The sequence below is a fragment of the Streptomyces sp. NPDC055815 genome, from assembly GCF_053616475.1.
Window position 1 is genome coordinate 1 of sequence record NZ_JBSHDU010000003.1, and the last position, 57,671, is coordinate 57,671.

Annotated in this window: 46 protein-coding genes and 2 pseudogenes; 22 read left to right on the forward strand and 26 right to left on the reverse strand. The window is 71.7% G+C overall.

Annotation, left to right across the window (positions count from 1 at the left end; all coding sequences use genetic code 11):
• Positions 1-250: 250 nt before the first annotated feature.
• From ACWGN5_RS03150 to ACWGN5_RS03225, 16 genes and pseudogenes are all read right to left on the reverse strand, one after another.
• A pseudogene (locus tag ACWGN5_RS03150) lies at positions 251-664 on the reverse strand (aspartate/glutamate racemase family protein); the annotation flags it as partial.
• A gap of 41 nt (positions 665-705) precedes the next feature.
• Positions 706-1,896 (reverse strand): cytosine permease, encoded by a 1,191-nt coding sequence (locus ACWGN5_RS03155; RefSeq protein WP_453510882.1) that lies wholly within the window; start codon positions 1,894-1,896, stop codon positions 706-708.
• Positions 1,897-1,954: 58 nt separating this feature from the next.
• On the reverse strand, positions 1,955-3,124 hold the full coding sequence (locus tag ACWGN5_RS03160) for an agmatine deiminase family protein (protein WP_453510883.1): 1,170 nt from the start codon (positions 3,122-3,124) through the stop codon (positions 1,955-1,957).
• Between the two features lie 59 nt (positions 3,125-3,183).
• Positions 3,184-4,659, reverse strand: coding sequence for a purine-cytosine permease family protein (locus tag ACWGN5_RS03165; RefSeq protein WP_453510884.1), 1,476 nt, complete (start codon positions 4,657-4,659; stop codon positions 3,184-3,186).
• A 149-nt stretch (positions 4,660-4,808) separates the two neighbouring features.
• Positions 4,809-5,948, reverse strand: coding sequence for an agmatine deiminase family protein (locus tag ACWGN5_RS03170; RefSeq protein WP_453510885.1), 1,140 nt, complete (start codon positions 5,946-5,948; stop codon positions 4,809-4,811).
• 42 nt (positions 5,949-5,990) lie between these two features.
• On the reverse strand, positions 5,991-6,788 hold the full coding sequence (locus tag ACWGN5_RS03175; protein ID WP_453510886.1) for an ABC transporter ATP-binding protein: 798 nt from the start codon (positions 6,786-6,788) through the stop codon (positions 5,991-5,993).
• The gene (locus tag ACWGN5_RS03180) at positions 6,781-7,767 is read right to left on the reverse strand and encodes an ABC transporter ATP-binding protein (RefSeq protein WP_453510887.1); all 987 of its coding nucleotides are present in this window, start codon (positions 7,765-7,767) and stop codon (positions 6,781-6,783) included. The genes ACWGN5_RS03175 and ACWGN5_RS03180 overlap by 8 nt, the downstream gene beginning before the upstream one ends.
• Complete coding sequence (locus ACWGN5_RS03185; protein ID WP_453510888.1) at positions 7,764-8,618, reverse strand: ABC transporter permease; 855 nt, start codon at positions 8,616-8,618, stop codon at positions 7,764-7,766. The genes ACWGN5_RS03180 and ACWGN5_RS03185 overlap by 4 nt, the downstream gene beginning before the upstream one ends.
• Positions 8,615-9,574, reverse strand: a complete 960-nt coding sequence (locus tag ACWGN5_RS03190) for an ABC transporter permease (protein WP_453510889.1) — start codon at positions 9,572-9,574, stop codon at positions 8,615-8,617. The genes ACWGN5_RS03185 and ACWGN5_RS03190 overlap by 4 nt, the downstream gene beginning before the upstream one ends.
• Positions 9,571-11,247, reverse strand: coding sequence for an ABC transporter substrate-binding protein (locus ACWGN5_RS03195; RefSeq protein ID WP_453510890.1), 1,677 nt, complete (start codon positions 11,245-11,247; stop codon positions 9,571-9,573). The genes ACWGN5_RS03190 and ACWGN5_RS03195 overlap by 4 nt, the downstream gene beginning before the upstream one ends.
• Positions 11,248-11,350: 103 nt before the next feature.
• The gene (locus ACWGN5_RS03200) at positions 11,351-12,364 is read right to left on the reverse strand and encodes an agmatine deiminase family protein (RefSeq protein WP_453510891.1); all 1,014 of its coding nucleotides are present in this window, start codon (positions 12,362-12,364) and stop codon (positions 11,351-11,353) included.
• A 189-nt stretch (positions 12,365-12,553) separates the two neighbouring features.
• Entirely contained in the window at positions 12,554-14,290 is a 1,737-nt protein-coding gene (locus ACWGN5_RS03205) for an urease subunit alpha (RefSeq protein WP_453510892.1), read from the reverse strand.
• Entirely contained in the window at positions 14,287-14,982 is a 696-nt protein-coding gene (gene ureA, locus ACWGN5_RS03210) for an urease subunit gamma (RefSeq protein WP_453510893.1), read from the reverse strand. Before ureA ends, ACWGN5_RS03205 begins: the two co-directional genes overlap by 4 nt.
• Before the next feature lie 170 nt (positions 14,983-15,152).
• The gene (locus ACWGN5_RS03215) at positions 15,153-15,923 is read right to left on the reverse strand and encodes an alpha-ketoglutarate-dependent dioxygenase AlkB (RefSeq protein ID WP_453510894.1); all 771 of its coding nucleotides are present in this window, start codon (positions 15,921-15,923) and stop codon (positions 15,153-15,155) included.
• Positions 15,895-17,145, reverse strand: a complete 1,251-nt coding sequence (locus ACWGN5_RS03220) for a hypothetical protein (protein ID WP_453510895.1) — start codon at positions 17,143-17,145, stop codon at positions 15,895-15,897. Before ACWGN5_RS03220 ends, ACWGN5_RS03215 begins: the two co-directional genes overlap by 29 nt.
• Positions 17,142-17,723, reverse strand: a complete 582-nt coding sequence (locus ACWGN5_RS03225; protein ID WP_453510896.1) for a TetR/AcrR family transcriptional regulator — start codon at positions 17,721-17,723, stop codon at positions 17,142-17,144. Before ACWGN5_RS03225 ends, ACWGN5_RS03220 begins: the two co-directional genes overlap by 4 nt.
• 223 nt (positions 17,724-17,946) lie before the next feature.
• Here ACWGN5_RS03225 and ACWGN5_RS03230 point away from each other — a divergent pair, with 223 nt between their 5' ends.
• On the forward strand, positions 17,947-19,140 hold the full coding sequence (locus ACWGN5_RS03230) for a 7TM domain-containing protein (RefSeq protein ID WP_453510897.1): 1,194 nt from the start codon (positions 17,947-17,949) through the stop codon (positions 19,138-19,140).
• Entirely contained in the window at positions 19,137-20,000 is an 864-nt protein-coding gene (locus ACWGN5_RS03235) for a sugar-transfer associated ATP-grasp domain-containing protein (protein ID WP_453510898.1), read from the forward strand. The genes ACWGN5_RS03230 and ACWGN5_RS03235 overlap by 4 nt, the downstream gene beginning before the upstream one ends.
• 193 nt (positions 20,001-20,193) lie before the next feature.
• On the opposite strand, the gene ACWGN5_RS03240 is transcribed toward ACWGN5_RS03235, so the two are convergent.
• From ACWGN5_RS03240 to ACWGN5_RS03250, 3 genes are all read right to left on the reverse strand, one after another.
• Positions 20,194-20,853, reverse strand: a complete 660-nt coding sequence (locus tag ACWGN5_RS03240; protein WP_453510899.1) for a response regulator — start codon at positions 20,851-20,853, stop codon at positions 20,194-20,196.
• Positions 20,854-20,863: 10 nt separating this feature from the next.
• Positions 20,864-22,249, reverse strand: a complete 1,386-nt coding sequence (locus ACWGN5_RS03245) for a sensor histidine kinase (RefSeq protein ID WP_453510900.1) — start codon at positions 22,247-22,249, stop codon at positions 20,864-20,866.
• Between the two features lie 99 nt (positions 22,250-22,348).
• A complete protein-coding gene (locus ACWGN5_RS03250; protein WP_453510901.1) occupies positions 22,349-23,515 on the reverse strand; it encodes an agmatine deiminase family protein in 1,167 nt (388 codons plus the stop codon).
• A gap of 188 nt (positions 23,516-23,703) precedes the next feature.
• Here ACWGN5_RS03250 and ACWGN5_RS03255 point away from each other — a divergent pair, with 188 nt between their 5' ends.
• Positions 23,704-24,333 carry a TetR/AcrR family transcriptional regulator gene (locus tag ACWGN5_RS03255; RefSeq protein ID WP_453510902.1) on the forward strand — a complete coding sequence of 210 codons (630 nt, stop codon included), beginning with the start codon at positions 23,704-23,706 and terminating at the stop codon, positions 24,331-24,333.
• 169 nt (positions 24,334-24,502) lie between these two features.
• Positions 24,503-25,369, forward strand: coding sequence for a D-alanyl-D-alanine carboxypeptidase family protein (locus ACWGN5_RS03260; protein WP_453511136.1), 867 nt, complete (start codon positions 24,503-24,505; stop codon positions 25,367-25,369).
• A 75-nt stretch (positions 25,370-25,444) separates the two neighbouring features.
• Here ACWGN5_RS03260 and ACWGN5_RS03265 read toward each other — a convergent pair whose 3' ends face one another.
• On the reverse strand, positions 25,445-26,392 hold the full coding sequence (locus ACWGN5_RS03265) for a LysR family transcriptional regulator (protein WP_453510903.1): 948 nt from the start codon (positions 26,390-26,392) through the stop codon (positions 25,445-25,447).
• A 71-nt stretch (positions 26,393-26,463) separates the two neighbouring features.
• Between ACWGN5_RS03265 and ACWGN5_RS03270 the strand changes: the two genes are divergently transcribed.
• Positions 26,464-27,198 (forward strand): SDR family oxidoreductase, encoded by a 735-nt coding sequence (locus ACWGN5_RS03270; protein ID WP_453510904.1) that lies wholly within the window; start codon positions 26,464-26,466, stop codon positions 27,196-27,198.
• 102 nt (positions 27,199-27,300) lie between these two features.
• Here the strand turns inward: ACWGN5_RS03270 and ACWGN5_RS03275 are convergent, their stop codons facing one another.
• Positions 27,301-27,555 (reverse strand): DUF6332 family protein, encoded by a 255-nt coding sequence (locus ACWGN5_RS03275; RefSeq protein ID WP_453510905.1) that lies wholly within the window; start codon positions 27,553-27,555, stop codon positions 27,301-27,303.
• Positions 27,556-27,682: 127 nt separating this feature from the next.
• On the opposite strand from ACWGN5_RS03275, the gene ACWGN5_RS03280 reads away from it, so the two are divergent.
• From ACWGN5_RS03280 to ACWGN5_RS03315, 8 genes are all read left to right on the forward strand, one after another.
• The gene (locus ACWGN5_RS03280) at positions 27,683-28,147 is read left to right on the forward strand and encodes an N-acetyltransferase family protein (RefSeq protein ID WP_453510906.1); all 465 of its coding nucleotides are present in this window, start codon (positions 27,683-27,685) and stop codon (positions 28,145-28,147) included.
• A 346-nt stretch (positions 28,148-28,493) separates the two neighbouring features.
• Entirely contained in the window at positions 28,494-28,745 is a 252-nt protein-coding gene (locus ACWGN5_RS03285; RefSeq protein ID WP_453510907.1) for a hypothetical protein, read from the forward strand.
• A 122-nt stretch (positions 28,746-28,867) separates the two neighbouring features.
• Entirely contained in the window at positions 28,868-29,674 is an 807-nt protein-coding gene (locus ACWGN5_RS03290; RefSeq protein WP_453510908.1) for an HlyD family efflux transporter periplasmic adaptor subunit, read from the forward strand.
• A gap of 185 nt (positions 29,675-29,859) precedes the next feature.
• A complete protein-coding gene (locus ACWGN5_RS03295) occupies positions 29,860-31,977 on the forward strand; it encodes an NHLP family bacteriocin export ABC transporter peptidase/permease/ATPase subunit (RefSeq protein ID WP_453510909.1) in 2,118 nt (705 codons plus the stop codon).
• 1 nt (position 31,978) lies between these two features.
• Positions 31,979-34,933, forward strand: coding sequence for an NHLP bacteriocin export ABC transporter permease/ATPase subunit (locus ACWGN5_RS03300; RefSeq protein WP_453510910.1), 2,955 nt, complete (start codon positions 31,979-31,981; stop codon positions 34,931-34,933).
• 62 nt (positions 34,934-34,995) lie between these two features.
• Positions 34,996-35,940, forward strand: coding sequence for a class A beta-lactamase (bla, locus tag ACWGN5_RS03305; RefSeq protein ID WP_453510911.1), 945 nt, complete (start codon positions 34,996-34,998; stop codon positions 35,938-35,940).
• Between the two features lie 44 nt (positions 35,941-35,984).
• Entirely contained in the window at positions 35,985-36,395 is a 411-nt protein-coding gene (locus ACWGN5_RS03310; RefSeq protein ID WP_453510912.1) for an SRPBCC family protein, read from the forward strand.
• Positions 36,396-36,462: 67 nt separating this feature from the next.
• Positions 36,463-37,203, forward strand: coding sequence for a VOC family protein (locus tag ACWGN5_RS03315; RefSeq protein WP_453510913.1), 741 nt, complete (start codon positions 36,463-36,465; stop codon positions 37,201-37,203).
• Positions 37,204-37,300: 97 nt separating this feature from the next.
• Here the strand turns inward: ACWGN5_RS03315 and ACWGN5_RS03320 are convergent, their stop codons facing one another.
• Positions 37,301-37,906, reverse strand: a complete 606-nt coding sequence (locus tag ACWGN5_RS03320; protein ID WP_453510914.1) for a TetR/AcrR family transcriptional regulator — start codon at positions 37,904-37,906, stop codon at positions 37,301-37,303.
• A 94-nt stretch (positions 37,907-38,000) separates the two neighbouring features.
• Positions 38,001-39,164, reverse strand: a complete 1,164-nt coding sequence (locus ACWGN5_RS03325; RefSeq protein ID WP_453511138.1) for an amino acid deaminase/aldolase — start codon at positions 39,162-39,164, stop codon at positions 38,001-38,003.
• Between the two features lie 495 nt (positions 39,165-39,659).
• Here ACWGN5_RS03325 and ACWGN5_RS03330 point away from each other — a divergent pair, with 495 nt between their 5' ends.
• The 5 genes from ACWGN5_RS03330 to ACWGN5_RS03350 all read left to right on the forward strand — a co-directional run bounded on the left by ACWGN5_RS03330 (position 39,660) and on the right by ACWGN5_RS03350 (position 47,657).
• On the forward strand, positions 39,660-40,982 hold the full coding sequence (locus ACWGN5_RS03330; RefSeq protein WP_453510915.1) for a D-arabinono-1,4-lactone oxidase: 1,323 nt from the start codon (positions 39,660-39,662) through the stop codon (positions 40,980-40,982).
• Positions 40,983-41,146: 164 nt separating this feature from the next.
• Positions 41,147-42,529: an MBL fold metallo-hydrolase gene (locus tag ACWGN5_RS03335; protein ID WP_453511140.1), complete on the forward strand. Its 1,383-nt coding sequence runs from the start codon at positions 41,147-41,149 to the stop codon at positions 42,527-42,529.
• Positions 42,530-42,662: 133 nt separating this feature from the next.
• The gene (locus ACWGN5_RS03340) at positions 42,663-43,247 is read left to right on the forward strand and encodes a rhodanese-like domain-containing protein (RefSeq protein ID WP_453510916.1); all 585 of its coding nucleotides are present in this window, start codon (positions 42,663-42,665) and stop codon (positions 43,245-43,247) included.
• Entirely contained in the window at positions 43,244-44,092 is an 849-nt protein-coding gene (locus ACWGN5_RS03345; protein WP_453510917.1) for a sulfite exporter TauE/SafE family protein, read from the forward strand. Before ACWGN5_RS03340 ends, ACWGN5_RS03345 begins: the two co-directional genes overlap by 4 nt.
• An 82-nt stretch (positions 44,093-44,174) precedes the next feature.
• A complete protein-coding gene (locus ACWGN5_RS03350) occupies positions 44,175-47,657 on the forward strand; it encodes a hypothetical protein (protein ID WP_453510918.1) in 3,483 nt (1,160 codons plus the stop codon).
• A 5-nt stretch (positions 47,658-47,662) separates the two neighbouring features.
• On the opposite strand, the gene ACWGN5_RS03355 is transcribed toward ACWGN5_RS03350, so the two are convergent.
• Entirely contained in the window at positions 47,663-47,944 is a 282-nt protein-coding gene (locus tag ACWGN5_RS03355; RefSeq protein WP_453511141.1) for a hypothetical protein, read from the reverse strand.
• A gap of 16 nt (positions 47,945-47,960) precedes the next feature.
• On the opposite strand from ACWGN5_RS03355, the pseudogene ACWGN5_RS03360 reads away from it, so the two are divergent.
• Positions 47,961-48,101: pseudogene (locus ACWGN5_RS03360) on the forward strand (transcriptional regulator); the annotation flags it as partial.
• 124 nt (positions 48,102-48,225) lie between these two features.
• Here the strand turns inward: ACWGN5_RS03360 and ACWGN5_RS03365 are convergent.
• Positions 48,226-48,900: a DUF4232 domain-containing protein gene (locus tag ACWGN5_RS03365; protein WP_453510919.1), complete on the reverse strand. Its 675-nt coding sequence runs from the start codon at positions 48,898-48,900 to the stop codon at positions 48,226-48,228.
• Between the two features lie 1,316 nt (positions 48,901-50,216).
• Positions 50,217-52,280, reverse strand: coding sequence for a SpoIIE family protein phosphatase (locus ACWGN5_RS03370; protein WP_453510920.1), 2,064 nt, complete (start codon positions 52,278-52,280; stop codon positions 50,217-50,219).
• Between the two features lie 552 nt (positions 52,281-52,832).
• Here ACWGN5_RS03370 and ACWGN5_RS03375 point away from each other — a divergent pair.
• From ACWGN5_RS03375 to ACWGN5_RS03385, 3 genes are all read left to right on the forward strand, one after another.
• Positions 52,833-55,499, forward strand: coding sequence for a SpoIIE family protein phosphatase (locus ACWGN5_RS03375; RefSeq protein WP_453510921.1), 2,667 nt, complete (start codon positions 52,833-52,835; stop codon positions 55,497-55,499).
• 122 nt (positions 55,500-55,621) lie between these two features.
• Entirely contained in the window at positions 55,622-56,764 is a 1,143-nt protein-coding gene (locus ACWGN5_RS03380) for an ABC transporter substrate-binding protein (protein ID WP_453510922.1), read from the forward strand.
• A gap of 340 nt (positions 56,765-57,104) precedes the next feature.
• Positions 57,105-57,458, forward strand: a complete 354-nt coding sequence (locus ACWGN5_RS03385; protein WP_453510923.1) for a hypothetical protein — start codon at positions 57,105-57,107, stop codon at positions 57,456-57,458.
• Positions 57,459-57,671: the final 213 nt, after the last annotated feature.

Genomic DNA, 57,671 nt, shown 5'->3' on the forward strand with positions numbered 1-57,671 from the left:
ACCTCGGCGTCGTGCGGCAGCACGGCCGCGATCGTCCCGCCGGAGACGGCGATCGACGCGGGCCGCGTCCCCTCCGGGGTGATGACGCGTGTCGAACGCAGGACGAGCTCTGTGTCGGACAAGGGATGTCCTCCTCTTCTGTCTGATTGCTTCCCCGACCGGAACGGACCGGAACGGCTGGACCGGCCGGACCGGCCGGACAGATCGGTGTCACGCCGTCCGCGGAGGCCAGTTGGCGATCTTCTTGGGGCGCGGCGTCGCGTACGTGCGTACCTTCGAGGTGGACAGGCCAAGCCGCCAGCGGGACCGTCCGGTCGAGGGTGGTGACGACGGAGTAGCTGCGGCCGAGGAACTGGGCGGTGGTGGCGGCGGCCTCGGTGATGTCGACGACCGGCACGTCGAGGAGTTCCTGCAGGCCTTCGCGGCCGTGCTCGCCGTATCCGGCCTGGATGACCGCGTCGAAGGACTGCGGGTAGGCGCGGACGGTCTCCATCACGGCGATCGCGGCGAGGTAGCTCTCGTAGTTTCCCTCGACGGACTCCGCTCCGAACTCCGGGGTCAGCGGGACGATTTCGGTGCCGGGCGCGGCCACGGCGGCGGCCTGCCAGCCGATCGCGTCGGTGATGGACTGCGTGGTGTTGACGTTGACGACGAGGATGCGCATGGGCCGGCCTCCCGTTGGTTCGGTTCGTTCGGCTCGGGGGGTCATTCGGCGTCGACGGCGATGGCCTCGCCGTCGACGTCCCGGATCGGCGTCGTGCGGTCCGCGACGATCGCGTACTCGTCGGCGCCGAGGATGGCGCCGACGAACCAGGAGAATCCGGCGACGGCGTGGAAGAAGGGCACGAGGGCGACGACCACGGCGACGGCGGCGCTGGGTACGAAGGCGGCGACGGCGCGCGGGTTGAAGCCGCGGCGGTAGTGGTACTCGCCCTGCGGGTGCTCGGTGTAGAGGTCGGGCACGTTGACCCGGGCCCTGCGCAGCAGCCAGTAGTCGGCCGTGATCACGCCGAAGAGCGGGCCGAGCAGGGCGCCGAGTCCGCCGAGGAAGTAGTTGACGGCGATCGGGCTGTTGTAGAGGTTCCAGGGCAGGATCACCAGGCCGATGACCGCGCTGACGACGCCCGCCCGCCGGAAGTCGAGCTTGCGCGGGAACAGGTCGATGAGGGCGTAGATGGGCGCGACAAAGTTGGCCAGGAGGTTGACGGCGACGGTCAGGGCGATCAGGGCGAGGGAGGCCGCCGCCAGGAGCGCCATGTTCGGGATGGTCCGGACGATGTCGGTGGGGCTGGTGATGACGCGGCCGTCGAGCTTGAACTGTGCTCCACTGAGGACCACCACGATGCCGGCGAAGAACAGCATGTTGAGCGGGATGCCGATGACGTTGCCGCGCACGATGGAGGCGCGGCTCTTGGCGGACCGGGTGGAGTCGCAGAAGTTCAGTACGAAGGTGCCGTAGACGACCACCCACAGCGCGGCGGCCTGGACGATCTGCAGCCACATCTCGCCGCCGATGAGCGGTGCGTCGATGGAGACGGCGATGGCGACGATGCCGCAGACGGCCGCGGGTATCTTCGCGCCCTTGATGCCGAAGGCGATGCGGCTCATCACGGGGAAGGGGGCGCCTGTCTTGTGGCCCATGAGGCCGGAGAGCGTCAGGAGCAGGAAGAGCAGCACCGAGGCGAGCGCGAAGGCCGCGAGGATGCCCCAGACGCTGAGGCCGAGGGCGAAGAGTCCGATCGCGAAGGCGTAGTTCCCGAGGCTGTGCACGTCGTTGGCCCAGAGGGTGAAGACGTTGTACGCGCCCCAGCGGCGGCCTTCCCTCTTCGTCGGGGCCATGTCGTAGGTGTACAGGACGGAGTCGGCGGCTGCTCCGTCGGTCGCCGTCTCGGGCATGGGGGTACAAACACGACGGGCCCGGGTCTCGGAGGCGAGACCCGGGCCCGTCGTCGGCTCAGCGGTTGGGCTCCTGCATCGTGACGCAGTGGGCGCCACCGCCCCCGTTGCCGTAGAGGTTGTCGAGGTTCAGCTGGACGACGGGGCGGCCGAAGGCGGCGGCGATGGCCGACTTGGCCGCCGCGTCCTTGGCGGTGTCGCCGAACTGGGTGGTGATGATCGCCTGGTTGGTCACCGTCCAGTTCATGTAGGAGCTGAGGAAGTCGGCCTGCTTGCCCACCTGGATACGGGGCAGGGTGTCGGGCCCTTCGATGGTGAGGACCTGGAGCCTGCGGCCCCTGGCGTCGGTCGCGTTGACCAGGGTGTCGCGGATGGCCTGGGCGTTGGCCGTCCAGACGTCGGGCCGTACGGCACCGGCCAGCTGCACCATGACCACGCCCGGCCTGATGTAGCGGGCGGTTCCGTCGATGTGGCCGTCGGTGACGTCCTGCCCGGTGACGCCCGGCAGCCAGATCATCTTGGACGCGCCGAAGCGGGACAGCAGCTCCGCCTCGATCTGGCTGCGGGACTTGCCCGGGTTGCGGTTGCTGTTCAGCCAGCAGCTCTCGGTGGCCATCACGGTGCCGTCGCCGTCGTACTCGATGCCGCCGCCCTCGCCGACCACGGACGCCTTCGCGAACGACACGCCGGCGTAGGCGGCGACCTTCTGCGCGACCGTACGGTCCTTGTCGTACGCGGAGGCGGGGAGGCCGTAGAAGGTCGTGGCGTTCTCGCCCCAGGCGTTGAAGTTCAGGCCGAAGGCGTCGAGGCCGCCGGCGTCGTCGACACGGAACAGCGGGCCGGTGTCCCGCATCCAGCAGTCCGAGACGGGGATGGAGCTGATGACCGTGACGGTGGAGCCGCAGGCGGTCCTGGCCTGCGAGGCGGCCGAGGAGCCGTCCGCGCACATGATGACCGGCTCGTACTTGGCGACTTCCCTGGCGAGCTTGGCGATGTCGCTCTGGATCTTGGACAGCAGGTTGCCCCAGATCGTGTAGCTGGACGGCCAGGCCATCCAGGTCCGCTTGTGCGACTCGTCCTCGCCGGGGACGCGCCAGGACGCGGCCATGGCGGGCTGGATGCCACCGAGGACGGGACCGACCGCCAGGGCGGCCGCGGCCGCTCCGGTACGGGCGAGGAGGGATCTGCGGCTGATGCCGGGGCGTTCGCCGTCGTGCTCTGTCTTCACGTGGTGCTCCTTCTCTCAAAGGTTCTGTACGTGCAGGCGCGGGTCGTTCAGCGGTGTGCTCAGTGGAGTGGGTCCAGCAGCCCCTCCTCCCGGACCATCCGGCGTTCGGTGGCCAGATCGAGGCTTCGGGCGAAGGCCCAGTAGAGGCCTCCTGCCACGGGCAGGCCGACGAGGATCGAGCAGTCGACGCCGCCGAGGCGCTCCGCGACGGGCCCGACGAAGAGGCCGGTGATCACCATGAACGGGGCCATGCAGGCCAGGCCGATCACGTACGCGAGGTTGCCGCGCCAGCCCCACCGGCCGTAGATCCCGTTCGGGTTGAAGATCTCCTTGACGACGTACTGGCCGCGCCGGACGAAGAAGAAGTCGACCAGGTTGATGGCGGTCCACGGGATGAACAGGTACGTGAGGACCACCACGACGTTGGCGAAGAACCAGTTGAACTGGTCGATGCCGACGAGAGTGGAGACCGTCCCGACGGCGGCCAGCATGATCCCGATCGTGGCGACGCGGATGCTCCGGCTCGGCTTGACGGGCCGGAACGAGTCGACGATCGAGATCATCGTGAGGCTGCCGCCGTACTGGTTGATCGCCATGATGGAGAGCAGCCCGACCAGCAGGACGACGACCGCGATCGTGCCGAACCCGCCGAACAGCCGGTCGGCGGACAGCTTCAGTGCGGTGACCGGGTCCGTGCCCTCGGGCGCGGCGGCCGAGACGACGGCGCCGAGGACGAAGACCCAGATCCCGGAGACCGCGCTGGGCAGGTAGGTCCACCAGAAGGTGCTGCGCACGGGGACGTCGGGTCTGAGGTAGCGCGAGTAGTCCGAGACGTACGGTGCCCAGCCCAGCTGGAAGCCGGCGACGAAGACGAACACGAGCATGAACGGCGCGAGCTCGAACGGGCCCGCGTTCCAGGCGTCGTCGGGGAGGCCTCCGCCGAACAGGGCGGACGCGGTGACGGCCGCGGTGATCACGACGAAGGGCCAGGTGAGCCACTTGTTGAGCTGGTGGATCCACTCGTACCCGAAGAGGGCGATCACGGTCGCCACCGCGGCGGCGAGGAGGTAGCCCAGGGTGTTGGGCATCCCGGTGAGCAGGTTCATGGCCTGGCCGGACAGCAGGGCGTCCGAGGTGTTGAAGGCCACGTAGTTGACGAGGGCGAACACCCACACGGTGAGGGCGGCGCCCAGATAGCCGAACTGCGGCCGGGACTGCACGAGTTGGGGCAGTCCCAGCTGCGGTCCCTGGGCCGAGTGGAACGCCATGAAGAACGTGCCGAAGAGCGAGCCGAGCACGGTGGCGATCACCGTCCACACGAGCGAGGCCCCCATGGACAGCGTCACGACACCGGTCGCGAGTCCGGTGAGGTTGAGGCTGCCGACGAACCAGATGGCCCCGACGTTCGAGGGTTTGCCGTGCCGTTCCGACAGGGGCACCCAGTCGATCGAGTGCTGTTCGATGCCCGCGTGCGCTGCGGAATCCTGCCCCGTGCGCGCTGCGGAATCACGCGTGGACGAGTCAACTGGCCCCATGTGGGCTCCTGTTCAGGGGTGCGTTCATGAAGCCGTACGACGCTGCGCGACCCGCCGGCGCCGTACGGTGCGCTCACCCTAGAGACTGACTCAAATTTCAGTCAATGGCCGAGACAGAGCTCACTGACGAAAATTTCAGTCACATGCTCTTACGCGGCCGGCTGCTGCTGGGTGACGCAGTGGATGCCTCCGCCGCCCGTGCCGAGGCGGTCGATGTTCAGCTGCTCGATGTAGCGGTCGGGGTAGAGGCGTTGCAGCGTCACCCGGGCCGCCTCGTCCGCCCTCCGGTCGCCGAACTGCGCCGAGATGACGGCGTCGTTGCAGAGGTAGAAGTTGGCGTACGAGGCGAGGAAGTCCCGGTTGGTGGACCGGATCTTGTTGTAGTCGGGACCCTGGAGGCGCATCACGTCCATGGCCCGGCCCTTCGCCGTGGTCGACGCCGACAGCGTGCTGTACTGCCGGCGGGCGTCGCGGGCGAAGGCGTCGTTGTCGGCGGCGACGGGCATCTGGACGAGTGCCTCGCCGGGGGCGAGGAAGCGGGAGGTCGCGTCGACGTGGTCGTCGGTGATGTCCTGCCCGCGGACGCCGTCGAACCAGATGACCTTGGTCGCGCCGTACGCCTCGCACATCGCCGTCTCCAGCTGCCGCTCCGATACCCCGGGGTTCCGGTTGCGGTTCACCAGGCTGCTGCGGGTCGCCATCAGGGTGCCGGCGCCGTCCTGCTCGATGGCGCCGCCCTCGCCGACGAGGTCGGCCCGGGTGAACGGCACGCCGACGTGGGCGGCGATCCGCTCGGCGACGAGGGCGTCCCTGTCATGGGTCTGCTTGTCGCCCCAGCCGTTGAAGTTGAGGCCCACCGTGTCGAGGCCCCCGTAGCCGTCCGTCCGGAAGACCGGTCCCGTGTCGCGCATCCAGCAGTCGTCGACGGGGATGGAGCTGATGACGGTGACGGTGGAGCCGCACAGGGAGCGGGCCTTGGCGGCGCTTCCCGGGTTGGCGCACATCACGACGGGCTCGTACTTGGCGATCGTACGGGCGATGAGGGCGATGTCCGCCTGGACGCCGCTCAGCTTGCCGGACCAGATCGCGGTGCTGTCCGGCCAGGCCATCCAGGTACGGGTGTGCCGGACGTCCTCGACCGGGACCCTGAAGCTGCCGGCGACGGCGCGGGCCCTCTCGGGGAGGGTCGTCGCGAGCGCCGCGCCCGCCGCGGCCGCGCCGGTGGTGACGAGGAACCCTCGCCGGTTCAGCCCCCGGCTCGCGTGTCGGCCGGCGGTGTGTTCGTTCATGGTTGACCTCCTGTGTCAACGACGGTGGGGGGTGAGCCGGGGTCAGAGCGCCCGGCGTGCCTCGGCGATCGCCTCGGGGTCCCAGCCGGGACGGGGCACGGACTCCAGAAGCAGCCGCGTATAGGGGTGTCGCGGCGCGGCGAGCACCTCGGCCGTGCGGCCGGCCTCGACGACACGGCCCCGGCGCATGACGATGACGTCGTCGGTGACGCAGCGGACCACGCCGAGGTCGTGGGTGATGAACAGGTAGCCGATCCGGGTCTCCTCGCGGATGTCGGCGAGCAGGTTGAGGATCTGTGCCTGGACGGAGACGTCGAGCGCGGCGACCGCCTCGTCGAGGACGAGGACGGCCGGTTCGACGGCGAGGGCGCGGGCGATGGCGACGCGCTGGCGCTGGCCGCCGGAGAGCTGCCGGGGCCGTGCGTCGGCGGCGCGGGTGCCGAGGCCGACCTGGTCGAGGAGCTCCCGGACGCGCCGGTCGTGGTCGGTGCCGGGGAAGTGCAGGCGCAGGGTCTCGCGCAGGACCTGTTCGACGCTGGTGCGCGGGTCGAGGGAGAGGTACGGGTCCTGGAAGACCATCTGGACCTCGCGCGCCCGGGCCAGTCGCCGGGCCCTGCCGCGGTGTCGTGCGCCGCGGGCCTCTCCTCGTACGAGCACGTCGCCGGCGTCGGCCCGTTCGAGACCGACGACGATCCGGGCGGTGGTGGTCTTGCCGGAGCCGGATTCGCCGACGATGCCCAGGGATCCGCCCTCGGGGAGGACGAAGGAGACGTCGTCGACGGCGCGGACGGTGCCGTAGGTGCGGTGGAGGCCGACGGCCTCCAGGAGGTGCTCAGGCATCGACGGGGCTCCCTTCGAGACGGTCGCTGTGGTGACAGGCGGCCCGGTGGTGCGGCAGACCGGGTGCGGGGCGCGGCTCGGGCGCCTGCTGGTCGCAGATCTCGGTGGCGAGGTGACAGCGGGCGGCGAACGGGCAGCCGTGCAGCTCCTGCCGGAGGTCCGGCGGCTGTCCTTCGATCGCGTCGAGCCTGCCCCGGGGTGCTTCCAGGCGGGGCGTGGAGGCGAGCAACGCCGAGGTGTACGGGTGCCGGGGCCGGTCGAAGAGGGCTTCGGCGGGGCCGCTCTCGGCGATCCGGCCCGCGTACATGACGTAGACGCGGTCGCTGATGGCGGCGGCGAGGTCGAGGTCGTGGGTGACGAAGAGCAGGCCGGTGCCGAAGCGTGCGCGGAGCCGGGCCAGGAGGGCGATGACCTCGGCCTGGGTGGTGACGTCGAGCGCGGTGGTGGGCTCGTCGGCGAGCAGGAGGGCGGGGTCGCCCATCAGGGCGGCCGCGATCATGACGCGCTGCAGCATGCCACCGGAGACCTGACCGGGGTACTTGCGCAGGGCCGAGTCGTCGAGTCCGACCGCCCGCAGGAGCTCACCGGCGCGGGCGGTGGCGTCCGCCCGGTTCATGGTCCCGGTCAGGGTCACGCTCTCGATCAGGAAGTCGCCGATGCGGCGCAGCGGGTTGAGGGCGGCGCGCGGGTCCTGGAAGATCATGGACACCGTGCCGGTGCGCAGCGCGCGCAGCTGGTCGGCGTCCATGGTGAGGACGTCCTCGCCGCGTACCCGGACGGCGCCTTCGACGACGGCTCCGGGCGGCAGCAGGTTGAGGGCGCTGCGTGAGGTGAGGGTCTTCCCTGACCCGGACTCTCCGACGAGGGCGACGGTCTCGCCGGCGGCGACGTGGAGGTCGACGCCGTCGAGGACGGGCCGGGCCGTGCCGGGCAGGGTGATGCGGAGGCCCTGGACGTCGAGGGTGTACGGATCGGTCATCGGTCTCTCCTGGCGACGCGGTCGGCCCAGCGCTCTCCGACCACGTTGAAGGCGACGACGGTGAGCACGATGAACGCGCAGGGCAGGATCGCGGACAGCGGGTAGCCGTGCTGGATGGCGGTCTGGCCGTCGAAGACCATGCGGCCCCAGTCGGGGGTGAGCGCGGGGACGCCCAGGCCGAGGAAGGACAGGCCGGCGAGGTCCATCAGTGCGTAGCCGAAGTTGATGGTGGACTGGGCGAGGACGACGGGGGCGATGTTGGGCAGGATGTGGCGCAGGCTGATCTGGAGGGCGGAGTGCCCCTGGACCTGGTAGGCGCTGACGTAGGGGCGTTTGCGTTCGGCCAGGACGAGGGAGCGGGTGAGCCTGCTGACGTACGGCAGGTAGGCGATGGAGAGGGCGATGACGGGGGCGAGGAGTCCTTCGCCGTAGATCGAGATGATCAGGATGGCGAGGAGCATGCCGGGGAACGCGAAGACGAGTTCCGTGCTGCGCGACAGGACGGAGTCGAGCCAGCCGCCCCGCCAGCCCGCGGCCATGCCGACCGCGACTCCGGCGAGGGTGGAGAAGACCACGACCCCGAGGGGCCCGAGGAGTGAGGTGCGGGCGCCGAGGAGCAGCCGGGAGAGGGTGTCGCGTCCGGCGGCGTCGACGCCGAGGAGGTGTTCGGGGGAGGGTCCGGCCAGTGCGTTGCCGAGGTCGACGGCGTTGGGGTCGTACGGCACGAGCCAGGGCGCGAGGAGCGCGGCGGCCGTGACGAGGGCGACGAGGCCGAGGCAGAGCAGGTGGAGCGGGGACCGGGCGGTGCGGATCTTCGCGAGGCCGGGCCGGCGGGTGAGGACGGCGGTCATACGGAGGAGCTCCTCGATCCGAGGGTGATCCGCGGGTCGACCAGGGGCAGCAGCAGGTCGACGACCAGGTTCACGGTCATGAAGAGGGCGACGATGATCAAGGAGATGGCCTGGACGGTCGGGAAGTCCTTGGTCGTGGTGGAGAGTTCGAGGAGCTGGCCGACGCCGCCGATGCTGAAGGCGGTCTCGACGAGGATCGTGCAGACCAGGAGGGTGGAGACGATCAGTCCGCCGGTGGTGAGGACGGTGCCCAGCGAGTTGCGGAACACGTGGCGGCGGATGACCTGGCTCTCGGGGACTCCTCGGCTGCGGGCGACGGTGACGTGCTCGCTGTCGAGGGCTTCGACCATGGCGGAGCGGGTGACGCGGGCGAGCATGCCGATCAGATAGAGCGCGAGGGCGATCGCCGGGAGGGTGAGGTGCCAGACCTGGTCGAGGAAGCCCTCGCCGGAACCGCTGCTGGGGAACCAGCCGAGGTTGACGGCGAAGAGCCCCTGGAGCAGGACGGCCGAGACGAAGGAGGGGGTGCCGACGGCGAGCGTGGTGCCGACGAGGACGGTCGCGTCGGTGGCGCCGCCGCGTACGGCGGCGACCCATCCCAGCACGAGGCCGATGACGACGACCACGGCCAGTGCCATCACGACGAGCAGCAGCGTGGTGGGGAGGCGGTCGGCCAGGAGCCGGGAGACGTCGGTGCGGTAGGTGATGGACCGCCCGAAGTCGCCTTGGACGATGTCGCCGAGCCAGCGCAGGTAGCGGACGAAGAAGGGGTCGTCCAGGTGGTACTGGGCGTTGATCGCGGCGAGGGCCTCCGGGGAGGCGGAGCGGCCGGAGAGCAGGAAGCTGGCCGGGTTGCCCGGCGCCAGGTACATGGCGCCGAAGACCACGAACGACGCGGCGAGCAGGGTGGCGGCCATCTCCGCCACCCTGCGTGCGGCGAATCTCAGGAAGTTCACGGGGTGGCCCCCGCGGCCGGTGCGCCGACGTCCGCGGCCCACGGGTAGTACATGTAGGCGATGGTGGTGGGGGCGCCGGTGATCCTCTTGTTGAGGAAGACGGCGGTGGGCCACTCCGCGACGGGGATCCACGGCAGCTGTTCGGCGGCCCGCTTCTGCAGCTCGGCCTCGATCTTCAGGCGCTGGTCCGGCTCGTACGAGGCGGTGGCCTGGTCGACGAGGGCGTCGTAGCCCTTGTCGGTGTAGCCGGCGAAGTTCATGTACGCGCCGGTCTTGAAGTTCTGCAGCAGGTCCAGCGGGTCGGTGATCGAGTCGTAGTAGGTGAGCGGGAACATGTCGATGCCCTCGCGCGCCTGCGGGTCGGTGAAGAGCGCCGTGAAGGCGTTGGGGGCGATCGTCTTGAGGTTGATCTTGAGACCGATCTGGGTGCCGGCGGCCTGGATCGCGGTGGCGAGGAGGGAGACGTCCTGGCCTATGGAGCTGGTGGCGACGGTCAGGGTCTTGCCGGTGGCGCCGGCCTCCTTGATCAGCGCCTTGGCCTTCTCGATGTCCTGGGTGGCGGGCGGCAGCGCGCCGAAGGCGGCCTGCCGGGTCTTCTCCGAGGCTCCGGCCCAGGCGGCACGGGTGGTGAGCGAGTTGGTGACGGTGCCGGCGCCGCCGAGTCCGGCCTTGACGAAGCCGGACCGGTCGAGGGCCAGGGAGAGCGCCTTGCGCACCCGGAGGTCGCCGAGCGGGCCCGTCATGTTGGTGATGTTGACGTTGACGGTGCTCAGGCCCTCGCCGAAGTACAGGGTGCCGACGCCGCTGTCGCGCAGTCGGCCGTAGCTCTCGGTGGGGATGAGGTAGCCGCCGTCGATCTCGCCGCTGAGCATGGCGTTGGTACGGGCGGAGGGGTCGGTCAGGACCCGGAAGACGGCCTTCTTCGCCTTGGCCTTGGTCCCCCAGTAGCCGTCGAAGCGCTCCAGCTCGATCGACTGGCCCTTGGTCCACGTGCCGAGCTTGAACGGGCCGGTACAGGCGAGGTCTCCGGCGGTGCCGTAGTCCTTGCCCGCCGCCTGGACGCCGGCCTTGGAGGCGACGACGCCCGCGGCGGTCGCCATGTACTGGGGGAACTGGGAGTCCGACTTGTTGAGCTTGACGGTGACCTGGAGCGGGCCGGTCTTCTTGATGGAGGCGACGTTCTGGAAGGTCTGCGCCCAGGCGGCGGCGTTCTTCGGGTCCATCTGCCGGCCGAGGCTGTAGACCACGTCGTCGGCGGTCATCACCTTGCCGTCGTGGAAGCGCACGCCCGCGCGCAGGTCGTAGATCCAGGTGGTGGGGTCCGGGTTCGACGCCTTCTGCGCCAGTCCGGGCTGGACGGTGAGCCCCGGGGTCCAGCGCATCAGGCTCTCGCACACGTTGGACAGGATCGTGTTCTGCGGGTAGTCGAACGCGACCGTGTAGTCGAGGGTGGGCGGCTCGGCGTAGACGGCCCAGGTGAACGAGTCGATCTCGCCGCGGGCGGGAGGCGTGGAGGCCGAGAGCTTGACCTCGGAGCCGCCGGCGGAGGTGTCCTTCGGCGGGCCGGCGCAGGCCGCGAGGGCCGCGAGGGAGGTCAGGGCGGCCGTCGTCACGGCGATCCGTCCGCGCCTGCCGCGGGGACGTCTGCTGCCGGAGGGCAGGGAAGGGGTCATCGTCGCGCTCTCATTCCGTGATGTCCGTTTTTCGTGGATTCCGTGCGGGTGAGGGGCCGGAGGGCCGCTGGTTCGGCCCTCCGGGAGCGGTCCGTCCCGCGGTTCAGGCGGTGGCGGGCACGGCGGGGATCTGCTGCGTGATGCAGTGGACCCCGCCGCCGCCGTACGCGATCGCGGGCGCCCGCACCCCGACGACCTTGCGGCCCGGGTACGCGGCGGCGATGACCGCGAGCGCGTCGTCGTCCTGGGGCACGCCGGCCACCGGAACGACGACGCCGCCGTTGGCCACGTAGTAGTTCAGGTACGACACCTCGACCTCGCCGCCGGCGATGCCGACGAACGCCGTCTGCGGGACGTCGACGATCTCGAAGGGCCGTCCCTGGGCGTCGGTCGTGGCCTCGAGCACCGCACGGTTGGCACGCATCCGGGCGTAGTCGGGGTGGGCGGGGTCGTCGGGCAGGGAGACGACGACCTTACCGGGAGCGGCGAAGGCGCAGACGCCGTCGACGTGCCCGTCGGTCTCCGTGTCCAGCAGACCTCCGTACGGAAGCCACACAACCTTGTCGACGCCGAGCTGGGATTTCAGTTCCGTCTCGATCTCGTCCCGGTTCATGCCGGGGTTCCGGTTGGGGTGGAGGAGGCACTGCTCGGTCGTGATCAGGGTGCCTTCGCCGTCGACGGTGATCGCCCCGCCCTCCAGGATCATGTCGGAGGGGATGCGCTCGACGCCGAGGTGCTCCAGGAGGAGGCCGCTGACGCGGTCGTCGGAGTCGTACGGGCTGTGCTTGCGGCCCCAGGCGTTGAAGCGGAAGTCCACTCCGGCGCGGTTGCCTGCGCCGTCGAGGACGAAGAGCGGGGCCGAGTCCCGGAACCAGGAGTCGTCCTGGGCCAGCTCCACCACGGTGATCCCGTCACCGCACCTCGTGCGGGCCTCCTCGCCGTGGCCGGGCGGCGCGACCATGGTCACGGGCTCGAACGCGGCGATGGCGCGGGCGACGTTCGCGTACTCCTCCTTGACGTCGTCGAGGACGCTTCCCCACAGGTCCTGCCGGACGGGCCAGGCCATCAGGCACCCCTCGTGCGCGGACCACTCGGCAGGCATACGGAATGCAGTCATCACGGGTCTCTCTTCGTTTCGCCAGAAGTACCCGTCGGCGGTGGCCGGCTCAGCCTGGCGGAGGCGCGGGACGGGTACGCGGTGTGAACAGCATCCTCTCGACTGAAAATTCAGTCAAGAGAAGGGGCAGGGTTTTGAAAAATCGGTCAGCCAGTCCGACGTCGGTCTGTGGACGTCGAACGGTGTGGATCAGAGGAAGTACAGCCGGCTCAGCGAGACCTGCTCCGCCGGCGCGGAGCGCATCGGATCGCCGTCGAGGGTCACCAGTCCGCTGCGCGGGTCGACGTCCACCTGTCCCAGGCGGGCGTTGTGCAGCATGTCGGCCGGGCCGATGCCGCGGGTGCCGCGTACGGCCACCCGCCGGCGGCGGGTCGGCATCGCGTCGGCGCCGAGACCGGCGGCGGCGCGGCTGACGAAGGCGACGGAGAGCTCGGCCGGAGCGGCGCCGTGGGCGCCGAACAGCGGGCCCAGGACCAAGGGCTCGCAGGTGTCGGTGGCGGCGTTCGGATCGCCCGTGACCCCGTAGGCGGGGAAGCCGGACTTGAGGACCATCTGCGGTTTGGCCCCGAAGAACGGCGGGCGCCAGAGCACGATGTCGGCCATCTTCCCGACCTCGATCGAGCCGACCTCGTGGGCGAGGCCGTGGGCGATCGCCGGGTTGATCGTCAGCTTGGCGATGTAGCGCAGCACGCGCGCGTTGTCGTCGTGCGCGCCGTCGCCCTCCAGGGGCCCCAGCTCGGCCTTCATCTTCCCGGCCATCGCGAACGTACGCCGGACGGTCTCCCCCGCGCGGCCCATGCCCTGCGCGTCGGAGGAGGTGATCCCGATCGCGCCGAGGTCGTGCAGGACGTCCTCCGCACCCATCGTCCCGGCCCGGATCCGGTCGCGCGCCATGGCGGCGTCGCCCGGGAGGTCCGTCTTGAGCGCGTGGACCGAGACGATCATCCCGTAGTGCTCGGCGATGGCGTCCCGCCCGAAGGGCAGGGTGGGGTTGGTGGAGGAGCCGATGACGTTCGGCACGCCCGCCATCTTCAGGACGTTCGGGACGTGACCGCCGCCGCAGCCCTCGATGTGGAAGGCGTGGATCGTACGGCCTTCCAGGACGCGGAGGGTGTCCTCGACGGACAGGCACTCGTTCAGGCCGTCCGAGTGCAGCGCGACCTGGACGTCGTGCTCCTCGGCGACCCGCAGCGCGGTGTCCAGGGCCCGGGTGTGGGCGCCCATGTCCTCGTGGACCTTGAAACCGCAGGCACCGCCCTCGGCCAGGGCCTCCACGAGGGGCGCCTCGTCGGAGGCGGAGCCCCGGGCGAGGAAGCCGATGTTGACCGGCCAGGCGTCGAAGGCGTCGAACCCGAGCTTCAGAGCCCACGGGGAGTTCACGCCGACGCCCCAGGTCGGCCCGATCTCCTGTCCGATGATCGTGGTGACGCCGGAGGCGAGGGACGCCTCCATGATCCGCGGGGAAAGCAGATGGACGTGGGTGTCGATCGCACCGGCGGTGGCGATCAGACCCTCGCCCGGGACCATCGTGGTGCCGGTGCCGACGACGACGTCGACGCCGTCGAGGGTGTCCGGGTTGCCGGCCCGCCCGATGGCGTGGATCCGGCCCTCGCGGATGCCGATGGACACCTTGCGGATGCCGAGCACCGCGTCGATCACCAGGACGTTGGTGATCACGACGTCGCAGGTCTCGCGGACGGCCGCCGCCTTGAGGTGCATCCCGTCCCGGGCGGTCTTGCCGAAGCCCGCCAGGAACTCGTCGCCGTACGCCTGCGAGTCGGACTCCACCCGGACGACGAGTCCGGAGTCACCGAGCCGGACCCGGTCCCCCGCGCGGGGCCCGTGCACGGTGGCGTACTCGTGCGGATCGATGTGCCGGCTGCTGCCGGGCGAACAGTGGTCGCTGTGTCTGGTGGGCCTGCTCATCGCCCCACCCCTTCCGCTCCGAGGTAGCCGCAGGCGGCGGCGCGCTTCAGGGCCTCGGCCTTGGCGCCGGGCGCGTCGAGCGGCCCGTCGACCAGGCCCGCGAAGCCGATGGCGATCCGGTCTCCGCCCATCGGTACGAGTCCGACCTCGACGACGGCGCCGGGGTCGAACCGGGTGGACGAGCCGGCCGGTGCGGCGAGCCGCATGCCGTAGGCGGCGGCCCGGTCGAAGTCGAGGCGCGGGTTCGCCTCGAAGAAGTGGAAGTGCGAGGTCACGCTGACCGGGACGGCGGCCGCGTTGCGCACCCACAGGGTGATCACCGGTTCCGGCTCCGGCAGGGTGTCGGTGTAGGGCAGTACGGCTCCGGGGGCGCCGTCGTCGTGCTCCACGTCGCCGAAGGGCGCGCTGATGACGGCCAGTCGGGTGCCGTCGTCGAAGACGGCCTCGACCTGGATCTCCGTCACGACGTCGGTGACTCCGGGGAGGACGTCGTCCGGGCCGAGGACGCCCCGGCCGCGGTCAAGGGCCTCGGCCAGGTGGAGGCCGTCCCGCGCGGCCTCGCAGACCGTGTCGGCGATCAGCGCGGTCGCCTCGGGCACGTTGAGCCGCAGCCCGCGTTCCAGCCGGGTCCGGGCGAGCTGGGCGGCGGTGAAGAGCAGCAGCCGGTCCCGTTCGGTGGGAGTCAGAGGCATGTCGCCCCCTGACTGAAGAGCCTGGTCGAACGCAAGGTGTCCCTGTCCTTTCCACGGAGTGTCAGAGGTGGGTCAGGGCACTCACTGTCGCACTGACTGAAATATCAGTCAAGGTTGTGGGCGGCACTGGACCCAGGGCTGCAGCCCTGGGCCGTGTGGGTGCCTCGGGGTCAGACGGGCGGCATCAGATCGCTCTCGCTGACGGTGTACGTCAGCAGGGGGTAGGCGAAGTCCGTCTCGTCGTTCTCACGGCGTCGCAGTCGGTAGAACTCGCGCCGCTGCTCCTCGTCGGCCGACGCGAGCCGCACCCCCTCCGGGAGGTACGCGTGTCCGTCACGAAACCGGAGGAGGGTCTTCGACGTGCGGAAGGTGAGGCCCAGCCATCGGTTGTCCGCCGCCTGCGCCGGTGCCTCCAGGACGATCCTGTGTCGGAGTCGCCGATTGGAGTCGACGGAGAACGCGACGACACTGTTGTGGGCGAGGGGGATCTCGAACGTCTCGCCGCCGGGCTCCTTCGACGCGAAGAGGAGCTTCCTCGGCGGGCCGGCGTCGGGATGCTCGTAGCAGGAGAAGACGGCGATGAACGAATCGTCGGCCAGATCGAGGGCTTGGTCGGAGTGACCGCCCATCTTCGTGTAGGCGTTCGTGTAGCTCTCGATGAGCGCGTTGTTGAAGCCGACCGGAAGCGCCGCACGTTCCTGAATGCGCTGCGCCAGCCGTTCGTGCACCGCCCGGAACCGCTGCGCCGGGCTGCCGTACCGGGTGGTGGTCCGTACGAGAGGCACACCGCCCGTCTCGTCGATCCTGGTGAGGACGCCGCCGCGCCGGCCTTTCCCCACGTCTTCCAGGCGGGCCGACACGGACAGCTCCGCGAAGAGATCCTCCTCGGCCGGCAGAGCGAACGAGAGGATCTCAGCCGAGATCGTGGACTCGCGGGGCAAGGTAGTCTCCCGTGTTCATGCTGAACAGGAACTGGTCGCCGTAGTCGATGAAGGACGGGGTCCTGTTCTCCTCGGCGTACAGCCTGCGCAGCTCGTCCATACCGGCCTCGGTGGGCGGCTCCAGCCGCACGGGACCGCCGGCCGCCTTGAGGAACGTGTGGCCGTTCCTGTGCACGGCTTCGGCGCCCGAACAGCGCACCACGTATCCCAGACGGGTCGGGAGCAGCTCGGCGTCCAACGCCGAGGGCCGGACCTCGTGCGTGTACAGGCGGTTGGTGGACAGCGGCATGAAGAACACCGAGCCGGGGTGGAGGGTCACGGTGAACTGCTCGGGGAGCGTGCCCCCGTCGTGTTCCCCGGTCGGTTCCTTGAGGCGGAAACGGAGTCTGGTCAGCCCGCTGATCCCCCGCACGCCGTGGTCGAAGGCGTCGTCGGCCAGCGGCTGCAGCCGGTCGAGCCCGTCGTAGAAGGTGCAGAAGGCCATGACGCCGTTGACGGGCATGTCCTTGGTCTTGTCGGCATGGGCCGAGATCTTGGCCTTGGACTGCTTGCGCTCCGCCGTGGCGAGGGTGTTGTGGTAGATCTGCGCGAGGACGTGGTTCAGCGGTGCCGCGTTCCGGAAGACGGCGGAGGCCTCGCGGTTCAGAGCCTCGACGATGTGCGTGTCGGTCGGGCGGAAGTCCTCGGTCGGCCCCGAGAAGTTCGTGGAGCACCGGAGCAGACGGAAATGCAGGTCCTCACCGTCTCGCGTGACGGGCGTCAGATAGATGCCGCTGCGATGGGCGGTTCCGGGCTTGGTGGACTCCGTCAGGGACTGGAACGCGTGCTCCGCACTGATCCGTCCGAAGTGATCGGTGCCGAGTCCGAAGAAGCGGCGGTAGTACACCCCGACGCCGTGCACGCGGAGGGGAACTCGTCCGAGGTCGACGGGCGTCCAAGGACCACCGAGGTCCTCGTGGTGACCGTGTGACAGCTCCCGGACGACGAACACCCGGTCGGCGGCGCGCAGTTGGGGGCCGCTGAGCCCGGATATGTCGCCGCACAGATAGACGGTGCTCCGCGCGAGGTCGGGCGCACCGGAAGCGAGCTCCTCCGGTGTGATCACGGACCCGAAGAAGTCCTTGGCCACGTCATGGTCCCGCAGCGCCGGAGGCGCGACCAGGATGCTGCGGGCGTCGTCGATGCGGGCTTCACCCGGGCCGGCCGGCGGGAACCCCGTCACGAGCGGCCCAGCCCTTCGATCTCGGCCTCGATGGCTTCGCCCATCAGGGTCCGGGCGTGGGCGATCTGGAGCGTGCCGCTGAGCCAGCGCATGCTCAGGCCCTCCAGGAGGGCGGTGAGCCGCTCGGCCGAGGCCGTGAGGGCGACCGCCGGGGCCATCGGCCTGACGTGGCCGAGCAGGGCCGCCACCTCCTGGACCCAGGTGAGGGTGGCTCGCGCGAGGTCCTCGCGCAGGAGGTCGTCGAAGACGGCGCTCGCCCTCAACTCGCCCCAGGCGCTGCTGTTCTCCCTGACCTCGGTGGTGTCCTGGAGTTCGAGGAGGAGGGTCTGGTCGAGTTCCTCGCGCGGGCTGAGCGGTTCGGCGTCGGGATCGCGGTGGGACGTGTAGCGCTCGGCGCGGTCGTTGATGAACTCCAGCGTCTTGCTCAGGATCCCGGCGCGGTCCTTGAAGTGGTAGTAGATCAGCGCGGTGGACACACCCGCCTCGGCCGCGAGCTCCTCCACGCGCAGGCCGCGGACCCCGCGCCGGGCGATCACCCGGGCGGCGGCTTCAAGGATCTGAGTACTGCGAGACGCCATGGCCCGAACCTTACCGGGCGCCTCCCCCGCCGGGAATCTCGAAGCCGATCTTGCCCGAGGGAGCGGGTCGGTCCTGCCCGAGGGAGCGGGTCGGTGCTGCCCGAGGGAGCGGGTCGGTCCTACCTGAGGGAGTGGGTCCGGGCGTCGAGCATGCAACTTTCGTTGCCTTGCTCCGGCCGATCGTCACTATGGGACGCCGGGTGACCTGTCGAAGGCTGGTCCCATGCAAGACCTCCAGAAGTACGAAGAGAGCGCGGCCGGCGAGGAAGAACGGGCGTCCCGCGCCCACCGCACCGGCCGCGCGAAGGTGCCCGTGTTCGTGAAGGTCCTCGCGGCCGTGGCCTGTCTGGGCTTCCTGCTCCTCGCGGTGCTCGGCTCCCCCGACCGGCCCCTGAGCCAGTCGCCCGAGGTCATCGGCGAACGGGAGATGGTGCGCATCACCGGGCCGACGGGACGAACCATCGAGGTCCTCGCCCTCATCGACACCGGTGCGTCGGCGTCGTCGGTGGACACCTCGCTGGCGAAGGAGCTCGGTTTCGACCTCGACGCGGCGCCCAGGATCACGGTGGGTTCGGCGCTCGGCCGGGAGAGGCGCCCGGTGGTCGACACCACCGTACGGCTGGCGGGCCGGTCGTTCGTCGCCAAGCTGAGCGTCAACAACCGCTCCAGGCGCGAGACTCCCGTCCTGCTCGGCCGGCAGGAGGTGCAGGGTCTTCAGGTGGCGGTGGGCAAGAGGCTGCTCACGCAGCCCGATTCGACCGCCGCGCCGTCGGCCCTGCGGATCCTGTTCACCGAGGCACCGGCGATCGACCCCGTGTCCATGATGGCGCTGCTGCCTCTGGCGGCCCTGCTGATCGTGGTGCTCCGGGTGGTCGTCGGGCTGAACACGCTGGGCACGTTCAGCCCGGTGCTGCTGGCCCTGGCGTACGCGCAGGCCGGCCTGCCCCTGGGCGTACCCCTGACGCTGGTGATGTTCGCGCTCGGCTTCGCCCTGCAGCCCCTGCTGCGCCGACTGCACCTGCCGCGGGTCGCCCGGCTCGGCGTGCTGATCGCGGTGGTCACGTCGGGCCTGATCGCCGCGCAGCTCGGTCTGGGCGGTCTCGGGCTCTCCGACTCGTGGGGGATGTCGCTGCCGGTCGTCGTCACGGCGATCGTCACCGAACGCCTGTGGGAGGCATGGGACCTCGACGGCATCCGGGCCGCGGCGACGGGGGCCGCCCTGACCATGGGCACGGCCGTGCTGGTGGCGCTGCTCCTCCTGACGCCGTACGTGCGCGAGGTCGCGGAGGGCGTACCCCTCCAGCTCGCGCTCGTGTGCGCCGTATGGACGTCGATCGTGGGAACGTACCGCGGACTCCGGCTGAGCGAGCTGTTCCGGTTCGCTCCCGCGGCCAGGCGGCAGGAGGCGGGGGCGTGATACGGCTTCGCGGCTGGGACCCGGTCATGGGCATGAACCAGCGCAACGCCCGGATCGCCCGGCACAACTCCTCGGCCGCGATCCGGCTCGTCAACGACAAGTACGCCACGAAGGAGGCGCTCGCCGAGGTCGGCGCCCCCACCTCCCCCACTCTGGCGCTGCTGCGCTCGCGCCGGGAGATCGCCTCCCTGGACTGGGACGGTCTGCCCGACAGCTGGGCGCTCAAGCCGAACCAGAGCCTCGGCGGCAACGGGATCCTGCTGGCCTTCGGCAGGCGTCGGCGGAACTGGACGTCCTCCTCCGGCAGACGGATCTCCCGGGACGTGGTCGCCGACCAGCTGCGTCGCATCCTGGACGGGGACTTCTCCCCGCGCCCCACCGACTGGGCCATGTTCGAGCCGCTGATCCGCGCGCACCCCGATCTGGCCCGGCTGTCCCACCAGGGGTTGCCGGACATCCGGGTGATCTGCGACCGGGACCGGCCGCGCCTCGCGATGCTGCGGCTGCCCACCCGCTTCAGCGGTGGGCGGGCCAATCTGCACCAGAAGGCCATCGGCGCCGCCGTCGAGCTGTCCACCGGCCGGATCACCCACGCGCTGGTCGGCAAGGAGCCGACCGAGAACCATCCGGACACCGGCGCGCGCCTGCTCGGCGCGACCGTTCCGCACTGGGCGGGGGTACTCGACGCGGCGAGCCGGTGCGCGGCGGCGACCGGCCTGCACTATCTGGGCGCGGACATCGTCGTCGACGCCGAGCGGGGGCCGCTGATCCTGGAGGTCAACGCGCGGCCCGGCCTCCAGATCCAGAACGTCACCGGTCACGGTCTGATGACCGCGACCGCCCACCCATGGAGTCCCTGATGCGCTGGACCGCGTTCGTCGTCAAGTCCGTCGTCGCCGGTGCGGCCGGAGTTTTCCTCGCGGTCAGTGCCGCGGGAGTACAGCCGCCACGCCAGGCGTCCGAGGCGGACCCGGGCCGGGAGGTGCCCACGGACGCGCGGACGTCCGCACCCGGTCCGGGGGCCGGGGCGCCCGCTCCTTCGCCGAGGGCGGGTCACGGTTCCCCCTGAAGGAGGCGGGCGTCATGGGCCAGGATGGCGGCCTGGACGCGGTTGGCGCAGCGCAGCTTCGTCAGCATGCGGCTCACGTACGCCTTGACCGTGCCCTCCCCCAGGTGCAGCCGCTTGCCGATCTCGGCGTTGGAGGCACCGGTGCCGACCATGGCGAGGACCTCGCGCTCCCTGCTGGTGAGGTCGGCGATGCGGCGTACGCGCGGATCGGCGGGCTCGTCGCCGCTGTCGAGGTACCGGTCGATGAGGTGCCGGGTGATCTGGGGGGACACGACGGGGACTCCGGACGCGACCCGGCGGACGGCCTGGATGAGTTCCTGCGGGGTGCTGTCCTTGAGCAGGAACCCCGCCACGCCCGCTCTCAGCGCGCGGTCCACATAGGCGTGTTCGCCGAAGGTGGTGAGCATGAGCACACGGATCGACGGAGCCCGCGCGGCGAGGTGTTCCGCCGCGCAGAGCCCGTCCGTGCCCCGCATCTGGATGTCGAGCATCGCGACGTCCACCGCGTGGCGGACGGCGAGCGCCGACGCCTCGCGGCCGTCCGAGGCCTCGGCCACCACGTCGATGTCGTCGGCGTGCTTGAGCACCAGCCTGATGCCGGCGCGGACCAGTTCCTGGTCGTCGGCGAGCAGAACACGTATCACAGCGGCAGCCTCAGGAAGTGGGGTGGAGGACGGTCGAGGAGACGGCGATCTCCTCGACGTCGGACGGTTCGTCCGTCTCCGGGTACGGGACGAAGGCGAGGGTGACGAACTGCAGGGCGACGACACCCAGCACGCCGAGCGTCATGGCGGCGGCGTTCGCGCAGTGGTGCCACCAGGACCGTGCCGCCGACACGGCCGGCGGGCCGGGCGGGGCGGGCGTGGTCGCCGTGGCGGGGCCGGCGTCCAGCGGGATGCGGGCGTCGACCGCGTACCCGCCGCCGTCGGCCGGTCCGGCCCGCAGGGTGCCGCCGAGCAGCCGGATCCGCTCGTGGAGGCCGACGAGGCCGAGGTCGCCGCCCGGCAGCCTGACCGCCCGGGCGGTCGCGCTCTCGGGTCCGTTGCGGACGTCGACCCGTACCTGCCGGGACTCCCTGCGGACGGCGACCCGCACCTCGGAGGCGGCCGCGTGCTTGTGCACGTTGGTCAGGGCCTCGCGGATCACCCTGTCCACGGCGCGCCGGGCGGTGGGGCTCTCTCCCGTCAGGTCGTCGCCGGACCAGTCGAGGTGCACGGCGATGCCGGCCGTACGGGACTGGGCCACGAGCGCGGCGACGTCGGAGCGCGTTCCGGTACGTGCGGTCAGCGGCTCCGCGGTGCCCGACAGCGGATCCTCGGCGCGCAGGACCCCGAGGACGTCCCGTAGCTCGGCCATCGCCTGGCGGACCGTGCCGTGCACCAGTCGGGCGCTGCGGCGGACCTCGGGGTCACCGGCCTCGCCGGCCATCTCGAGGCCGCCGGAGTGCAGGGCGACGAGACTGAGCCGGTGGCCGAGCAGGTCGTGCATCTCGCCCGCGATCCGGGACCGTTCGCGCGATCTGGCCTGCTCCTCCGCCGAGCGGTGTGCCCGCTCCAGGAAGGCGTTGCGCTCCTCAAGGGCCTGCAGGAGCCGCTCGCGCTGACCGGTCAGCGCCCCGGCGAGACCGGGCAGGATCCCGCAGACGATGCCCGTGACGAGGACGACCATCACGTCGTACTCGAGGATCGGCGCGGGCTCCGCGGCCGAGTGGGCGAGGGTGACGGCCAGCGGCGCCGTCAGGGACACGGTCAGGGTGACGAGGCGGTGGTGGAGCCGGGTCCAGTTCAGGCCCGCCGTGTAGGCCACGGCCGTCAGCGCTCCGCCGGTCAACGGCTCGAACGCGATGAGCGTGGCCGAGGCGGCCAGCGCCGTCGCGGGCCACCGTCGGCGGACGAGTACCGCCGTCACCGCTCCGGCGGCCGTGCCGAGCTGACCGGCCGTGCCGCACAGCGCGCCCTGCTCGGAGCTCCAGCTGTCCCAGTCCAGCAGGGCCACGACGGTCGCCGCGGTCACGGCGATCAGCGCGAGATCGGCCGACAACGGAAACCACCGGCGCCGCATATCACTCTCCTGAAAAAGGCCGGCCGCCGCCGAAGGGCGACGACCGGCGCGTGGAACCGTCTCGTCCGGGTCGTCCGGTCAGACGGCCGGGGGCACGACGGGCTGCGACTGGGTGGCGCAGTGGATGCCGCCACCGCCGGTCGCGATGTTGTCGATGTCGAGCTGGACGATGGTCCGGCCGGGATAGGCGGCGGCGAGGATGTTGTAGGCCACGCCGTCGGCGTAGCCGTCACCGAACTGGGGGACGAGGACGGCGCCGTTGGCGGTGTAGTAGTTGGTGTAGCTGGAGAGGAAGGCGCTGCCCCGGTCCTTGCCTCGGATGCTCTTGCGGTCCGGGCCGGGGAGTTCGGTGATGGTCAGGCGGCGGCCCTGGGCGTCGGTCGCGCCGAGCAGGATCTGCTTGGTCTCGTTGTAGACGGCGACCCACTTGGGGTCGGTGCCGGGACCGGGCTGGTCCAGGATGACCTGTCCCGGTGCGACGAAGCGGGCCAGGCAGTCGATGTGGCAGTCGGTGATGTCCTGGCCGGCGAGTCCCGGCACCCAGATCACCTTGTCGATGCCGAGCGCCGACTTCATCGCCTGCTCGACCTGGTCCTGGCTCATGCCGGGGTTGCGGTTGCTGTTGACGAGGGAGCTGACGGTGGCGAGCAGGGTGCCCTGGCCGTCGGTCTCCAGCGAGCCGCCCTCCCCGACGAACCCGGCCTGCACGCGCGGGATGCCGTACTGGCCGAGCAGCGTCGCGGCCGCGGCGGCGTCGTTCGCGTACGGCTGCGCGTACGTCGTGCCGGTCTTGCCCCAGCCGTTGAAGTTGGTGTCCACGCCCGCGACGGCGCCGGGGGCGACGACGAAGGTGGGGCCGAAGTCCCGGATCCACAGGTCGTCATTGGGTATCTCGACGACCTCGATGCCGTAGTAGGCACCGGCTCCGCACTGGTACCGCGCGTCGGCCGCCTGATCGGAGCGGGCGAGCAGCACGACGGGCTCGTAGCGGGAGATCGCGTCGGCCACGCGCGCGATGTCACGGCGCACGCCGGTGAGGTACGGGGACCAGACCGAGGACAGCGCGGGCCAGGCCATGAAGGCGCGCACGTGGCGGTCGTGCTCGGCGGGCATCCGCAGCGTGGCGCCGGAGGGGCTGGTGGCGGCGTGGGCGACGGAGGGCAGGGCCGATCCGAGGGCCGCGAGGGGCAGAGCGGCCGCGCCGAGCTGGAGCAGTCGACGCCGGGACGTCGTGGACGTGTCCATGGAACTCCTACCTGGAGGGAGGGGGGCGGATGTTCCCCCGCATCGTGCCGCAGACTGAAAATTCAGTCAACGATTCTGAGATCATGACTAAAGATTCAGTCAATGTGTGACACTGATGGTTCAGACCACTAAGACCATCCGGCGGCCTCGACCACACGGCCGCTCAGACCACTCACGAGGGGGAACACGTGGCGAGGGACCGCCGAAGGGCCATCTTGGAAGCCGCCGCGCGCGTCATCGCGCGGCGAGGGGTCCGCGGACTGCGCATGGAGGAGCTCGCGACGGAAGCCGGGGTGTCGACCGCGCTGATCTACTACCACTTCAAGGACCGCGCCGGCGTGCTGCGCCACACCCTCGAGTTCATCAGCGACCGGGCCGATCGCTACACGTCCGACGGGGACGGCGGCGCCGGACCGTGCGACGCCCGGGAGGAGCTGACCCAGTCCCTCCTCCTGGAGTTCCAGGACGTTCCCGAAGTACGGGAGAACAGCACGGCATGGGGAGAGCTGCGCGCCAGCGCGGTCTTCGAGCCCGAGCTGCGCGGAGATCTCGCCCGCGCCACGCTGGCCTGGATCCACGATGTCGCGGACCTCCTGAACGGCGTCCTGCCGTCAGCTCCCGCGCCGGCCCTGACCGCGTCCGCGGAACGGCTCACCGGCCTCCTGGAGGGACTCAGTACGCGCTGGCTCAGCGGCGCGCTGCCCCTGAGCCATGCCCGCGAACTGGTGCGGGAGGCGGTCGTCCTCGAGATCGAGCGACTGACGTCCGGGGCCTGGCTCCCCCGGCCAGACTCGACTGATATTTCAGTCAATGCCTGAGTACGGCGACACCACGGGAATCGACGGAAAGATCACCGTTCTGCCGTGCATCCTCGAAGCCCTTTTGAACGTCTTGTATGCGCCGGGTCCTTGTCCGGCACCGTCCCAGGACCCGGGCTCCATCGATTCCTACCAAGGACAGAGGACTTTGCAGACTTCCACACTCGGCCTGCGCAGAGCCGTGACCGTCTCGCTCACGGCCTCGGCCGTACTGGCCGGCGGACTCTTCGCCGGCCAGGCGCACGCCGCGACGCCCACCCCGTCGATCACCGCCCCCGGCGGCTTCGTCATGAACGACGGAACGGGTGCGATCCTGTACGGGAAGGCCGCGGACACCCGCCGGTCGACCGGCTCCACCACGAAGATCATGACCGCGAAGGTGGTGCTGTCCCAGCCGAACCTCAACCTCGACGCCAAGGTCACGATCCAGAAGGCCTACAGCGACTACATCGTCGCCAAGAACGCCTCCTCGGCCCGGCTCATCGTCGGGGACAAGGTGACCGTCCGTCAGCTCCTCTACGGCCTGATGCTGCCGTCGGGTTGTGACGCCGCCTACGCGCTGGCCGACAAGTTCGGCACGGGCTCCACGCGGGACGCCCGCGTCAAGTCGTTCATCGGGAAGATGAACGACGAGGCGAGGCGGCTCGGCCTGCGGAACACCCACTTCGACTCGTTCGACGGAATAGGGAGTGGCCAGAACTACTCGACGCCGCGCGATCTTACGAAGATCGCCAGTAGCGCGATGAAGAACGCCACGTTCCGCACCGTCGTCAAGACGAAGTCCACGACGCAGAAGGTGACCACCAAGAGCGGTGGCTACCGGAACATGTCCTGGACCAACACGAACAAGCTCCTGAGCACGTACAGCGGAGCGATCGGTGTGAAGACCGGTTCGGGTCCGCAGGCCAAGTACTGCCTCGTCTTCGCGGCCACCCGCGGCAACAAGACGGTCATCGGCACGGTGCTCGCGTCTCCGTCCGAGGCGAACCGAGCGGCCGACGTGAAGAAGCTGCTGGACTACGGCTTCGCGCGGTAAGCGGTACCCCACGGCACCGGCCCGTGCCGCCTCCCGCCCGACGGGAGGCAGCGCGGGCCGTTCTGTCGTCCCCGGTCAGGAGGCCAGTGTGGTCATGTGGTCGGGGTGGTGGGCGGCGACGTCGTGGGCGGCTCGGACGAAGGCGGCGACGGCTGCGGATCGCGAGGTCTCCGGCCAGGCGACCATGACCGCGCTGGGGCTGAGACCGGTGACCGGCCGGTAGACGATGTCCGGGCGCTGGTACCGCTCGGTGGTGGAGAGGGCCAGGAACGCCACCGCCTGGCCAAGCGCGACCACCTCCAGGAGTTGCTCGACACTGGCCACGAGCGGCCCCTCGGGAGCGTCCGCCGGCGCCGAGCCCGGGTGGCCCTCGCCTGCTTCCGCTCCGTCACATCCCGTGTAGTAGGCGGTGGCGGACGGGACGGCACCCTTCCAGCGGGGGATCGTTTCGCCCACGAGGTCGGAGAGCCGCAGTCGCCGGCGTCCGGCCAGGCGGTGCCCGGCGGGGAGAACGGCCAGTCGCGGCTCGACCACCAGCGTCTCGGAATCCAGCCCCTGACCGTCGAACGGGCTGCGCAGCAGCGCCACATCGGCGCGGCCGTCCCGCAGCATCGCGATCGGCTCCCCGCTGCCGCCGACGACGACTTCGGGCGGCGGCAGATGCGCGCCCGTTTCCCGGTAGGCGGCGAGGATCTCCCGCAGCAGCCCGGCATCGCCGCCCGGCTTGACCGCCACGACGAGCTGGGGTGTCGGCTGACCGGCCCGGCGTGCGCGCCGGGCCGCCGCGTGCACCGCGTCGACCGCGATCCGGGCCTGGTCGAGCAGGACCTGACCGGCGTCGGTCAGCCTCGCCTGCCGGGTGGTGCGCTCCAGGAGGCGCACCCCGAGCCGGGACTCCATCTGAGCGATCGCCTTCGACAGCGGGGGCTGCGCCATCCCCAGGCGTTGCGCGGCCCGGCTGAAGTTCAGTTCCTCGGCGACCGCGATGAAGTACCTCAGCTCCCGCACCTCTAGCTCACTCATATCTGTGGACTATAGATCCAGAGTCCTCTGGTCTTTCCCCGATGCCCGTGGGTGAAGGGAGGCTGAGTGCCATGACCACTTCACAGAAGACCGCTCTGATCACCGGCGCGAACAAGGGGATCGGCAAGGAAACGGCGCGCAGGCTCGCGGCCCTCGGCATCACCGTGCTCATCGGTGCCCGCAACGCCGAGCGGGGCGAGGCGGCGGCCGAGGAGCTTCGCGCCGGCGGCGGGGACGTGCGATTCGTACCGCTGGACGTCACGGACGAGCTCTCGGTCCAGGCCGCCGCCCGGCACATCGAGGCCACGTTCGGCCGCCTCGACATCCTCGTCAACAACGCGGCGATCGCGGCCGGACCGCAGAGCCCGAGCGAGACCCCCGCCGCCGGCGTCCGGCAGGTCTACGAGACCAACGTGTTCGGCGTCATCGCGGTGACCCACGCCATGCTTCCCCTGCTGCGCCGCTCCGCCGCCGCACGCATCGTCAACATGTCCAGCGAACTCGGCTCCCTGACCCACATGGCCGACCCGGGCAGCCCGTGGTCCTCCTACACCTCGATCCTCCTCCCCTACTGCACGTCGAAGAGCGCGCTGAACGCGATCACCGTGCTCTACGCCAATGAACTGCGCGCCGAAGGGATCCTGGTCAACGCGGTGAGCCCCGGCTACTGCGCGACCGACCTCAACCGCCACAGCGGGGTACGCACGCCGGAGCAGGGCGCGGCCGTAGCGGTCGACCTGGCGACCGTGGACGAGAACGGCCCGACGGGCGCCCTGCTGGCCGAGGACGGCCCGATCCCCTGGTGAGCCGCGAACCGGCCGGCGGTGTCCACGGGCGGCTCCTGGGCCTCGACCACCCCCGCGCGGTCGGCACCCGCGGTCACCTCGCGGTGACCTCATGACGTACGGTCACCGGCCCTGGCGGCGTCCCGCGTCGAACCGGACCAGCACCCGCACCACACGCCACACCGCGGCAAGTCCACCCAGCCCCGCCCCCACCACCAGCAGGGCTTTCCCGGCCGGCTCGGAGACGCCGACGAGCAGGGCCGGCACCACGACGATCCCGAACACGAGCGCGCCCAGGATCGTGGCCGTCACCAGAGCGAAGACGATCTCGACCGTCATCGCGTCCTTCTCCCACCGTGCCTCTCGCCCCTTGTCCATGCCGTGAGTCTCACACACGTCGTCGCAGGGGCCCCCGCGTTCAACTGAACCGGGGTTCAGTGCCGGGAATGGGGCGTGATCCACTTGCTCGGTGCCGCAGGGAGCGGTGCGTGAGGAGTGTGAAGCGATGTCCGACACCGCCGCCGTCGTGGTCCGCCCGGTTCGGGAGGGTGATTTCGACCAGTGGCGTGCCCTGTACCGGGGGTACGCCGAGTTCTACCGGGTCGAGCAGACCGAGGAGGCCGCGCGGCTCGTCTGGTCCTGGATCCACGACCCCGGTCACGAGGTGGAGGGCCTGGTGGCCGAGGCCGCCGACGGCCGGCTCCTCGGGCTCGCCCACTTCCGGCCGTTCGCGCGTCCGCTGTCCGCGACCGTCGGCGGCTGGCTCGACGACCTGTTCGTGGACCCGGCGAGCCGTGGCTCCGGTGTGGTGGACCTGCTGCTGGGCGCTCTGCGCGGGATCGGGGCCGAGCGCGGCTGGAGCGTCGTCCGCTGGATCACGGCCGACGACAACCACCGCGCCCGGTCCAAGTACGACCAGGTGGCCACGCGCACGATGTGGATCACGTACGACATGGCCCCCGAGGCCTGACGGCCCGTCCTGCTCCGCGTGCCTGCCGGAAACCTGCACAACGTGTGCGTGGGCAGGGGCGGCCCCTTCACCTTTCCCCGACACCGCGGGGTTCGGGGCCGCCCGGACGGCACCCTTCTGTCCGCTTAAGTTCCCTGCGCGGGACGGGTCGGGCGAATCTGTTACTCGGATCCGAGGAGAAGCTGTCGGCATTCGGTGAAATTGAAGGCACGGCCGCTTCCCGGGGTGCAGAAGAACCCCCGACGATGCGTCAACCGAATTTCTCCGGTCAGCCGTTCACGTGATTTGATCAATCCCGCTGCGGCCGCAGAAGACGGATTCCCCCCATGAACGAAGGGTGCGCATCATGCGTCACGACCTTGAGACCGCTGAGATCTCCGACGCCGACCTCGACGCCGTTTCCGGCGGCCTCGTCACCGTCTCCGGCGGCCTCGCCGGCGCCCTGACCACCGACGTCGCCAACGTGCTCGGCACCGTCGGCTCGCTGCAGACGGTCCAGGGCGTCGAGGGCATCGTCTCCGGCGTGCCCGGCCTCGCCGCCGGCATCACCGGTGTCTCGGTGAACACCGCGGGCGTCACCGGCATCGCCGGTCTCTGAGCCCCATAAGGGCCGTGAACCCCGGAACCTTCCCGGTTCCGGGGTTCACGGACACCCCCGAGCCCGACCGCGGAAATCCCAACCGCGTGAATTGCGAGAGAATGCAGCCGAAGGAATAGTCCGTGCAGTTCCGCCGCAATGCGCTTTCCAAGCTGCAATCCCCCGAAGAACTCGACGTGCCCGTGCGTTTCGCGCGCCCGCAGGGCCGTCTCGTCCTGGCCGTGACCGTCGTCGTCATGGCGGCCGCGTGCGTCTGGGCCCTCACCGGCACGGTGACGTCCAAGGTGAACGCCCCCGGGATCCTCACCCACGCCGAGGGCACCTATCTCCTCCAGAGCCCCGTCGCCGGCCAGGTCACGGAGGTCCTCGTCGAGGAGGGCCGGTCCGTCGCCCCCGGCGCGCCCCTGCTGACCGTCCGCACGGACCGGGGCGACCGGCCCGTCCGCGCCGTCGCCGGCGGTCGCGTCACCAGGCTGCACGCCAGGCTCGGTTCGGTGGTCACCGCCGGCGCCGACGTGGCGACCGTCGAGCGCGTGACCGACCCGGACGCCCCTCTGGTGGCCGTCCTGTACCTGCCGGGCGACACCGCCGCCACGATCCGTGTGGGCGCCCGGGTCGACCTCGGCGTCCAGTCCGCCCCGCGCGACCGGTTCGGCGTGCTCCGGGGCCGGGTCACCGCCGTCGGCAGTACCCCGCAGACACAGGCACGGCTCGTTTCCTTCCTCGGCGACGCCGGTCTCGCCGCGCGGTTCTCCCGCCAGGGCGATCCGGTCGCGGTGCTCGTGGCCCTGGACCGCTCCCCCGCCGGCGCCTCCGGTTACGCCTGGTCCTCCTCGGACGGGCCCCCGCAGCCGCCCGCGTCCGGCACGCCCGTCAGCGGCGCCGTCCACCTCGCCGCGCAGCGGCCCGTCGACTGGCTGCTGCCGTGAGCGCGGCACGAGGAGCCGGCCCGACGGGGTCCCGGTCTCGTGGCAGGGGACGGACGACGGCCCGCAGGCTCCCGCCCGCCGCCGTGCCCGACCCGGGTACGCCCGCCGCCGGCCGTCCCCGGCGCCGTACGCCCGTCGCGAAGGGCCGGCGGCCCCGGACCGTTCGTACCCCCACCGTGCTCCAGATGGAGGCGGTCGAGTGCGGTGCCGCCGCGCTCGCGATGGTGCTCGGCCACCACGGCCGCTTCGTCCCGCTGGAAGAGCTCCGGATCGCCTGCGGCGTCTCCCGCGACGGGTCCCGGGCGGGGAACCTCCTCAAGGCGGCTCGCGGTTACGGACTCCAGGCCAAGGGCATGCAGATGGACCTGGCCGCGCTCGCCGAGGTCCGCGCACCGGCCGTGCTGTTCTGGGAGTTCAACCACTACGTCGTCTACGAGGGCACGGGCCGCCGTCTCGGCCGACCCGGCGTGTACATCAACGACCCCGGCAGCGGTCGCCGTTTCGTCCCGATGGACCAGTTCGACACCAGCTTCACCGGCATCGTGCTCACCTTCGAGCCGGGTCCCGCCTTCCGTCGCGGCGGAAGCCGGCCGGGTGTGCTCGCCGCCCTGCCCGCCCGGCTGCGCGGCACGTCGGGGACGATGGCCGCCGCGGTCGTCGCCAGCCTCCTCCTGGTGGCCGTGGGCGCCTGGGTGCCGGCCCTGAGCCGTACGTACATCGACATGTTCCTCATCGGGAACCAGACGTCCCTGCTCGGCGTGGTCTTCGCGGCGATGGCGACCGCCCTCGTGCTCACCGCGACCCTCACCGGCCTGCAGCAGGCCAATCTGCTGCGCGGCCGCATCATCGCCTCCACCCTGGGAAGCGCCCGCTTCCTACGCCATCTCCTCAGGCTCCCGCTCGCCTTCTACGCCCAGCGCAACCCCGCCGACCTGGTCCAGCGCCTCCAGTCCAACGACGCCGTCGCCGAGACCCTCGCCCGCGACCTCGCCGCGGCGGCCGTCGACGCCGTCGTCGTCCTGCTGTACGCGGTCCTGCTCTGGACGTACGACCCACAGCTCACCGTCGTCGGCGTGCTGATCGCCCTGCTCAACGTCGTCGCCCTGCGCCTCGTCGTCCACGTGCGGGCCGCCGGCACGCAGAAGCTGCGCGCCGAGAGCGCCCGGCTGACCAACACCGCGTACAGCGGACTGCAGCTCATCGAGACGATGAAGGCCACCGGCGGCGAGGACGGCTTCTTCCGCCGCTGGGCCGGTCAGCACGCCACGACCCTCGACGTGCAGCAGCGGCTCGGCGTGCCCAGCGCCTGGCTGGCGGTCGTCGCGCCCACCCTCGCCGCCCTCAACAGCGCGCTGATCCTCACGATCGGCGGTCTGCGGGCCGTGGAGGGGCACCTCACCGTCGGGCTTCTCGTCGCCTTCCAGGCCCTCGTGACCGGTTTCACCGCACCGATCACCCGGCTCAACGGAGTGGCGGGCCGCATCCAGGACTTCGCGGCGGACGTCGCCCGCCTGAGGGACGTCGAGGACTTCCCCGTCGACCCGGTGCACACCCGGCGCGCGCCGCACGCCCCGACGCGCCGCCTCACCGGCCACGTCGAGCTGGACGGGGTCACCTTCGGCTACAGCCCCCTCGACGCCCCGCTGCTCAAGGAGTTCTCGCTGACCGTCGGACCCGGGCAGCAGGTCGCCCTGGTCGGCGGCTCCGGCAGCGGCAAGTCCACCGTCTCGCGGCTGATGTCCGGCCTCTACACCCCCTGGGAGGGCGCGATCCGCATCGACGGCATGCGCCTGGAGGACATCCCGCGCAGTGCCCTCGCCGCCTCCGTCTCCTTCGTCGACCAGGACGTCTTCCTCTTCGAGGGGACCGTCCGCGACAACGTGGCGCTCTGGGACCCCTCGATCACGGACGAGGCCGTCGTCAGCGCCCTCCAGGACGCCGCCGTGTACGACGACGTCGCCCGTCGCCCCGGCGGCATCCGCAGCCGCGTCGAGCAGGACGGCCGCAACTTCTCCGGCGGCCAGCGCCAGCGCCTGGAGATCGCCCGCGCGCTGGTGCGCCGGCCCAGCGTCCTGATCCTCGACGAGGTGACCAGCGCCCTCGACGCGGCCACCGAACAGATCGTCATCGACAACCTGCGGCGGCGCGGCTGCGCCTGTGTGGTCATCGCCCACCGGCTGAGCACCGTGCGCGACAGCGACGAGATCGTCGTGCTCGACCGGGGCACGGTCGTGGAACGCGGTCGCCACGAACAGCTCGTCGCGGCGCGGGGCGCGTACGCCGGCCTGGTCAAGGAGCACTGACGTGACCTTCCCCCATCCGCCCGCCGACCTCGCCGGCGTACGGCACGGCGGCGTCCCTGACCCGGTCGTCGCCGCCCTGGGCGCCCTGGGCGGCGCGGTCGACTGCGCCGGGCTGCGCAGTGTCGCCCTCGAAGGCCCGCACGTCCTCTGGCTCGTCGCCGACGGCGCGATGGACCTGTTCGCCGTCGACACGGCACGGCTCGGCCCCTGGCACTCCCTGGGCCGCGTCGAGACGGGCACGCTGCTGCTCGGCCCGGTCGACGGCCCCGCGCACACCCTGATAGGCCGCCCCGTACAGGGCTGCGTGCTGCGCCGCATCGAACTGCGCGAACTGCCGTACGGGGCAGGCCAGACGTACGGGGAGCAGCCGTACGGAGCCGGGCAGGTCCACGGGGAGCAGGGGTTCGGCGGCCAGTGGTACGAGGGGCAGTGGTACGCGGACGGCTGGTACGAGAACCGGAGCGCGTACGGCATGCCGGCCGAGGCCCCGCCCAGCCCCCTGGAGCACGCCTTCGCGCTCGGCATCGGGCGCGGCCTTCGCGTCCTGTACCAGGCGGCCCTCGACGACGCCTCCGGCGCTGCCGACGGCGACGTCCTGTGGATGCAGGTCGGCCCCGGCAGCATCGCGTACGGAGCGGCGTACGAGAGCCATCAGGGCCAGGGCCACGGGTCGGGCACCCTGCTGATCGAGCCCGCGACCTGGCAGGGCATGGTCGACCAGCAGTACCGGCTGTTGTACGCCCTGGACGACTGGATCGAGCAGCTCGAACGCGAGCACGAGGACCGCGCGGCCGCGGGGATCGAGGCGGGGAAGGCGGCCCGCACGCGTGCGGACCGCACGCTGCTCGCCTCCATCGGCCGCGCCGGCGGCGGTTCTTCGGCGGATCGTGCGGGTGCCGACGCGACCTACGCCGTGTGCCGGGCGGTCGCCGACGAGGCGCGCATCGCCCTCGCGGAGCCGGCCGCCGTCGACACGGAGACCGGGCGCCTCGACCCCGTCGAGCGCATCGCGGTCGCCTCCCGGATCCGGACCCGGGGTGTCCGGCTCGGTGAGCGCTGGTGGCGCGAGGACAGCGGCCCGCTCGTGGGGCACCGCGCGGCGGACGGGACACCCGTCGCCCTGCTGTGGCGGCGCGGCCGGTACGTGGCCTTCGACCCGGCCACCGGCGAGCGGGAGCGCGTCGGCCGGGCCTCCGCCGAGGAGTTCGCGCCGCGGGCCGTCATGTTCTACCGGCCGCTGCCCGACCGGCCGCTCGGCGTGCTGCGCCTGCTCCGGTTCAGCGTCCGCGGGACCCGGGCGGAGCTCCGCGACCTGCTCCTCGGCGGGCTCGTCGCGGTCGCGCTCGGCGCCCTCGTCCCCGTCGCCACCGGCAAGGTGCTCGGCGCGTACGTGCCGGCGGCCGAGACCGGACTCATCGTCCAGGCGGGCGTCGCGATCATCGCGACCAGCATCGTGTCGGCCGTCTTCATGCTGCTCCAGAACACCGCGATCCTCCGCATGGAGGGCCGGATCGAGGCCACGCTCCAGCCGGCCGTCTGGGACCGCCTGCTGCGCCTGCCGACGACGTTCTTCGCCGGCCGCTCGACCGGTGAACTGGCGGGTGCCGCGATGGGCATCAGCGCCATCCGGCGGGTGCTGTCCGGCATCGGCCCCGTGGTCGTCCAGGCCGGCACCGTGGGCACGGTGAACCTGGTGCTGCTCCTCGTGTACAGCGTGCCCCTGGCCCTCGTCGCGCTCGCCCTGCTGCTCACCACGGCCGCCGTCTTCCTGGGCCTCGGCCTGTGGCAGCTGCGCTACCAGCGGCAGCTGATCCGGCTCGGCCACCAGCTCGACAACCAGGCCTTCCAGACGCTGCGCGGTCTGCCGAAGCTGCGCGTGGCGGCGGCCGAGAGCTTCGCGTACGCCGCCTGGGCGGGGCGCTTCGCCCGCACCCGCGAGCTGCACCGGCGCGTCGGGCGGATCAAGAACCTCCTCGCGGTCCTCGGCGCGGTCTGCCTGCCGCTGTGCACGCTCGTGATGTTCGCACTCCTGGCCGGCCCGGCCCGCGGCACCCTGTCCGCGAGCGAGTTCCTCACGTTCAGCACCGCCGTCACGATGATGCTGTCCTCGGTCACACAGCTGACCGGCGCCCTCCTGTCGGCGGCCGCCGTCCAGCCCATGTTCGAGCAGATCAGGCCGGTGCTCCGGGAGACGCCCGAGGTCCGCGGCTCCAGCGCCCCGCCCGGCGAACTGACCGGGGCGATCGAGGCCGAGAACCTCTCCTACCGCTACAGCGAGGACGGCCCGCTGGTCCTCGACGGGGTCAGTCTGCGGGTGCGGCCGGGCGAGTTCGTCGCGATCGTCGGGGCCAGCGGCTGCGGCAAGTCCACGCTCCTGCGGCTGCTCATCGGCTTCGACCGGCCGGCCGCCGGTGCCGTGCGGTACGACGGCCAGGATCTCGCGGCCCTCGACCAGGCGGCCGTGCGCCGCCAGTGCGGCGTCGTCCTCCAGAACGCCCAGCCGTTCTCCGGCTCGGTCCTCGACTGCATCCGCGGCGCCGGTGCGTACCCCCTGGAGGACGCGTGGGCCGCCGCCGCGATGGCGGGTCTGGCCGAGGACATCAAGGCCATGCCGATGGGCATGCACACGATGCTGACCGACGGCGGAGGAACCGTGTCGGGCGGGCAGCGCCAGCGGCTGATGATCGCTCAGGCGCTCATCCGCAGGCCCCGCATCCTCTTCTTCGACGAGGCGACCAGCGCCCTGGACAACGAGGCGCAGCGGACCGTCATCGAGTCGACCCGGGCGCTGAACGCGACGCGCGTGGTGATCGCCCACCGACTGTCCACGATCATGGACGCGGACCGGGTGATCGCCCTGGCGGACGGACGTGTCGTCCAGGAGGGGACTCCCGCCGAGCTCCTCGCCGATACGAGTGGACTGTTCCACGAACTGGTGCGACGTCAGCTGGGATGAAACCGGCCGGGCCGTCGGGTGCGTGTACACGGAGGACAGTGATCATCGCCGAAGGAGACACCTTGCACACCCACGGACCCGGCCCGTCCCGCCGTACCACGCTCACCCTGGGCGTCGGAGCGGCACTCACGGCCGCCCTCGCCCTGAACGGCGGCACCGCGCAGGCCTTACCGGAACCGGGCGGCATCGTCGCGCGGCTGAGGCGCCTGGAGCAGGAGCACACCGCACGGCTCGGCGTGTTCGCCCGTGACATGCGCACGGGCAGGACCGTGGCCCACCGGGCGCACGAACGCTTCCCCATGGCCTCCGTGTTCAAGACCCTCGCCGCCGCTGCCGTCCTGCGCGACCTCGACCGCGACGGCGAGTTCCTCGCCCGACGGGTCCACTACACCCAGGCGTACGTCACGAGGTCGGGCATCTCGCCGATCGCGGGTCTCGCGCAGAACATCGCGGGCGGCATGACGATCGCCGAACTCTGCGACGCCACGATCCGCTTCAGCGACAACACCGCCGGCAACCTGCTCCTCAAGGAGCTGGGCGGCCCCACCGCCGTCACCCGTTTCTGCCGCTCGATCGGGGACCGCGTCACCCGGCTCGACCGGTGGGAGCCCGAGCTCAACTCGGCGGAGCCCTGGCGGATCACCGACACCACCACCCCGCACGCCATCGGCCTCTCCTACGCCCGTCTCGTACTCGGCGACGCGCTGGAACCCCACGACCGCGAGCGGCTCACCGACTGGCTGCTCCGCAACACCACCAGCACCGAGAAGTTCGGCCGCGGCCTGCCGCGCGACTGGCAGCTCGCCGACAAGACGGGTTCGCCGCGCTACGGCGGCGCCAACGACGTGGGCATCGCCTGGCGGCCGGACGGCACGCCGATCCTCCTCGCCGTCCTCACCACCCAGCCCGAGGAGGAAGCCCCGACCGACAACCCGCTGGTGGCAAGCACCGCCGGGCTGCTGGCCGAGGAGTTCGGCGAGAGGGCGGACGCGGATCGCCGTGTCTGATTCGTTCAAGAGGAAGACGAGGCCGGCCCACTAACGTCGGTGCCATGACCATCACGGGCAGGGAATCGCGCCACCTCGGCATCCGGATCGACCGCACCGCCTCCGATGTGTACGCCTACGCCTCGGACCCGGCCAACCTGCCCGCGTGGGCGCACGGCCTGGGGGAATCCATCGAGCGGGTCGGGGACCAGTGGGTGGCGGACTCCTCGCCCCTGGGACGCGTCGTGGTCGCCTTCGCCCCGCACAACGAGCTGGGCGTGCTCGACCACGACGTCACCCTCCCCTCGGGGGAGACCGTCCACAACCCGGTGCGGGTGATCGCCGACGGCACTTCGAGCGAGGTGGTGTTCACGCTCCGCCGTCAGCCGGGCACGAGCGACACCGACTTCGAACGCGACGCCGCCACGGTCACGGCCGACCTGACCCGGCTGAAGGAGCTGCTGGAGTCCGCCTGAGCGCCACGGGGCGGATGCCGCTGATCTCGGCGGCATCCGCCCAGTGGCGGCTCATAGGATCGCCGCCATGACACTCCGCCCCGTCCTCGTGAACATCAAGGCCCTCGACGACTCGCTGGTCGGCCGGTTCTGGGCGGAGGCGCTCGGCTGGGTCGCCTCCAGCGGGCGCCCCGGCGAGACGGGCGTCAAGCCCGTCGGCTTCGACTGGGCGGACCCGGTCACCGTCTGCGTCGACGTCGTCGCCGTCCCGGAACCCAAGTCGGCGACGAAGAACCGTGTGCACCTCGATCTGGCCACCACCTCCGCCGACCATCAGGCGGAGCTGGTCGCGCGCCTCCTCTCGCTCGGTGCGACGCCCGTCGACGTGGGGCAGGGCGACGTGCCGTGGACGGTCCTCGCCGACCCGGAGGGCAACGAGTTCTGCGTACTGGAGCCGCGGGACACCTACCGGGACACCGGTCCGATCGCCGCGATCGTGGTGGACTGCGAGGATCCACGGGCCATGGCCCGGTTCTGGGACGAGGCGCTGGACTGGACGCTGCACACGGTGACCGACGACCAGGCCGTACTGCGTTCCGCCCAGGGGGTCGGCCCGTATCTCGAGTTCCTCCGCGTCGGCCCGAAGACCGTGCCGGACCGCGTCCACATCGATCTGCTGCGGTACCCCCGTGACGATCACGAGGCGGAGGCGGCCCGGCTGCGGGCCCTCGGCGCCGCCGACCTCGACGTCGGCCAGGGCGACGTGCCGTGGATGTGCATGACGGACCCGGAGGGCCACGAGTTCTGCGTCCTCGCCCGCTCGTCCTGACGCGGAGCCCCGGCGTCAGCCGCGCCAGTGGACCGTACCGGCGGTGAGGTCGGCGACGGTCCGGCGCACGAGGTCGCCGCCGGCGGCGCGTCCTGTCCTATCGGGCGGGGGTCCGGGGCGCGGCCACGGTGCTGAGGTGTTCGGCGTACTCGTCCAGGGCCGCCTGGGCCTGGACGTCGTCGCGGTCGATCAGCCAGTTCAGGGTCAGTCCGTCCATGACGCTCAGGCCGTAGCGCGCCAGGGCCGGGAGCGGCACGTTCCAGCGGAAGCCCGCGAGGTCGGCGATCGCTTCGAGGTGGTCGCTGTAGACCTGGAGGTAGTGCTGGTACTGGCGGCGGGCGACGTCGGCCAGGCCGGGCTGGCGCAGCGCGTACTGGGTGAGCTCGTAGGTGACCATGTGCTCGGCGGGCCGCTCGCGGACCTGGTCCCAGTAGGCGTGCAGGGTGTGGAAGATGATGTCACGCGTCGAGCCTTCCGCCGGCGACGCGGTGGCGGGGGCGACGCTCCTCAGGGTGATGCGTTCGATCACGCTGTGGAGGAGCTCCTCCTTGGAGCGGAAGCAGTAGTGGAAGGCCCCGAGGGGAAGTCCCGCCTCGCTGACGACGGCGCGGGTCGTGGTCTTGGCGACGCCGTCGCGGATCATGACGCGGATGGCCGCCTCGACCAGCTGCTCACGGCGCTCGTCGGCTGAGCGGCGGGTCATGGCGTCTCCATCGACGGGGTGGGGCGGTGAACCGGATCAACGTATCCCAGCGGCTCCGCCCGCCCGTGACCAGGTCGGCCTCGCGGGCGGCCGGTCACAGGAAGGCCCGGCCCTCGCCCCGGTAGGTCGGTACGACGTCGACGATCCGGTCGCCGTCGACGAGGTGGAGCTCGTTGACGCGTTCGCACAGTTCGCCCGCCTTGGCGTGGCGGAACCAGACGCGGTCGCCCGTCCGCAGGCCGGTCACGCCGTCGCCGGTGAGGGGCGTCTGCACTTCGCCCGCGCCTTCCTGGGAGAGGAGTCGCAGGCCGGTCGGCCACACGGGGGCGGGCAGTCGGTCGGTGCCGGGCGCGCCGGAGGCGATCCAGCCGCCGCCGAGGACGGTGACGTGGCGCGGGCCGGGACGGCGTACGACGGACAGGACGAAATGGGCGGCGGGGTGCGGGCGGAAGCCGCGGTAGTGGTCGAAGAGGGTCGGGGCGTAGAGGCCGGAGCCGGCGCCGAGCTCGGTGACGGCCGGTTCGGCGGAGGTGTTCTCCAGGCTGCCGGTGCCTCCGCCGTTGACGAACTCCAGGGGGGTCACGGACTGGACGGCGCGGATGGCGGCGGCACGCCGTTCGCGCAGTTCGCGGGTGGAGAGCCTCTGCATGAGCCGGACGGCGGTGCGGCCGGCCCGCGAGCCGGGCTGGTTGTCGCCGATGCCGGCGATCTGCCCTTCGTACGACATGAGGCCGACGAGCCGGAGACGCGGTCGGGCGGCGACGGCCAGGGCCAGCTCACGGGCCTGGCGCGGTGAGTGCAGGGGTGAGCGGCGCATGCCGAGGTGGAGGCGTCCGCCGGCCAGGCGCAGCGAGGCGTCGAGGTCGAGGCAGACGCGGACCGGGGGGCCGGACGGGCCGATGGCGGCGGCCACGAGGTCGAGGTGCTCGACGGAGTCGACCATCAGGGTGACGCGGGCGGCGAGCTGCTCGTCGCCCCCCAGACGGCCGAGCGCGTCCGTGTCGACGGAGGGGTAGCCGACGAGGACGTCGTGGTGGTCCTCGGCGAGCCAGAGCGCTTCGGGGAGCGTGAAGGCGAGGATGCCGGAGAACCCGGGGAGGCGGAGGGTGTCGCCGATGAGGGCACGGCAGCGCAGGGACTTGCTCGCGAGCCGGATCGGCTTGCCGCCGGCGCGCCGGGTCATCTGGTGGGCGTTGGCCCGCAGGGCGCCGAGGTCGACGACGGCGAACGGCGGCTGGAGGGCGGCCGTCGCTTCCAGGAGGCTCGGAAGCCCGGCGAGACCCGAGAGCCCGGCCGGACTCGGCGAACCGGAAGGACCCGGGGAGCCGTAAGGGCTCGGCGAACCGGAAGGGCCCTTGGAGCCGGAGGGGCTCGGGGAGCCCGATGGGCTCCGGGAGCCGGAAGGGCTCGGCGAAGTGGAAGGGATCGGAGGGCCGGAAGGGCTCCGGGAGCCGGAAGGGCTCGGCGAAGTGGAAGGGATCGGAGGGCCGGAAAGGCCCGCGGCGCCGGCTGGTGACGGCGGGCTCCCGGGGCCGTGCGGAGCGGGCGTCGTACCGGTGACATGCGGCTGCTGTGCCATGACCCTGTGGCCTTTCTCCAGACCTGCTCGGCCCCGCAACCGTCTCCTGGTCAATCGTCCAAGTCAAGCGTCCCCGACCCTTGACTTGGACGGTTGACCAAGTCCAGTCTTCCGGGAACCGCCGCCCGGACTGGGGCGCGGCCGCCGTCGATCCACCCCGAGAGGACTCCGGTCATGACCAGCGTGTGGCGCAACTGGGCGGGCAACGAGCAGGCGCGGCCCGTGCGCGTTCTGCATCCGGCGGACGCCACCGAGGTGGCCGGGGCCGTGCGGCGCGCGGCCGCGGAGGGCCATCGGGTGAAGGCGGTCGGCGCGGGTCACTCCTTCAGCCCGGTCGCCGTCGCCCCGGGGGTCCAGCTGCGCCTGGACCGCCTGGCGGGGCTTCGGTCGGTGGACCGGGAGACCGGTCTCGTCACGGTCGACGCCGGGATGCCGCTGTGGCGGCTGAATCCGCTGCTCGCCGAGCACGGCCTGGCCATGGAGATCCTCGGCGACATCGACCGGCAGACCGTGTCCGGGGCCATCTCGACGGGCACGCACGGTTCGGGAACCCGCTTCGGCGGCATCGCCACCCAGGTGCGCGCGCTGGAACTCGTCCTCGCCGACGGGTCGTTGGTCACGTGCTCGCCCGACGAGCGGCCGGAGCTCTTCGCCGCGGCCCGGGTCGGGCTCGGCGCGCTCGGTGTCATCACCGCGGTGACCTTGCGGTGTGTGCCGCTGTTCGCCCTGCACGCCCACGACGCCGCCCTGCCCGTCGCGGAGACCCTCGACCGGATCCACGAACTCGCGGACACCAACGACCACTTCGAGTTCTTCTGGTTCCCGCACAGCACGACGACCCTCACCCGCCGCTTCCGGCGGCAGCCGGCCGACGTCCCGCTCAAGCCCATCGGCGCCGTCGCACGCCGCCTGGACGAGACCGTCAGCGGTCTCGGCTTCGAGGTGCTCAACCGCCTGGGCACCCGCTACCCCGGGCTCGTTCCGCCGATCACGCGGTTCGCGGCCCGGGCGATGTCCACGCGCGAGTGGTCGGACCTCTCGTACCGGATCTTCGCCTCGCCGCGCGATGTGCGCTTCCACGAGGGGGAGTTCGCCATCCCCCGGGAACACGCCGTCGACGCGCTGCGGGAGATCAAGCGGTGGATCGACGCGCACGACGCGAAGGTGTCGTTCCCGCTGGAGGTCCGCTTCGCCGCCGCCGACGACATCTGGCTCTCCACGGCGTACGGCCGCGACAGCTGCTACATCGCCTTCCACCAGTACCACCGCATGCCCTACGCCCCGTTCTTCGAGGCGTGCGAGTCGATCCTCGGCGCGTACGGGGGACGCCCGCACTGGGGCAAGATGCACGGCCTCGACGCGGAGCGCCTGCGCCCGCGGTACGCACGCTTCGACGACTTCACCGCCCTGCGCGACGCCCTCGACCCCACCGGCGTCTTCGCCAATCCCTACCTCGACCGCGTCCTCGGCGTGGGACCCGAGGCGAAGCCGGTCTAGGGGGCGGCTCCCTGACGTACACCCCCCTGGGTATCCATGGACACCGCCCATAGATACCCAGGGGGGTATTTGACTTCGCTACGGCACCTTGTTTACGGTCGAGTACGTCAATACCCACGGGGGTATCGCCAGCGTGCAGTCCCCCGATGCGTGAAGGGGCTGCCGTGTTCTTCGCCCAGTACTACCTCGACTGCCTCTCCCAGGCGTCGTACATGATCGCCGACGAGCGCTCCGGGCAGGCGGTGGTCGTCGACCCCCGCCGGGACGTCTCGGAGTACCTCGCCGACGCCGCCGCCCGCGGATTCACGGTCGTCGGCGTGATCAACACCCACTTCCACGCGGACTTCGTCGCCGGTCATCTGGAGATGGCGGACGAGACGGGGGCCTGGATCGGCTACGGCCGGCGCGCCGAGACCGAGTACCCGATCCGCACGCTCGCCGAGGGCGAGCGGATCTCCCTCGGCGACGTCACGCTGGAGATCCTGGAGACCCCAGGCCACACCCCGGAGTCGATCAGCGTCCTCGTGTACGAGCGGGCCGAGGACCAGGTGCCGTACGGCGTCCTGACCGGCGACGCGCTGTTCATCGGCGATGTCGGCCGGCCCGATCTGCTCGCCTCGGTGGGCGTGACCGCCGAGGAACTCGGCGCGATGCTCCACGACAGCGTGCAGAACAAGCTCATGGGGCTGCCGGACGAGGTGCGGGTCTTCCCCGCGCACGGCGCCGGATCGGCCTGCGGCAAGAACCTGTCGACGGAGAAGCAGTCGACGATCGGCGAGCAGCGGGCCACCAACTACGCCTGTGCCCCGATGGGCCGCGAGGAGTTCGTGGCGCTCGTCACCGCCGGCCAGCCGGCCGCGCCCGGCTACTTCGCGTACGACGCCGAGCTCAACCGCAGGGACCGGGCCCGCTACGACGCCTCGGCCCCGCGTCCGCTGACGCTCGCCGAGTTCAGCGAGCTGCGGGCCGGTGACGCGATCGTGGTGGACGCCCGCGACCCGCAGGAGTTCGCGGCGGGGCATCTGCGCGGCGCGGTGAACGTGCCCGCCGACGGCCGCTTCGCCGAGCAGGCCGGCACGGTCCTCCACCCGGCCGCCGAACTGGTCGTCATGGCGCCGCAGAACCGGGAGGAGGAGGTCGTCACCCGTCTCGCCCGGATCGGCTTCGACCGGGTCGCCGGCTACCTGCGCCATCCCGAGGAGGCACTGGAGGCGCTGGCCGGCGAGGTCTCCCCCGCGAGCCGGGTCACCGCCGCCCACCTGCGCACCGCCCTCGCGGGCGAGCGGCCGCCGGTCGTCGTGGACGTGCGCAGCTGCGGCGAGCGCGAGGCGAACGGCTTCGTCGAGTCGGCCCTGCACATCCCGCTGAGCGAACTCCCCGACCGAGCTCACGAGTTGCCGGCCGACCGACCGCTGGTCGTGCACTGCGCCGGCGGCCACCGTTCGTCCATCGCCGCGAGCCTGCTGCGGCAGCGCGGCTTCCAGGACGTCTCCGACATCCTCGGCGGATACGCCGCCTGGGCGCTGATGGACTCGACCGCGGCCTAGCCACAGGCCCCTGTAGAGAATCCCGGCCTAGCCACAGGCCCCCCTGTAAAGAAATCCGGACCTGGCCCCTCACACCCTCCCACATAGCCCCCGCGGTATATCTGGTACGCCCGACCGACTCGAAGTGGATCCCATGAGCACCACCCCCGCGCCCACCCCCTCCCTCACTCCCGCCGTGCTGCACCGGCTCGTCCAGGAAGGGCGCGCCCCGCGCCTCCTCGACGTGCGCACACCGGGTGAGTTCCGTACGGCGCACATCCCCGGCTCGTACAACGTGCCGCTCGACACCCTCCGTGAGCACCGCGCCGAGCTCCTGAGCCACCTCGACGAGGACGTCGTCCTCGTCTGCCGCTCCGGGCAGCGCGCCACGCAGGCCGAGAAGGCCCTCGCCGAGGCCGGACTGCCGCACCTGCGCGTCCTGGAGGGCGGCATCGTCGCCTGGGAGACCGCCGGCGCGCCCGTCGAGCGCGGGCCCGAGCGGTGGGACATGGAGCGCCAGGTCCGGCTCGTGGCCGGCTCGATCGTCCTGACCACCGGACTCGTCGGGGTGTTCGTGCCGGGGGCCCATCTGATCGGCACCGCCATCGGAGCCGGCCTGACGTACGCGGCGCTCAGCAACTCCTGCGCGATGGGTGTGCTGCTGTCCAAGCTGCCGTACAACCGGGGGCCGCGCCCCGACATCCGCACGGTGATCGCGGAGCTGCGGAGCACGTCGTGACCGTCGTGGTCGTCGCCGCCTCTCTGCTCGTCGGCATCAGCCTCGGCGCCCTCGGGGGCGGCGGCTCGATCCTGACGGTGCCGATCCTGGTCTACCTGGCCGGCCTCGGCGCCAAGGAGGCGATCGCCACCTCCCTGTTCGTGGTCGGCGTCACCAGCCTCGCCGCGCTGGTCCCCCACGCGCGCGCCCGCCGGGTCCGATGGCGGACCGGGCTGCTCTTCGGCGGGTTCAGCATGGCCGGCGCGTACGCCGGCGGGCGGCTCGCCGCCCACCTTCCCAGCACGGCCCTGCTGGTCGCCTTCGCCCTGATGATGCTGGCCACGGCGGTCGCGATGCTCCGCAAGCCCCGGCGCGACCGGGAGAAGACGCGCGGGCCGCTCCCTCTGAAGCGCATCGCGGTGGACGGTCTGGCCGTCGGCGCGGTGACGGGCCTGGTCGGCTCGGGCGGCGGTTTCCTCGTCGTCCCGGCGCTCGCCCTGCTCGCCGGGCTGCCGATGGGCCTCGCGGTCGGCACCTCGCTGCTCGTCATCGCGATGAACTCCTTCGCCGGGCTCGCGGGGCACCTCTCGGGCGTCGGGATCGACTGGGGCCCCGCCCTGACCGTCACCGCGGCGGCCGTGGTCGGCAGTCTCGTGGGCGGGCGGCTCGCCGGGCGCATCCCGCAGGACGCGCTGCGCACGGCGTTCGGCTGGTTCGTCGTCGTCATGGGCGTCTTCGTCCTCGCGCGACAGCTGGACACCGCGGTGTGGAGCCACCCGGCCACCTGGGCGGTCCTCGGAACCGCGACGGCCGGCGCGGTCGCCGTCCGACTGCGGCGGTCCTCGACCGCGAGGAGCACACCCTGAGTCCGCGCACCCGGCCTCCTTCATTTCGGTGAACCCGATAATCGGTGGAGTCGGCAGCAGGCCCTCGCGCACAATGCCCGCGATGATCTCGACTGCCGACCAGCTGCTCGCCGCCCTCGAACCCCTGCCGCACGCCGCCCGGCTCCGGTTCACCGCCGTCACCGCTCACCGGCTCGCCTCCCGGGGCGCACTGCGTCCCCTGCTCGCCGCCCTGGACGCCCGGGGCCCCTACGAGCGCCGTCTCGCCGCGCTGGCGGCGCTGGCCGCCGAGGACGCGGAGCACCTGATCGCCCGGCTCGGCGATCCCGACCCCGTGGTCCGCCGGTACGCGCTGCGCGGGGCACGGCGATTGGCCTTCGCGGACTCGGCCGTCGAAGCCGCGTACGACGACGCACCCGCCGTGGTCCGCGCCGACCTCGCGCGGCTGCTGCGTGACGGGCGCCGGTCCGGCCTCGTCGAGCGGCTGGTGCTCCGGGTGCGCACCGCCTACGGCGACCGGGACGCGGCCCTTCTGCTGCCGGGGTGCTCGACGGAGTTCACGGCACGGCTGCTGCCCGAACTCGCCGGAGCCCTCGCGTACGAGGACTGGAGCACGCTGGCCGTCCGCCATCCCGTCGCCGTCCTCGACCACGCGGAGCGTGAACTCGCCGGTATCCCCGAGCGGTTGCGCGATCTCTGGTGGAAGCGGCACGCCGCCGGGATCGCCGCCGCCCTGCCGGCCGCGCCGGGGCGGGTGCTCGGCCTCCTTGAGCGGTACGGCCCCGGCAATCTGCCCGGTCCGGTGTCCGACCGGCTCGGCGAGCTCGTCGCGGTCGACGCGGAGCGCGTCGCGCGCTGGTTCGCCGATCCGCGCCGGATGGCCGAGCGGTGGGAACGGACGCCCGGGCCTGCGGTCATGCGGCGCCTGGTGGCGGCCGATCCGCCGTCCCTGCCCAAGCTGGGGGCCCGGTGGTTCCACCGGGAGGCCTTCCGTCTTCTGCTGCGGTCGGTGCCACCGGCACGCCGGGCCGGATTCGTGGACGCCGTCGTCGAGGCCGGGGATCCGCACCGGAACGTACGCGCCCACCAAGGGGTGCTGGCCCTGCTGCCGACCACCGAGCGGCACGCCCGGGCCCGGGCCGCGATCGAGGAGATCCGCGACGACCGCCACGCGAGCTGGGACGTCTGGGGTCTCCTGGCCCTGCTCCCGCCCGCCGAAGCCCGTCCCCGACTGCTGGCAGACCTCCGTACCGATGACGCCGAGGAGCGCGGTGTCCTCTGGTACCAGCTGGTCGTCAACGCCGGCCACACCGGTGATCCGGGGCAGGTCGCGGACGTGCTCGCACTGGCCGCCGGGCGGCTCGCCCACGAGCGCGACCCCGTACGCGAGGAAGCCCTGTCCGCCTGCGCCGAACTGCCGGCACCGCTTCTCGCGGCGGCCCTCGGCGCCGGGACGCCCGCCGGCGGCACCGGGGCCGACGCCCTGGAGCGGCTGTGTCGGGACGCCCTGGGCGCCCGCGACTGCTCGTACGGGACCCGTGACGCGATCCGGACGCTGGCGGTGAACCTGCTCGCCGCCGGCACGGACGCGTCTGCGGGCGACGCCGGCAGCGCTGCCTCCGCCACGGACACGGACGCGTCTGCCGAGACCCCCGTTTCCGACGCCGCGCGGACCGCTGTGCGCCTCGTGGAAGCACTCACCGTTCACACCGGCACGCTGGAACTCGGTCGCCTCGGTCCCGTCGTGCGGGGCCCCGGGGCCGGAGTCCTGCTTGGCGCCATCGGGCCATGGCTCGACCGCGCGGCCGCCCGTGGCGACGTCACGCCCCTGCTCACCCTGGTCGGATCCGCCGGACGCCGTGCGCACCGGATCCCGGAGCTCCAGGACCGAATCGAACAGGCCTTGCGCGTCTGTCCCGACGGGGTGTTCGGCGAGGTCGCGGCGGCCTGGCTGGCCGGTCCGGCGACCCGGGGCGACCGTGCGGCCGAGTTGCTGGCCCGGGAGCCGTCCACCGCCTTCGTACCCCAGGTGCTCGCCGTACTCGCCGCGGAACGCACCGACCTGCTGGACCGCGCCCTGCCCGAGACCCCGCTCCCGGGCGGACGGTTCCCCGCGGCCGGTGCTCCCCGGCCGCTGCCGCCCTTCCGGTACGCCGACCGGTGGCTGCCCCGGCAGCAGGAGGCCGCGGTCCGGCTGGCCGCGGCCGCGGTCGCCGATGACGGCCGGGGCCTCGACGAACGTGCCGCGCTGCTCCGTACGGTGGCCCCGGTGCCGACCTACGGAAGGTCCCTGCTCCAGCAGTACACGGCCGCGGAGCCGACCGCGGCCGCGCCTCCTCTCCTGGCGGCGGCCCTGGACGCCGCGGCCCACACCGACGACCCGGCCTCGGCCCTCGGCGCCCTGCTCGACCACGCGGGCGACGAGCGGGCCGCGGCGGCCTGGTCCGCCGCCACCCGCGCCGCCGCACACGCCCGGCCCAGCCGGGTCGCCGCCCTGCTCCGTGACGTCCTGACCCGCGAGACCGGGGTGAAGGTCACCGTGAGGAAGGCGGCCGCGCGGCTGGCCGCCCGCCATCTGCCCCCGGGCGCCGCCACCGCACTCCTGTCCACCGTGGCCCGTACCCCGGGCATCCATCCGGACGTGCACGCCGCCGTCGTCGGCCTGGCCCCGACGCTGCTGCCGGACGAGGAGATGTGGGCCCTGCTGGAAGCGGCGGCCGCCGACGGGCCCGGCGCCGCCCGGCGCGCGCTCCTGGACGTGAATCCGGCGGACCTGGCCCCGGCTCACCGGTCGCGGTACGGGGAGCTCGTCGCCCGGCTTGCCTCCGTACCCGAGGAACAGGTGGTGGAGAGTGCCCTGTTCGCCCTCCGTGACTGGGCGCGGTACACCCCGGCGGCCGGCGCGGCGCTCGCGGAGGTCTGCACGGACCTCGCCTCGCCGTGGAACGCCGATCGGGCGGGCTACGGGCTGACGGAACTCGCCCGGTCCGAGCTGCCCCACCCGATCGGCGGCGCGGCGCCCGGCAGCCTTCTGCACGGTGTCGTGGACCGGCTTCTGGCGCTCGTCGCGGCCGGGGAGCCCGAGGGCGGCGGACGCGGTCGGGACCTGCCGGCCCGCCGTCGTCTGCACTCCCTGCTCGGCTCGTCGATCCACGACCACCGGATGTGCGCTGCCCTGGCCCGGCAGTTGGCCGCCGAGCCGGCCGTCGCCGCCACCCGCACCGCCCTCCTCGTACGGGCGATCGACCTGGAGGCGACCGAGCCGGACCTGCTGCTCTCGCTGCGCGAGCTGGCCGCCGCGGTCGACGGCCGCCCGGTCCTCGCGGCCCGGGTGGCCAAGGACGTGGAGGAGACGTACCGGTACGGGACTGCGCCGGTCGACGCGACCGCCGCCCTCGGCGCGGTCCGTGTCCTCGCCGACGACGGCGGGCTCGTCGAAGGCCTCCTCGCGGCGGCCCTCGTCTCGGCCCTCGGCATCCGTCTGAACTGGCCGGCCCCCTGCCGCGCGGCCGTCCTGGCGCTGCGGCGGCACCCGGACCGGGAGGTCCGGGAGACGGCGTACGCCACGGACCTGGGCGGGCGCTGAGCAGGTCAGCGCCGCTCGACGCGGTAGCGCCGGGCGAGCGCGACCGCTCCGAGGAGAAGCCCGGAGTCGCGCAGTGCGATGTCGTAGTACCCGGAAGTGGTCAGCAGGTCGACGATGATGCCCGCCAGCCGGCCGGCCACGAGCCAGCCCCCGAAGCGGGGGGCCAGCGCCACGGCGAGGCTGGCGACGATCTCGATCACGCCGACCGCGTACATGGCCTCCTGGGCGCTGCCGGGGACGATGTCGTCGATCCACGGCGCGAGGCGGGCGGGCCAGTCCGTCAGCAGGTCGGCGAACTAACTGGTGTTCGTGGACACCCCGGAGGAAGTACGCGACGCCGACGTCTGCGCGATCGCCGCTCTCGACGAGCCGACGCGCAGGAGGCTCTACGACCACGTGGTGTGGCAGTCGGACCCCGTGAGCCGGGACGAGGCCGCCGCCGCGCGCCCGGGAGCACACCCGGACGGCGTGCGGCATGAACCTCCACCTGCCGAGCGCGAAACGTTCGCGGGCGAACAGTGAGCCCCCACCGTGCGGTGGGGGCTCGGAAGGAGGATCTGGCTGCCGGCTACAGGCTGAGGGCGTCCTCGGCGTTGTCCATCCAGGCGGTGACGGAGTTGGTCGCGGAGACGTTGAAGCCGGGCGTCGAGGCCTTGAGCGGCACCTGCTCCAGGTCGGACTCGGTGTCCATGGTCATCGCGATCGACGAGACGGTCTTGCTCTTGGCGTCCTTCGGGCCGCCCATGAGGCCCGCGTAGGCGGTCTCGCCGGGTTCGAGGCGGATCGCGTCCTCGATGCCGGGGGCGGTGCCGCGCTTTGTCGCCTGGCCGTCGAGGTCGCCGAACGTCACGATGGGGTGGCCGAGGACCCGACACGGCTTCCCGCTCTTGTTGGTGACCTTCAGGAGGTAGCTGCTGGTCGTGGGCTCGGCCAGGCTCGCGGTGAACTTCAGGTCGTAGGTGCTGCAGGGGAAGACGCCGTAGTCCGGATCGGCGGACGGCGAGGCCGGCTCGGTCGGCTTGGCGGGCGTCGACGGCTTGCCCGACGTCGAGGGCTTGGCGGACGTCGACGGCTTGGCCGGCGCCGAGGGCTTCCCGGGCGTGGACGGGGACGTGGAGGCGGGGGGAGTCGTCGCCGGCGCCCCGGGGCCGCCCGCGGCACCGTCCTCCGACGGCCCGCAGGCGGTCAGGGCCAGCGCGGACACGGCGACGAGGACGAAAGCGGCTCTGCGAACGGAACTCATGGCGGTACTCCCCCCGATGACAGCGCACGTACTGCGCTGAGGTGAATCCCAGGTTCGCGCACGTGCTTCACGATTCTGTGACGGTGTCTTACCGGAATCACCACGATTCGCCCCGGGCGTCCCGGAGTCCGGCACCAAGGGCTCACGCTGACCAATGGCTGACTTTTCCGACGCACCATCAGGCCAGGTCGGACCATCCTGAACATCCAGTGGTGAGTGGTTCCCGTCCGGTTCGATGAATGCCGTGGCACATGCTCCGGGCCTCACCGAGGAAGTCCCGCGGCGGTTCGCCAGGGCGCGCTCCTTCGAGCGGGGCTCGGCTGTCCGTCCGCGGTGTCCCGGCTGGAGATCGGGGACGTGGCGACCAACGCGACCCGGACGGAAGCGACGCCTACGAGGTCGAGCCGACCGAGGACGACAGCGGGTTCGCCGGCTGGTGCGACTGCCCGTACGGGCGGGAGGGCAATTTCTGCAAGCACGGTGTGGCGGTGGGCCTGGCTGTCCTGGGGCAGGCCGAATCCGTGCCTCGACAGCGGTCGGCAGCCGCGTCGCGTACCCGGCTGCTGGATGCCCGGCTGGAGTTCCGTACCCGCGAGGAACTGCTCGCCTGGTACGGGAACAGCTCGCAGGCGACTGTGACCTGCGCCGGCACCTCGAGCTGCGTGCGGCCCCCGCCGGGGAGGACACCGGCATTGCCCGGGAGCGCATCCTGAGCCTCCTCGACACCCGTCCCTTCGCCCGCTCGGCTCCGTCGAGTAAGCCGACGCCCGCGCATACGGGCAGCAGGCGGCGGAGGCGGTCGCCACCCGCGGGCGCTGACGGCGAGCGGCCGGGCCGCCGACGCGGTGGGGGTGGCCCGCGAGGCCCTGCGGGCCTCGGAGCGGATGTACGGGGAGATCGACGACTCGGACGGACTGATCGGGGACGTCGCGAACGGCCTGGCCGAGGCCCACCCGGAGGGCCTGCCTGACCGCCCGGCCCGATCCGGTGGAGACCGCCGGATGGCTCTTGAGCCACCCGCTGGTCGGCGCCAACGACGCCACGGACACGGACCTGTTCGACTGCCGGTAGGTGCTGGGTGAGCCGGGTATGGCCCGGGCCCACCCCTTGGTGGTGGCCGCCTGGCGGGCCAACCCCAGGGGGTGGGCGGAGAAGTCACTCATGACCGGACGAGGAACCAGCCACCTTCTCTGCGAACGTTACGCGCGGGCCGGCCACCCGGCTGACGTGGTCACCGTCCGCCGTGACCTGCGGCGGGCCGCCTCCCGCCGGCCGCGCACCAGCAGCTGCCAAGACACACCAGGCTCGACGCCTCCTCATCGGGCGCGGCGGACGCGGGCGAGGACCAGAACCGCGTCGTCGGCCGGCTGGGCGGGCAGCAGGCTCGCGAGGATGCGGTCCGCCGTCGCTTCCAACGGGCCTGGGGGCCCGCCCAGTTCGGCGCGCAATGCCTTCAGACCGACCTCGAGGTCCGCGCCTCGTGTCTCGATGAGGCCGTCGGTATACAGGGCGAGACTCGCGTTCCCGGGGAGTTCGATCTCGATCGTCCGGAAAGGACAGCCGCCGACGCCGAGAGGGATTCCCAGGACGTCGTCGATGGTCTCCACTGTGCCGTCCGGCCGGAGTACCAGGGGCGGGGGGTGGCCGGCGCTGGCGATGCGGGCTCCTCCGCTTTTCGGGTCGTAGACGATGTACAGGCACGTCGCCAGCTCGATGCCGGCCTCCTGGGCGCATGCGTCGAGCTCGGTGAGGAGGTCGTCGGGCTCGCTGTCGTGCCTGGCCAGAGCCTTGGCGGTGATACGGAGGCGGCCCATGGCTGCGGCGGCCGACACACCGTGCCCCATCACGTCGCCCACCACGAGAGCGACTCGGCCGTCGGACAGGCTGATCACGTCGTACCAGTCTCCGCCGACCTCGGTGATCCGACTGCCGGGTACGTACCGGTGGGCCACGTCCACGTACGGGCTGGTCGCCAACGCACTGGGCAACAACGCCCGCTGCAGGGTGAGGGCGATGTCCTGGACGCGGCTGTACAGACGGGCGTTGTCCAGGCAGATCGCAGCCCGTGAGGCGAGCTCACCGGCGAGGCTGACATCGTCCCGGGTGAAGGCCGGCCGGCCCGTGGACCGGCCGAACATGGCGATTCCCTGGACCGTACCCCTGGCGATGAGCGGGGCAACGAGGACGCAGGCCAACCCGCTCTCGGCGAAGAGCCGTGAGCGTGACTCGATGAGGACGGTCCGGGCCAGGAACTCCTCGTTCACCACGGCGGAGACGGCGCGACCGGTCCTCAGCATGTCGTGGATGACGGAGCCGGGCGGATACCGCACCGTCTCCACCCCGCTCACGAGTTCGGTGGCCGGAGGGGGCAGGATCGTCCCGGAGGCGATCCTGCGGGTGAACAGCGGTCGCGCCGGGTCGAACTCCTCCACCTCGTCCATCCACTCCACGACTTCGACCACGGCGCCGTCGCAGAAGTCCGGCATGGAAGCGTCGACCAGCTCCTGGGCGGTGACGTTCACGTCCAGGGTGGTCCCGATGCGAGTGGAGGCCCCGTCCAGCAGAGCCAGCCGTCGACGGCTGGCGGTGGCTTCCAGGATGGCCTGTTCCCGGTCGGTCACGTCCAGCATCAGCCCGCCCACTCCGGGGCGCGAGCCGACCGCCTGGCTCAGGGGGAAGAAACTCACCGACCGCACCTGATCACGGTCCGGATGCCCCCACGGACGCATGCCCACCAGGGTCCCCACGACCGGTGCTCCGCCCAGGGCGACGCCGCGGAGCATGCGCTGGTACTCGCCACCGTCGGACATGATCATGACTTCGTCCATGCGCCGCCCGAGGTGGGCCTCGATCGGCAGACCGTCCATGTCGGCGAGCGCCTGGTTGAGGTGGACGTACCGGAGGTCCTGGTCGAGCATGACCAGACCGATGGGGCACGTCTCGAAGAGGGCGTCGAGGAAGGCGAGGTTGGTCTTGACCCGATCGAGCTCGTCACTACGGCTCGCCAGGACCATCACCACCGAAGGTCCGCCGGATCCGGTCACGGAGAAGGCCCGGAAGCCGCAGTCGAAGACGGTGCGGTCACGATGCCGGGCCGGCAGCCGCCCCCTCCAGTAACCCTGGGTCCGGCCTCGCTCGGTCAGCCAGGAGCACGGATCGGGGGTGCCCGGGGGCCCGTCGGCGAAGAGAACGGCGCCGGGCTTCGACAGGACGGCGGTGGCGTCATATCCGAAGAGGTCCCGCGCGCCGGGCCCCCAGTAGCAGACGAGGTCCCCGTCATCGAGGCCGAAGACGGCCACGGGCACGTGCTCGAGCAGCGTCCCCGGCTCGGACCAGAACGGACCGTGGGTCTCCTCGCCCCCCGGCCGAGCCGATGGCACGAGATGTCCCCTTCCACTCGCCGTTCCTTCCATTATCCGGACACCACGGGCATTCCGCGGCGCGAAGTGCGCCATGGCGAGGACTGGGCCGAGAGAAACGCCCCCGGCCGCCCGTGGCTGCCTCGGCGCAGCAGGGCGGAAACGGCGGTCGGCACGGCGTAGCGCTCGTCCCGTCCACCCCTCCACTTCCCTGAACCAGCATGACTTCCTGCACGGCGTGTGGGCGTGGGGGATCCACATCAGCGCGGCGGCGGCCCGGATCCCGCCCGCGCCCCCACGCGCCGCGCCTCGCCACACCCTCGCTCTGCGGAGGGGACCCGGATCGCCGGCTCGGCGACCGTCGCTCCCCGCTGCCGACGGCCCGTAGAGGTCAGAAAATAAAGTATGAGCGACCTACTTGGACAAGTCCGGCGTCGGCTGCTCGGCTCGACCACGAGATCTTCCTCTCCCCGTCGGCGTCCCCGCTCAGGAAGCCACCAGGAGCGTCATGAGCACGCCCAGCCCCCCGAGGGAAGGGCGCGGCGGCCGCAGCGTCTGTCCTCCCTTCTGAACATGCGCAGCGTGGCCGGCGAGGTGTTCCTCCTGCAGCTGGCCGTCGTGGTGCTGCTCGTCGCCGCCGCGGTGGTGGCGCTCGTGGTGCAAGCCCGGAGCGCCGGCATGGAGGACGCCCGGCACCGTACGCTCGCCGCCGCCGGAACGTTCGCGGAATCTCCGGGAATCGTCGCGGCCCTGCGCAGCCCCCATCCGACCGCGGTGCTACAGCCGAGCGCCGAGGCGGCCCGGAAGATCGCCGGGGTCGACGGCATAAACGTGTACACGCTCTCCGGGGTCACCCTCGCCCACAGCGACCCGCGGCAGATCGGGAAGCACGTCGTCGGCCCCTTCTCCAAGGCGGCGGCCGGCCAGTCCTTCACCGAGACCTTCGAAGGGTCCCTGGGGCAGTCCGTGGTCTCCGTGGTCCCCGTCAAGGACTCCGACGGCCGCGTCATCGCCATCGTCTCCTCCCCGGTCACGGTCCAGAACGTGCAGAGCATGGTGAACCGGCAGCTGCCGGTCGTCCTCGGCAGTGCAGCCGCGGTGCTCGCCCTGTCCGCGGGCGGAACCGCCCTGGTGAGCCGTCGGCTGCTGCGCCGGACCCATGGCCTGGGACCGGCCGAGATGACGAGGATGTACGAGCACCACGACGCGGTGCTGCACGCGGTGCGAGAGGGCGTGCTGATCGTCGGCGGCGGCGGACGGCTGCTGCTGGCCAATGACGAGGCGCGGCGGCTGCTGCGGCTGCCCGTGGACGCGGAAGGCCTCCCCGTCACGGACCTGGGTCTGGAGGAGGGGATCGCCGAGCCGATCGCATCGGGCCGTTCCGCGACCGACGAGCTGCACATGGCAGCCGATCGGCTGCTGTCGGTGAACATCCGGCCCACCGCTCCGTACGGGCAGGCCGGGACCGTCGTCACGCTGCGGGACACCACCGAGCTGCGGGCACTCTCCGGCAGGGCCGAGGTGGCCCGCGAGCGGCTGAAGCTGCTCTACGACGCGGGGGTGCGGGTGGGAACGACGCTGAACGTCGAGCGCACTGCGGAGGAACTGGCGGAGGTGGCGGTCCCGCGGTTCGCCGACGTGGTCACGGTCGACCTGCTGGACCCGGTGCTGCGCGGCGAGGAGCCGGCCGAAGCGAGCACCGAGATGCGCCGCACCGCCGCCGTCGGCCTTCAGGGCGACCACCCGCTCTACCCCGTCGGCAGGCTGATCCGGTTCGTTCCCACCAGCCCGATGGCGGCCGGGCTGGCCGGCGGCCGTGCGGTCCTGGAGGCGGACCTGCGCACCACCCACGGCTGGCGGACCCAGGACCCGGCCAACGCCGTGCGGATCCTGGACCGCGGCATCCACTCCTTGATCGCCGTGCCCCTGCGGGCCCGGGGCGTGGTGCTGGGGATGGCCGGCTACTGGCGGGGGCAGGACTCCCCGCCGTTCGACGAGGAGGACGTGTCCTTCGCCGAGGAGCTGACCGCCCGGGCGGCACTGGCCGTCGACAATGCCCGCCGCTACACCCGCGAGCACACCATGGCCGTCACCCTGCAGCGCAGCCTGCTGCCCCGGGGCGTACCGGAGCAGTCCGCCGTCGAGGTCGCGCACCGCTATCTGGCTGCCCAGGCCGGTGTGGGTGGTGACTGGTTCGATGTCATCCCGCTGCCCGGCACCCGGGTGGCCCTGGTGGTCGGCGACGTCGTCGGCCACGGTCTCCACGCAGCCGCCACCATGGGCCGTCTGCGCACCGCCGTGTACAACTTCTCCACCCTCGACCTGCCTCCGGACGAACTCCTGAGCCACCTGGACGAGCTGGTCGCCCACATCGACACCGACGAGCAGGAGTGGCAGGGGATCACCGGAGCCACCTGCCTGTGCGCCATCTACGATCCCGTCTCGGGGCAGGTGACGGCCGCCACCGCCGGGCATCCGGGCCCCGCTCTGGTCCGCCCCGACGGAACCGTGTCCTTCCCCGAGGTGCCCGTCTCCCCGCCGCTGGGCCTGGGCGAGGGCCTGCCCATGGAGACCATGACGGTCACCCTGCCCGAAGGCTCCCGGCTGGCACTCTTCACCGACGGACTGATCGAGAGCCGCGACCGCGATCCGGACGCGGGCCTGGCAGCGCTGCGCGCCGCCCTGGCCGGGCCCGCCCGCACCCCGGAGGAAACCTGCACCGCGGTGATCGACGCGATGCTGCCCACCAGGCCCAGCGACGACGTCGCGCTGCTGGTGGCCCGCACCCGCCGACTGGACCCCGCGCGGATCGCCGAGTGGGACGTGCGGCCCGACCCCGCGGCGGTGTCCCCGGTGCGCAACGCCTGCGCCCGCCGACTGGCGGACTGGGGCCTGGAGGAGATCGCCTTCACCACGGAACTCATCCTCAGCGAACTGATAACCAACGCCATCCGCTACGGCACCGAGCCCATCCGGGTGAGGCTGCTGTACGACCGCAGCCTGATCTGCGAGGTCTCCGACGGGTCCAGCACCTCCCCGCATCTGCGCCGGGCCGAGGCCACCGACGAGGGCGGTCGCGGCCTGTTCCTCGTCGCGCAGTTCGCCGAGCGCTGGGGCACCCGCTACACCGCCCGCGGCAAGATCATCTGGAGCGAGCAGGCCCTCCTCGACGGGGCCGCACCGCCCGCGATGGATCTCGGGGAGGCGCTCCTGGCCGGGTGGGACGACGAGGGGTTCTGAGAACGCGCCGGTACGGCAGCCGCAGGGAAGACAGCGGACACCACCGTCTGGGACTGCGCTGCCGAGGCCGCCGAACGTACGCTGGCCTCGATCAGTACGCGACCGCCCGTTATGGAGCCTTTGTGCCCGCACCTCGTCTCCGGACAGCCTTCGTCGCCGCCTGCCTGGTCCTCGCGGCGCCCCTCGGCGCCTGCGGAGACAAGCCCACCACCGCGCCCAGAGCACCCGCGGTGGCCACCTCCGCCGCGGACGCCGGCGGCATGGCAGCACTGACCTCGGCGGCGAAGAAAGAGGGCTCGCTCCACACGATCGCGCTCCCGAGCGACTGGGCCAACTACGGCGCAGTGATCGACGGCTTCGAGAAGAAGTACGGGATCAAGGTCACGGTGGAGAACCCGGAAGGTACCAGCCAGGACGAGATCAACGCCCTGAAGGAGCACAGGGGCGGAGGCCGCGCCCCCGATGTGATCGACGTGGGGGGCTCGTTCGCGCAGTCCGCGGCACGGCAGGGCCTGCTCGCTCCGTACAAGGTCGCCGCGTACGACGAGATCCCCAAGGAACAGAAGGACGACCGGGCCCGCTGGTACAACAACTACGGCGGCTACATCTCGATCGGCTGTGACGCCAAGCGTGTCACGACCTGCCCCGCGACCTTCGCCGACCTGCGCAAGCCCGAGTACAAGGGCAAGGTCGCGCTCAACGGCGACCCCACCAAGTCCGGCTCCGCCTTCGCCGGGGTCTACGCGGCGGCCCTGGCGAACGGGGGTTCCTTCGACGACGTCCAGCCCGGCATCGACTTCTTCGCCGAGCTCAGCAAGAACGGCAACTTCATCCCGGTCGAATCCACCCCGGCCACGATCGCGAAGGGCCAGACCCCGATCAGCATCGACTGGGACTTCCTCAATCTCGGATACGCCGACGAGTTCCGCGAGAACGGTACGGACGTCGACTGGCAGACCGCCATCCCCTTCGACGGCAGCTTCGCCCAGTACTACGCGAACGGGGTGAACAAGGACGCTCCGCACCCCGCGGCAGCACGTCTGTGGCAGGAGTACGTCTTCAGCCCGGAGGGCCAGAACCTCCGGCTCGGCGCCTACGCACGCCCCGTCCTCATGGACGCCATGGAGAAGGACGGCACCCTCGACAAGGCCGCCGCGGAGAAACTGCCGACGGTCGAGGGCACGCCGACGTTTCCGACGGAGGCGCAGACGGAGAAGGCAAGAGAGACCGTCAACAGCGGCTGGGCCGAGGCCGTCTCGAACTGAGGGCCAAGGGCGCTCCTGACCAGGCGTGCACCCACCGGTCCGGACCTCACACCGGTGGCGGCCCGGGAACCGCACGAGGCCCGGCCGGCTGCCGCGTTCAACTCGCTGGAGAGCCTGAAGATCAGGGGCGGAGCATGAGCGGAACCACATAGTCCCGTGACGCCCGCGTCGCACGGTTGCGCCAGGCCCGGCAAGCGGACAGCACGGTCAAGTCCGCCCAGGCACGGGCCGTCGTTCGGGACCTCAGCGAGCCGGTCAGCGGGTGCGCCCAGGCCACCGCCGCAGCCGCCTCAGCGAGCCGGTCAGCGGGTCTCCCTCGCTCTGTGCCCGGGAAGCAGGCGTGTCCACCTGGTTCGTCTACAACCAGCCCGCGGTCAAAGCCGCGGTCCGGGACGCGATGAGCGCCCCGACCCATCACGGGACGGAAGCGGCAGCGGCGCCCCGACCCGAGCGGACAACACCCGCCGGCCTGCACACCGACCTCGCGTTCGCCCGCGAAGAGATCCAGGATCTGAAACGGGAGCGCGACGGGCTCAAGCGCCGGGTCCAGCTCTCCCTCGGCGCGGAAATCGACAACGTGGCCCGAGCCGACCTGGTCAACCGGATCCAGGGCCTGGAACACCAGAACCGGGTCCTCGCCGCTGACCTCTCCGAAGCCAGGGCTCGGGCGGAACGGCTCGCGCAACGACAGTAGGAGGCGGAAGAAACCATCGCATCGCTGCGGCTACCTGAACTTGAACGGGTGATGTCGGTTGGATCGTTGGTTACGTCCTGGTCCGCGGGCGCTGGACACTGCCGGTTCGGGCTCACGATGGTCGCCCCAGCCGCCGTCGCGCCGCGGCGAGATTGAGCAGTGCTTCACATTGACGTTCCCCAGCGGTGAACGGCACGGCCGGAGCGGAAGGCT

Bases quoted from the DNA above. Each gene is read 5' to 3' on its own strand.
- ACWGN5_RS03250 (WP_453510901.1), bottom strand. From the start codon at position 23,515: ATGGACACGTCCACGACGTCCCGGCGTCGACTGCTCCAGCTCGGCGCG.
- ACWGN5_RS03285 (WP_453510907.1), top strand. From the start codon at position 28,494: ATGCGTCACGACCTTGAGACCGCTGAGATCTCCGACGCCGACCTCGAC.
- ACWGN5_RS03175 (WP_453510886.1), bottom strand. From the start codon at position 6,788: ATGCCTGAGCACCTCCTGGAGGCCGTCGGCCTCCACCGCACCTACGGC.
- ACWGN5_RS03230 (WP_453510897.1), top strand. From the start codon at position 17,947: ATGCAAGACCTCCAGAAGTACGAAGAGAGCGCGGCCGGCGAGGAAGAA.
- ACWGN5_RS03275 (WP_453510905.1), bottom strand. From the start codon at position 27,555: ATGGACAAGGGGCGAGAGGCACGGTGGGAGAAGGACGCGATGACGGTC.
- ACWGN5_RS03270 (WP_453510904.1), top strand. From the start codon at position 26,464: ATGACCACTTCACAGAAGACCGCTCTGATCACCGGCGCGAACAAGGGG.
- ACWGN5_RS03185 (WP_453510888.1), bottom strand. From the start codon at position 8,618: ATGACCGCCGTCCTCACCCGCCGGCCCGGCCTCGCGAAGATCCGCACC.
- ACWGN5_RS03315 (WP_453510913.1), top strand. From the start codon at position 36,463: ATGACACTCCGCCCCGTCCTCGTGAACATCAAGGCCCTCGACGACTCG.
- ACWGN5_RS03155 (WP_453510882.1), bottom strand. From the start codon at position 1,896: ATGCCCGAGACGGCGACCGACGGAGCAGCCGCCGACTCCGTCCTGTAC.
- ACWGN5_RS03180 (WP_453510887.1), bottom strand. From the start codon at position 7,767: ATGACCGATCCGTACACCCTCGACGTCCAGGGCCTCCGCATCACCCTG.
- ACWGN5_RS03375 (WP_453510921.1), top strand. From the start codon at position 52,833: ATGCGCAGCGTGGCCGGCGAGGTGTTCCTCCTGCAGCTGGCCGTCGTG.
- ACWGN5_RS03365 (WP_453510919.1), bottom strand. From the start codon at position 48,900: ATGAGTTCCGTTCGCAGAGCCGCTTTCGTCCTCGTCGCCGTGTCCGCG.
- ACWGN5_RS03280 (WP_453510906.1), top strand. From the start codon at position 27,683: ATGTCCGACACCGCCGCCGTCGTGGTCCGCCCGGTTCGGGAGGGTGAT.
- ACWGN5_RS03265 (WP_453510903.1), bottom strand. From the start codon at position 26,392: ATGAGTGAGCTAGAGGTGCGGGAGCTGAGGTACTTCATCGCGGTCGCC.
- ACWGN5_RS03310 (WP_453510912.1), top strand. From the start codon at position 35,985: ATGACCATCACGGGCAGGGAATCGCGCCACCTCGGCATCCGGATCGAC.
- ACWGN5_RS03295 (WP_453510909.1), top strand. From the start codon at position 29,860: ATGGAGGCGGTCGAGTGCGGTGCCGCCGCGCTCGCGATGGTGCTCGGC.
- ACWGN5_RS03330 (WP_453510915.1), top strand. From the start codon at position 39,660: ATGACCAGCGTGTGGCGCAACTGGGCGGGCAACGAGCAGGCGCGGCCC.
- ACWGN5_RS03200 (WP_453510891.1), bottom strand. From the start codon at position 12,364: ATGACTGCATTCCGTATGCCTGCCGAGTGGTCCGCGCACGAGGGGTGC.
- ACWGN5_RS03340 (WP_453510916.1), top strand. From the start codon at position 42,663: ATGAGCACCACCCCCGCGCCCACCCCCTCCCTCACTCCCGCCGTGCTG.
- ACWGN5_RS03195 (WP_453510890.1), bottom strand. From the start codon at position 11,247: ATGACCCCTTCCCTGCCCTCCGGCAGCAGACGTCCCCGCGGCAGGCGC.
- ACWGN5_RS03320 (WP_453510914.1), bottom strand. From the start codon at position 37,906: ATGACCCGCCGCTCAGCCGACGAGCGCCGTGAGCAGCTGGTCGAGGCG.
- ACWGN5_RS03165 (WP_453510884.1), bottom strand. From the start codon at position 4,659: ATGGGGCCAGTTGACTCGTCCACGCGTGATTCCGCAGCGCGCACGGGG.
- ACWGN5_RS03205 (WP_453510892.1), bottom strand. From the start codon at position 14,290: ATGAGCAGGCCCACCAGACACAGCGACCACTGTTCGCCCGGCAGCAGC.
- ACWGN5_RS03170 (WP_453510885.1), bottom strand. From the start codon at position 5,948: ATGAACGAACACACCGCCGGCCGACACGCGAGCCGGGGGCTGAACCGG.
- ACWGN5_RS03350 (WP_453510918.1), top strand. From the start codon at position 44,175: ATGATCTCGACTGCCGACCAGCTGCTCGCCGCCCTCGAACCCCTGCCG.
- ACWGN5_RS03225 (WP_453510896.1), bottom strand. From the start codon at position 17,723: ATGGCGTCTCGCAGTACTCAGATCCTTGAAGCCGCCGCCCGGGTGATC.
- ureA (WP_453510893.1), bottom strand. From the start codon at position 14,982: ATGCCTCTGACTCCCACCGAACGGGACCGGCTGCTGCTCTTCACCGCC.